The sequence below is a fragment of the Algibacter mikhailovii genome (assembly GCF_014651495.1).
GTDB lineage: Bacteria > Bacteroidota > Bacteroidia > Flavobacteriales > Flavobacteriaceae > Algibacter_E > Algibacter_E mikhailovii.
The window spans coordinates 115,343-160,423 of record NZ_BMWZ01000009.1; the positions used below are offsets into that span (position 1 = coordinate 115,343).

The window sequence follows — 45,081 nt, forward strand, 5'->3', positions numbered from 1 at the left end:
ATTTTTCATCCTTAATTTCTTGATCTTGGATGGTATCTTTTTGTTTATTTTCTTTTAAAATATCCCAATTTACTTCACCTGCTTCAGACACGTAGGCATAGATGTTTGGATTTTCAAATGAAAACTTTGTAACATTAATACTATTATTAAGGAAAGCAATTGGGTTAACGCTAACCACGCCATAATCAAAACTTATTAAGGTATCTTTTGAAGTGGAATTGGACTCCTGAACACTATCATTCCGAGTTAAAATAAAACCCTTTTCTAATTCAAGTTTGAAATTTGGAAATGTTTTAAAAAACGTAAGCTCAACCGCCTCTATTGAAAGTTTGGCATTAAGGTTCTTATTGACAGCTTCAACAACTTTTGGTGTAATTTTTTCAGGCGTAAGTACAAATTCAAAGACAACCCCTATAGCAACAACAAGAAGAAAAACTATAGATATAATTGTAATTCCCGCTATTTTTAAAATTTTTAAAACGCTTTGTTTCATGTTTGCATCAGATAGGCCCTTTCATCTGAAATAGATCAAATAAGCGTCTCTAAAATACAAAAATTATTACTGTATTTAGCCTATTGAATATATAGACCAATTGAAAGGTCATTGAACTTAGAAACACCTTATGTGACATCAATAAAAGAAGATAAATTTTATTGGCAATCTCACAGAAGAAAACTCATACTTAGATATACAACACTTTATTAGGAAAATATTTGTTGCTATTGAAACTACTAAAATTTAAGAAGACCAAACCTAACGGTTCTGTCGCATCAAAGTATGGACTAAATTAATTTTCTACATTTACTTTTAAAAAATAAGATGTTCAAAGGCCATTGTTTCCCTAAAGTTATCATTTTACAAGCAGTTTATTTTAAATTAAGGTTTAGTCTTAGCTATAGAGACATTGAAGAATTACTGTCTATTAGAGGAGTTAAGGTGGATCATGCTACCATTCAACGTTGGGTATTCAAATTCACGCCTTCTGTAGAACAACAATTCAGAAAAAGGAAGAAATCAGTTGGGAAAAGGTGGAGAATGAATGAAACCTATATCAAGGTTAAGGGGCAGTGGAGATATTTATATAGAGCAGTTGATAAACAAGGGAATACTGTTGACTTTTTACTAACCAAAAGAAGACAACGCATATCTGCTCAAAGATTCTTAATAAAAGCTATAGAAAGTAATGTTAAGCCAGAGCTCATAAACATTGATAAGAGTGAATTTAATACTGCTGCGATAAAACTATACAATTGTAGAAACTATTCTAATATAAAAATAAGGCAATGTAAGTACCTGAATAACATTGTAGAACAAGATCATCGATTGATTAAGTGGAGGATAATGCTTGGTCTTGGATTTAAAGGATTTGAATCTGCCAAAAGAACCATATCTGGAATGGAAGTTGTTAGAATGATAAGAAAAAATCAATTGTTGGTTTCTAAAAATTCAACCTACAAATCATTTATATCGTTGGCTTCTTGAAAAATGAATTAATTTGAAATTTTTATTGCTTATTTTTATCAGATGCGACAGAACCTTTTTGGTAGCTGCTTTATTCTCTCGTGATGTTAAGAATTTTTTACTTATCTAAACTAAAGCTGCTCCCGTGGCCGCGTTACCAATTCCAGTCAGGGACATTTGCTCTTTCTGTGGTTCATTTGAGACAGTTGGTAGTTGACTTTTTTCTGTGTTCTGTAGTGTGGTATTTTTCAGGTGGTCTGGTTGCTTATAAAAAGGAAATGCCTTTTTCAAAAAAAGTTATTTAATATTGTCAATTATTTGTTTGAATATTTGGGTATCAGATGGTCTTGGCGCATTATTTAGAATAATTTCATTTTCCTTGTTCAAAATTACATATCTTGGAATCCAATTGACCTTAAAGAATTTCCCTAGCTTAGAATTTGTACCTTCAAGAACTAAATATTGATTTTTTACGTTTAAAAATTTTTCAAGTTCTTTAGATTTTTTTAGCCATTTTTCTATGTCTTTATCTATGGATAAGTAAATCCATTCCACGTTACCTTCTATGGATAAGGCATCTTTAAAATCTTTTTCTTTTTTTATTTCATCAATACATGGTGGACACCAACTTGCCCAGAAATCAATAACTTTTATTCTTTTATTAGAACCACTAAAAATTTCGCCTAATGTTAAAGTATCGCCATATTTATTGAGTAACTTAGTATTTAATGCTGATTCAGGAAGCTTTAGTTCAAAATAACCTATATCATCTATAAATCCCTGAATATCTTTTGTGTACTGTGAGTCTGGATACTGTTTACTATATTCGTTAATTATATTTTTAAAAAAAGAAGCACTTTCTTTACTGTAACCAAAGCCCTTATCATGATAAGTAGCGATAAGAGAAGCTAAGGTGTACTCCTTGATTTCTTCATTGAAATTATACTCTATAACAGCTTTTTCAGCTAATAATTTTTCTTTGGTGTACCTTGGATAATCTGAAGTTTCAAAATGACATCTTATAAGTGTTGGTAAAGCAGCCTTGTAAGAAAGCATATTTAAATGGCTCTCATCTTTAAAATCATCTACTGTAATATTACCTAAATAGTTTTTAATACTAAACAATTTTTCACCTGTACTATACTCTTTTTGAATAATTGGAATTAACCCATCTGGGTCAACCAGGTAAATAGAATTTTTGGTTTTTTTTGTTCTAGGATTTGTTAATTCAAATATGTGCCAATATTTCAAATCCGACTCTATATATTTGATAAATGATTTTGATGTAATATTAAGCCTCTTTATGTACCTATTGAAAAAATCTACTTTTTTATTATAGATAGAATCTACCCTAGACTTATACTCCATAATATTCCCTTTATAAGAGTTAAGCATATAATTTGGCGTAGAGTCTTTTAAATTTGAATAAAAATTATGTTCATTTGCTTTCTCTCCTTTGATATGAATTCGTTTATTTTTAATCTCAAAAATAATGGTGTCACTTGGTTTTAAAATAAATTTTGTAGCATACATTACACTATCAGTATAAGAAAACATATCTATTAATTGTGGTTCTGAAATAGAGTCAATCTTCAAAATCAAGGAGTCTCCAATTATTTTTATTTCAGTATAATAATTTTTTAATTTAAGTGAAGACGAAGACTTATTAACTATATTAAAAAACTCAAAAGCTCTTAAATTATCGGTTTTACCAATAATAATAGCCATTCCCATTTTGCTATTATCTTTAGTCTTTTGACAATCCGTATTGTCTTTTTTTTGATGATCACAATTAAAGAGAACAACGATTATTATGGCACTAAGTATTTTCTTTATCATTGATATATTGTTTTAACTAAAGCGAAAGACATTAGTCTTTTCCTGAAATAAAATGATTATGCCCCTGAACATATCCAACTCGAGTGAGATGGAGCAATATATTTACAAACAATATTGCAATAATCACAGTCAAGTACATATGTTTCATAAGCAATAGTGCCACCTGACTTACAAGAACATAAACCACTACCATTGCCACCTTGAGCACCACCGCCTCCACCTCCACTAGGTTCTAGAGCATCATGTTACTAACACCTCCAAAAACAGTTTTTAATTGGTTACGATTAAATTTTTCGTAAGAATCTAAATTCAAACTCTCTAAACTTAATTTTTTCATAAAAAATTAATTAATTTATTTATCCTGAACCTTTAAAGAAACTCAGGTTTTATGTCTGCTTTTGCGCAAAAGAGTATTTTTAAATTTTCTAATTACCCAATCATCTTAATTATGTTATCATAAAAACCAAAAGATTTACCATGAAAGCTCTAAAAATCACACCCTTAGGTCATTATAAAAATATTTTTAAACTTAAAACCCCACTAAACAGCTATACTTGTTCATTATACCCTCTGGCCTAAATCAAGTAATTTTCTGTTTTTTTTCTATTTCTTTATCCTTTTTAAATATTTTTCTATTAACAATTCTGCTAATCCAGAATCAGGACTAGGTGCATTATGAAGTAAAATCTCACCCCCATCATCAAGAAGAATAAATCTAGGTATAGTTGAAATAGCTAATTCCTTATAAAAATTTGAATTAGGATAGTTAATTGCGCGGTAATTATTCTTATTTCTCCAGATACCTTCATCACTTGCAGCTTTTTCCCATTCATTCATATCTTTATCAATGGATAAATAAACAAAAGAGACATTTTTGTTTTTAAACTTATTTTGAAGGTTTTTTGATTCTGGCATTAATGACCTACATGGTCTGCACCAGCTGGCCCAAAAATCAATATAAATTAGTTTTCCCATATTTTTTTCTAAAATTTCAGTAAAACTCAAGTGATTCCCTTGTACATCATTAAAATATAATTCTTTATAATATTCTTTTATTCTAGAAAATGTCTTTAAATATTCTATTTTAGAGCCACTAATAATTCCTAAATTTTCATTGCCAAATAAGTAAACAAACTTCTGAGAGTATGCTTTAAAAACATTAATATCCTCGTATTTCAAAATTTCTGCCAAGCATAAAAGCTGGGAGTACTTGAGCAAATTTCCCGAAACAAAAGAAGGTAAAACATCAAAGGCAGTTTTATAATTATATCTTATTTTAGGAAAACTCTGTAAACTAATTCCCTCCAAAACAATATCTTGAATAAACCTATTTATGTAGCCATATCCAATAAAATCATCATTAATAACCATATCATCTTTAAAAAACTTTATTAAAATTTCATCCTTAAATAAGTTTTCATTAGTTAGATGGTAAACACTGATTAAATCGTTAAATAATTTGTATTTAATCTCCGAAGCATGAAATTCATAATTAGCTCTACTCAATAAGCCCTTTTTAAACTTTTGATCTAACAAATCAAGTATCTTTTTATTGAATTCTTCTTTTAATGATAAATAATTCAAGTAATCTCCTAACTCATACTTCCTATTTCTGATTAATTGCCCTCTTCTAAAAGCCCCCTCATTTCCGAGTAAATCCCGATCCATTGATTTTATTATACTATCTTCATATTTCAATCTTACATTAAGAAAATCTGATAAGTTCAAGGTGTCATATTTTTTTAATTTTTTGTTTAAAAAATTAAAAACTAAACCATCCTTTGAAATATTAGTTATAACGGTATCCCCCCGTTGCGCAACAATTGTTTCAAATGAAAATTCATTTCGGATATATATTTTCCGAAAACTATTTACGCTAACATCTATCGTGTCCTTTCTTTTCAGAGTCGTTACACGAAGACTTCTTAATGTTTTAATATCTATTCCCGTACCAATGTTTGTCGATATGCCATTGGGATTTGAGACAATAATTGTTATGGTATTTTGACATGAAAATTCACAAGAGATCGAGAAAAGTATCAAAAAAAATACTATCGTATGTTTCATAATTTTAGCATTACCATTACATAGATTAAAATAAAAAGGAAATCAAACAATCTATTGTCCATTTCAACAATTTGAAAATTCAGCCTTAATTCACCATACAAATCTTAACTGTTGTAACAACTATTTCAATTATCAGAATTGTAGTTTTCATGCAATGGGTTTTAGTAACCTATGAGCATTTTTTTTATTGATAATAACCTGTACATGTACAATCGGTAACTTCCGCCCTACCAAAACCTCCTAAATCAGGAAATATTGTACCTACAAGAGCACGACAAGCACTTACAGAAGCTTCTTGTAAAAGTAAGAAAATTAATAACATAAAAAAACGGATTGTGAGTACACAATCCGTTTGTTTTATTAGCTTCAAGCTTTGTAGCGGGAACTGGACTCGAACCAGTGACCTTCGGGTTATGAGCCCCAAGACTGCCATTTTTTAAACCATTTTACTGGCCTTTCCAGCTGCTTTTTTGTAGAAACGTGTTCTAAAACGTGTTCAGTTTTATGTTCACTTTTTATACAAATTTTCATTACGCAATTTAGGATAAAATTTTAAAAATTAAAAGTGATGTTTTTTTAATTGTAAATCGAAAACTGAACTTAAAAAAGTACAACTCATTTTCATAAAACTAAAAGGCTCTTCTAATATTGGCTTTATCTATACGGCACCTTTTTTCTTGATTTCTTATAAAGGTTAACATATGTTTTAAAGCCAATTTCTTCTCCTTCTAACATTCTTTTATAAGCTTCTGGGTGTTGCTGCTTGACAAAGTCTAAAACCTCAACGGAAATTGGACTTACGGGCTTAAAGGAATCACTAATAGATGACATTTCATTATCATATTGCGCAGTCCTTTCTCTTAATTGAGTTAAGGTTTTTGCATATTTAGGGTTATTGGCTAAATTATTCATTTCAAAGGGATCATTTTGCAGATCATAAAGCTCCTCCACAGGTTTTGATGTTCTAAAAAACAATTGTTCAGTACTACTTAATTTTCCCTGTTGGTTTAATTGTCTCATCACATGTACTGCGGGACGATAAAATTCTAAATACGCCTGTTCTGCATCCCAAGGAATATCAGGTTTGTCATTGCGAATGTACTTCCAGCGTTCCGTACTTATAGAACGAGATTTTTCTTCGATTTCATCCCATAAATCACGGGTGCTATACACCTCCTTTCTATTAAAATTTTTGTTGTAAAAAGATGTCCCAGTCATATAAGTAGGTATTTCACAACCTGCTATATCTAAAATAGTGGCTGTAATGTCTGTGGCACTTATTACATCATCAATCACTTGCCCGCCTTTAAAATGTTTAGGATAATAAACAATGAGTGGAATTCTTAAACCAGGATCATGGAGGTAACCCTTTCCTCTGAGATTACAACGCCCATTGTCTCCTATAAAAATGATCACTGTATTATCGGCCATTCCCTTTTGTTCCAGTTCGTCAACAATCATCCCAACTTCATTGTCAATGAATTCCATCTGATCTAAATATTTGGCCCAATCCAAACGTATGGTAGGATGATTTGCATAATAGGGTGGTAGTTCTATCTCATCAGGATTGACAGGGTCTTTAGATTTTGCCCTCACCTCATCCCACCAGTCTCCACGATGTGTTGCAACCAGTTGTATCTGAGCAAAAAACGGTTGGTCTTCAGGTAAAAATTCATCCTTTTTATCAAACAAACCAAAATTTTCTTTACCATCCCAATGACCGATAGGCTGAGTTTTAAAATTACAATCTATTTTGCGCCCATTACCCATTACGCCATGATGTCCCAATATACAAGTGTAACCACTTTCTCTAAGCCAATATGTAAAGGGTTTATAAGGTTCTGGTAGCGCTATTTTTCTATTACTCCGATGATTGTGAGCATTAATTTTTAGTTGATGTGTCCCTATCATCATTGAAGACCGGCTAGGAGAACAAATAGGATTGGTCACAAAACAATTATTGTATAGCATCCCTTCTGCAGCTAAACGGTTGAGGTTTGGGGTTTGAACCCCCTTGGTGCCATAACACTCTAAATCCAAACTGATGTCCTCTGCCATTAGCCAGATGATATTAGGCTTAACGACTACTTTTGATTGCGCAGGCAAGAAAAAAGAAGTCAACATTAGACCACTTAAACAAATTAAGATCTTCATATTACTTTTCATTATTTTTCATAAGCGTTTCTATTTTGCTTATTTCTACCCGAGCGTCATATTTTGAATTCAGAATTGTTGGAATAGGAGCATCCATTTGTTCTATCCAGTTATCCATCATTCGTGTGAGTTCTTCTACTTTTTCAGGTAATTCTTTTGCTAAGTTTTTGCGTTCTTCAATATCGTTATCAAGATTATAGAGTTCTACAGCATTATCTTCATAATACCGATGAAGTTTCCATTGTTTCTTTATTAATACAGTCCCTGGACGTGTTCTAAACAAAGGATCTTTAGACTCTAAATGTCCTCTACCATAGCGCTGCAAGTAAATTGGGAAATGAAAAGCCAATTCTCGATTAGACATACTTTTCCCTTCTGTTAAAAAAGAAAATAGACTCTCGCCATCCATTTTTTGCGTTGTACTCGTGTAGTTTAGCATATCAGCAAAAGTGGGATAAAAATCGAGGAAACTCACAGGTTCATTAGTAAATTGATGTGTTATTTTGCCTTTCCATTTGACAGTTAAAGGCACTCGAATACCTCCTTCATAGTAAGTGCCTTTCCCGCCTCTTAATGGCTTCTGCCAAGTAAAACCTAAATGCCCACCATTGTCTGATGTAAAGACTATTAGCGTATTTTCTTCAAGATTCAAGGACTTCAGTAAATCTAAAATTTCACCTACATTTTCATCCATAGCATCTATCATTCCTGCGTACTTTACATTATTTTGTTTCTTATCAGGCGTAGCATCTTTATATTTCTTTACCCTATGCAGTTGAGGCTGAATTGGTGTATGAACAGTATAAAACGGTAAATACAAGAAAAACTTCTTATCTCTATTTTGGGTTAAAAATTGTTTCGCTTTTTCTGTTAAATACTCAGTGAGATACGTTCCTTCAGGGGCATCAATTCCTAAATGATTAAAAGGTGCAAAATATGTTTTTGGCGAACCTGCATGACCTCCTGCTACATTCACATCAAACCCTTGTGTAAGTGGCGACTCCCCTAAATGCCATTTGCCGATATGACCTGTAACATACCCCGCTTGTTGAAACATTTCTGCCATTGTAAAAACTTCATCAGATAAGGTCTCTGTATTTTGAATTGGAATTAATTGACGGGTACTTTCCTCTCCTCTTTCTGATGACCCTACCGTGTAAACACCTGTTCTTGGGGCACTCATACCAGACATTAATGCGGCTCTACTTGGCGCACAATTAGCTGCCCCTGCATACCCTCTAGTAAACACCATACTTTCGCTTGCTAGTTTATCAATATTAGGAGTACTGTAGAAATTACTACCCATATACCCTGTATCTTTCCATCCCATATCGTCAATGAGTATGAATACAACATTTGGTGTATCTGGTGTTTTTTGTCCAAACCCCAAATTTGAAAAAACCAATAAGACACAGATTAATAAAACTACTTTATGCATTACGCTATTATTCTATTTAAATCAATCTATTCACTTACATCTTGCTTCCACTCGTTGTGAATAATCGTAAGTTCTTCTACAATTTCTGGATATTGTTTCGCTAGATTATGTGACTCGCCAATATCTTCTTTTAAATTGTACAACTCAACCCCGTTACCTAAATCAGTATGCTGCTTCTTTGCAATTTTATCCGCTCTATCCTTATCAGTGACCACCTTAAGTTTCCAGTCTCCATTTCTAACAGCCCAAGCAAAATCAACATCCCAGACTATTGGTTCACGTTGTACTTTAGATGCATTAGTGATATGGGGTAAAATATTAATACCATCACATTGATCATAACTATTTTTTGGCGCATGGGCAGCAGTTAATAATGTAGGCATCAAATCCATTGCACTTACGGTCATATTGTTTTCAATATTTTCATATTTATTACCCCAACTAATCATCATTGGTACACGGATACCACCTTCGTAGAGTGAATACTTTGTACTACGTAATGGTTTATTTTCGCCACCATTGCAATTGCTCCCGCCATTATCACTTATATAAATCACTATGGTATTATCATTCATGCCTAGTTCTTTTAGTTTAGAACGAATGTTACCAATTTCCCTATCCAAATAATATAATTGAGCTGCATAATACATGCGTCCGTTAGGCATATTGGGTAAAATAGAACGGTTATACCATTGGTTATAATTTTTATCAGTTTGAAGTTCTTCGTAATCAGGGTAATAAGGTAAGTTCCATTCTTTCAAGTATTTTTCAGGTAATTGGTGATTAAAATTATGCACAGCATTAAAGGATACCTGCAAGAAAAAGGGTTTGTTTTTATGTGCGTCTATATAGTCTTGTGCCCACGCAGAAATAATTTCAGTTGTGAAGCCATCTTTTTCAAACTCCTTACCATTTTTAAACCATGGAGCGGCAGTCGCACTGTGCTTTTCAATAGCCTCCTTATTGTGATATAAATAATGTACACGCCCACCTTTTCCTGCTGTAATGCTCTCATCAAAACCATGATTTATGGGATGTGCAAAACCTTCTGGAGAATCATTTTTGCCGTAATGTAATTTTCCAAAATAGGCTGTTGAATACCCAGCTGATTTAAAGCCTTGCGCCATAGTAGGTGTATTTTCATCTAAACCTGGACCGCCGTAAAAATAGTTACCACTACGTTCTTGGTATTGCCCTGTGATAATACCACAACGCGATGGACTGCAAATAGGTGCGGTAACATAGGCATTGGTAAAATTAGCCCCTTCTAGCTTCATTTGGTCCAGATTGGGTGTCTTGATATAATCAAAATTCTTCTTATATGAAAAATCAGCATAGCCATGATCATCAGAAACAATAAGAATAACATTTGGCTTTTCCTGAGCACAGCCCAAAATGGTGCTTAAAAGCAATATATAAAGGATACGTTTCACAGTCTATTTTTTAAGTTCTTTTTTAATCAATGGAAATTCTGGGTGCTCTGTTCTAGCTATCTGCAAAACCGCCTTTAATTGCTTTAAAATATCTGGGTGCTGACTTGAAATTTCATTTAATTCTGAAGGGTCATTTTTAAGATTATACAGTTCATAGTGTTTGTTTACAAAATGTACCAATTTCCAATCGTCTTTTAAAAGCGCTTGCATCGGCCCCCGCTTTTCATTAAACTCCCAATACAAATAATCATGGTTTTTCTGAATGTTTTCAGCGTTGGTTAAGGCAGGCAAGTAAGACATTCCGTTTATTTTTGCAGTAGGTTTCACGCCTGCAATATCACAAGCAGTAGGTAGAAAATCCCAAAAGGCTGAGACGTGATTTGTAGCACTTCCTGGTTTTATTTTATTAGGCCAACGTGCTACAAAAGGCATTCGTAACCCGCCTTCATACAAATCGCGTTTTTTTCCTCTATAAATACCATTACTATCAAAAAATTCATCCTTAAGATTGTCATACTCATGCCCATTATCACTAGTAAACACCACTAAAGTATTGTCATCTACTCCCATTTCTATTAGCTTATTCAAAATTCGACCTACATCTTTATCTAATCTACTTACCATGGAAGCATAAGTAACATGACCATTTTCATCATGACGGTAATGCGCCATTTTCATTTTTCTTAATGGCCAATTTAAATTACTGTATTGTGCTTTTTGGTCCTCAGGAATAGTAAGTTCAAAATGCGGAATAGTATATGCTAAATATAAAAAGAAAGGTTTCTCCGAAGTTTGGTTATCTAAAAACGCTAAGGCTTTATCAGTAAATAAATCTTGGGAATAAGTGCCAATCTTATCCTGAGTCACATTGCCTTCAATTGTAATAAGTTTATCATTTTCCCAAATGGTTTCTGGATAATAATGATGCGCACTTTTATGCTTATTAAATCCGTAGAAATAATCAAATCCTTGTAAATTTGGCGCACCCTCATTAAGGTTTTCTGATAAGCCCCATTTACCAATTATACCAGTATTATAGTCGGCGCGTTTTAGTTCTTCAGCTACTGTTACATCATTTAAAGAAAGATCTACAGGTTGTCCTGATTTTGTCCATTTTGGATTTTCCCTTACAGATGAATTACCGGTGTGCATGCCCGTCATTAAACTTGCGCGTGATGGCCCGCATACAGCTGAACCAGCATAATGTCTATTAAATACAATACCCTCTGTTGCCATTTTATCAAGCACTGGAGTTTTTATTTTATCTTGTCCGTTAAATCCAACATCACCATATCCTAAATCATCTGCTAGAATAAAAATAATATTGGGTTTTGAACGCTCGGCGCCTTTATCTATAGATTGGGCACTTATATTAGAACAAAATATTAATGCCACACAAATTGAGAATATCTTCATTTTCCCTAAAGCATTTGTGGTATTACTTATAGTATTTCTTTTTTTCATTGTAACTCTATATATTTTTCTTTCCTAAAATTTTACTTTTACTAAGGCAATAGTTTATTCGAAATAACTATTGTTAACACTATTTGACTAATAATTTATATCTACGCGATTTCCCATTATTATATCTAATCCTCATAATATACATACCTGCTGTTAAACCATTTGGTATTGTATATTTTTCAAATACATTTTTTTTAATATCTATTAATTCTCCAGACATGCTATAGCACGATATTTCCTTATAAATAGTGTCAAATTTTAATTCCTGACCAGAATAAACAGGGTTTAATATTATTAAATCTTCTCTTTTTTTTTTGACGAGGTTAAAGTTTCACCTAAGTTACCAAAAGCCTTAATACAAGCTTCTTTAAACTCCCAAGTACAAGGGATATTCATTTGGCCAGAACTAAAAAAGGAATGTACCTCTCCTTCATAAATATTCACTTTAGCAGTCCCACCTTTTTCAATCACAGCTTCTGCAAATCTCGTACTTTGACTCGGATCTATAGTGGTATCATCAGCACCATGTAAAAGAAGGGTATAAGGAGGCACCTCTTTAATGTTGTATATTGCTGAATTGGCTTCCGCACTCGGGGTAGTTTGGCCATAGCCATCTCCTACTCCAAAACTAGAATCTCCTAAATTAACAAAGTCAAACAGCCCATTAAATCCAACATATAGTAAGCATTCCTCCGTTCTTTGTGCAGCCAAAGCAGATAATGGACCTCCAGCAGACCCTCCTGCAAATCCTATTTGGGTAACATCTAAATTATATTCTTCAGCGTTATCTTTTGCCCATTGAACAGCAGACGCGATATCTTCCATAGCTTCTGTAAAATTACCTAAAGACCCTTTACACCTATAGGCAACTCCTATAACTGCAACACCTACATTTTTAACTAAATAACTAGAAAATGATCCTTGAGCAGGAAAAGATTCGGTTAAAGTTCCTCCTGACCATGCACCTCCATGTACCCAAAATACAACAGGTGTAGGAGAAAGTGATTTTTCTGAATCCGAAGATTTGGGAATGGAAATTTCTAAGGGGATGGTATGTTGTATCCCTGGCGATTGTTCGGTTGTTTTTATACTCGGTATTAAAAAAGATTCAATATCAAAAATTTGTTCCGTCTCAACAATATAACTGACATACCTTTCTTTTTTGTTTTCATAAGCATCTCCTTCACTTGATGTTACGGTGTTTAATAAATCTACAACTATTAATGATCCCTTTTCAAAAGCACTAGAAGGTGTAAATTTAATTTTTGATGCATCATTCAGGATCTCCCAAGCTCCATCAATGGGATTTTCATTCAGATCATTTTTATAGACCTTTGGAAATTCTGTATTTGAATTCAATTCTTTATTAAAAGAAATTTCTAATGAAGCATTTTTTGATATGTTTTTTTCTCCTTTAAACCCTTCTTCTAAACCAAACCCTTTATCAAAAGCATCAGGGTATTTATTTTTAAGCCACTGCCAAACCTGATCATGTTCACTTGCGTCTAAATCACGATTAAACAAAATCACACAAGCCATTTCATAATCTGAAGTAACAGGAATCCAAGATAAATTAGTTGGTTTGTATTGGGCGTTTAATAATAAGGGTCTATCACTAGACACATAATCACCGGAGAGTTTTCTGGAAAACACGTTATCAAGAGTGCCTTGTTGTATTTCTACATTTTTATTTGAGTACTGAAGGGACAAAGCAATTGGATTATCAGGGTTGTGTATCCCGCCATTTAGGGTTTGCTTTTCTGTGCCAAGACCAAAATCGGCTTTAATTTGAAATATTTTTGAAATACCTAATCGCCATCCTGTATAACCAATTTCAGTATTGCCAACGTGATTGCCCACAAGTGATGTTAAGGCCGTCATATTTTTAGTTTTACCTACATAAAAGACAGTAAATCCGGCACTTAAATCTAAATCTTGTGTGTCTTGAACGGAAAGGAATTCGCGTTCCCCTTCATTGGCAAGCGTTACATATCCTGGCCATGTTTCATAAGAAGAAACGGGTCTTAAATCAGTATCGGACTGTACGGCATGAAATTTATCCTGTGCTTGATTATTCCATTGAAAAACGTCACTATTCTCTTCTTGAATTTCCGTTCCATCAATTAATAAAATTTGACAATTTGGAACATCTAATGGTGTAAAACCTTCTTGCGCAATTACAAATGAGGATATCAAGAATAAAATTTTAGTGATTTTTTTCATCCTAGATTAATTACTGTTTAGATAGGTTTCTTGTTTAAATGTAAAGATACTTGAAGATGTTCTTGCTGTATTGATAATAGACTCCATTTCTTTTACAACCTCTGGATTTTCAGTGGCTAAATTATTTGCCTCTTTTATATCATTTGATAAATTGTAGAGTTCAATTGGGGAATCTGATTGTTTAAGCACATTGTATTTTACGGCTTTCCAATTTCCTTTTCTTACTGCTTGTCTGCCTCCTTTTTCATGAAATTCCCAGTATAAATATTCATGCTGGTTTTGTTGCTCAGTATTGTTTAGAAGCGTTGGTAAAAATGAAATACCATCAATATTAGTTGGCGTTTTGGCATTGACAACAGCTCCCAATGTTGGAAAAATATCCCAAAAAGCAGATATATGATCTGTTTTAGTATTTGCCTTAATTTTTTTCGGCCAACTTACAATCATTGGCACACGAATACCACCTTCATATAAATCACGTTTAAAACCTTTAAGCCCTCCATTGCTGTTGAAAAAAACAGGATCTGCACCGCCTTCTTTATGGGGTCCGTTATCAGAAGTAAAAATAATAATAGTATGCTCTTCAATTCCTAAGGTTTTAACTTTATCCATAATCTCACCAACTTGTTCATCAAGTATAGAAACCATGGCGGCAAAAGTAGCATGACATTCATTTTGTGAGCCATAAGGACCATTTCTATATTCAGGGCCATCATCTACGCCTTCAAAGGTTTTCTCCGGCATAAAATTCCCTCGAAACTTTTTAATTGCTTTTTCTGGAGCCATCAATTCTGCATGTGGAATAATAGACGACACATACAAGAAGAAAGGTTCTTTCTTATTATCTTCAATAAACTGCAACGTTTTTTCATGAATTAGCTCTGGCCCATACACTTCATTCTTTCTTCCCGCATTACCCGTTAACGTAATAGAATCTTTATTAGACCACAAATGATATGGGTAATAATTATGCCCCAAACGCTGACAGTTATAGCCGAAGAAGGTGTCAAAACCTTGATTAATTGGATCGCCTTCAGATCCTGGAAATCCTAATCCCCATTTACCAAAAACACCTGTTTTATAGCCTTTTTTCTTAAGCATTTCGGCCATCGTAAATGTACTGTCTGGCATAGGATATTGACCTTCAAGCAGCATTGTTTTATTCTTTCTTACTTTGTTTCCTCTAATAATGGTATGACCGGTATGCATGCCAGTCATTAAAGATGAACGTGATGGGGCACAAACCGTGCTACCAGAATAATGCTGAGTAAACAACATGCCTTTTGATGCCAGCTTATCAATATGAGGTGTCTTGAACTTTGTTTGCCCATAACAACTTAAATCGCCATAACCCAAATCATCTGCAAGAATATAAATTATGTTTGGCTTTTTATGGTTTTGAATAGTTTCTACGTATTGTTTTTTTGCATCTTCCTTACAAGACAAGAAACCTATAGCAACAATTATTACGCCAATAAACTTTAGCTTCATTTTAATTATATTAAATTTTATTCTTTGAATAGACCTATAAACAGTTAATATTCTGTTTTAAGTCATGAAACAAGTGACGAAATAAATTCGCCACTTATCTCAATTTGGCTATTAACGGGTATCATACTTTAGAAATCAACGTGTTAAAATATTTAAATTACAATTTGATAATTCAATTTTGCATTTAAATTAGTAACATTCATTCTGTGTTATATTCGTATTAAGTGATCTTTCTATTTCAGGTATCGGAAATAATTGATGACACTCTTGTACATTGATCACATCAGAACTTTTAAGATGTGAATCTTTAATTTTCTCAACGAATGTTCCTTGTCTAATCAAATCATCTCTTCTATACCCTTCCATAAAAAATTCCCATTGACGCTCTTGAAAAATGGCATCTCTTAGAGAGGCTTGGTCGAAACTACCGGTAGTTTCCAAATTAGGAAGATTCGCTCTGTTTCTAACCTCATTTATTAAATTATATACTTCTGCCGATGGTCCATTTATCTCATTTAATGCTTCTGCCTTAGCCAATAACACTTCCGCGTAACGAAAAACAAATAAAGTGCTTCCATGATATATGTCTGTTCTTAAATCGGTTTCAGTTCCTGCCAACGGGTGAGGGTATTTTTCACTATAAATGTAAGGTAGACTTTTATTTACTTCTGGATTATTCTTATTATCCAATGTTTTTGGCCCAACTGTCTTCCCTTTTCTATCTATAAAACTATGTCTAAACAATTTAATAAAACGTTCATCAGAAGGGTCATACGAATAATATACCTTAAGCTCGCCTCTAAACGTTCCAAAACCCCAATAATCATTTTGACCATCGTATTGATGTTGCGCAATGTCCGTACTTCCAGCAGCCAACGCATTTAACGATTTACCAAAAGGATCTCCAGTTGTTTTTACAGAAAATATAATCTCTTCATTAAATGAATTCCCTATAGCATATAAATCTTCTACATTTGGCAACAAACTATAACGCCCCAATTGCATAATTAAATCAGCAGTTTTGTCGACTTTCTCCCATTCTTTTCTTTTTAAATGTAATTTCATTTTGAGTGCATAACCAGCTCCCAAGGTTGCTGCTCCCGGCAAGTCTTCAGATTCTTCTTTTTCTAAATTCGGAATCGCCTCTTCTAAAAGTGTTAAAATATGTTGTTCCACATCTTCTAAAGAAGATCGAGATGGTTTGTCTTCAATATCATTTACAGAAGATGTAATTAATACAACGGGGCCAAACAAGCTCGTTAAATCAGAATAGCCAAGTGCCACCAAAAATTGAGCTTGCGCTTTATACCATTTAATTAAGTCCTTATCTATTTCTGCTTTATCAACATTGTCAATTAGTAGATTCGCCTTCAAAATCATCGCATAAATATCATTATAGGTGTTGACAACAATTGTGTTACTTGTCCCAAGTGTAAAGTTATCAAAGTCTTTTCTAGCTCCTGTACCTAAAAGATTATCTGTTGGGACCTCTCTTAAATACAAATAATTTCTACCATAATATCCCGGATTTGAACTTCCAAGAAGGCCAGCGTAAGCTCCTGTAAGAGCTGCTTTAACATCGTCTTCGCTCTTCAAACCATTTAATGACGGATTTGTTAGTAAATCTTCTTCTAAAGATTTAGTACAAGAGACTACTACTATACCTATTAATAAAATTATTATTTTTTTCATAATCTAAAATTCTGCATTAATTTTTAAACTAAACACCCTGTTTTGTGGATATATATTCCAATCAAGACCTGCTTTTGTTGGATTATTTCTAGAAGATAGTTCCGGGTCAAATCCATCATAATCCGTAAACACATGTAAATTTTCTCCTGAAATAGAAATTCTAAAATTGTTTAAACCTATTACGCTATTGGGCAGTTTATAGCTTAGTGTAATATTTTGAAACCTTACGAAAGAGGCCTTATTAATAAACCGGTCGTTTGAAACAGAGGAATTTGCCCAACCATTTTGCTTTGGAATATCTGTATCTGTATTAATAGGAGTCCATCTATTTTCGGCCGATTTCCACCAACGACTTTCGTTCTTTGCTTTATTTACATTAAAAAGCACATAATCAAAGGCTCCGGTAAAAGTCATGTCCAATGAAAAGTTGTTATATCGAAATGTATTGGTGAGTCCCATGGTTACCTTTGGCAGGCCACTTCCTAAAGAGACTCTGTCCTCATCATTAATTTTACCATCGCCATTTTGATCTTTAAACGTGTATTCTCCCGGTATAAGGTCAGGTTGCATTGCACTACTTTCACCAGCCTGTAATATACGATCCACTTCAAATCCATAAAAGGAACTAATTGGTTTTCCCACCTGTAACTTATGATATCCTGGATAATTGGAGCCTCCAACCCCTATGTTATCATCTAAAGCTAAACTTTCTGCTCCCTCAGGCAATTCGAGTACTTCATTCTCATTATAGGCAACGTTGTAATTTAAGTTCCATCTAAATTTATTTGTTCTAATTACCCTAGCGTCTATATTGAATTCAAGACCAGTATTTTTAACAGAACCAATATTTTGCAAGAACGTTTCTTTTCCCAGATAACGGCTAATATCTCTTTCAAAAAGTAAATCATCTGTTGTTTTATCATAATAATCAAATTCTATATTCACTCTGTTCTTTATGAGTCCCAGTTCAAAACCAATATTGAATTGTTTAGTAGTTTCCCACTTTAGATCTGGGTTTGGTATATTTAATGGACTAAAACCGACAGATCCACTTTCTCCACCCCAAGCATATGTTGACCAAGTGGTTTCAGATAAAGCATTCGAACGTCCAGCAGGGATTCTGTCATTTCCTGTCAATCCATAACTTCCTCTTATTTTCAATCTAGAAATGACATTAGAGTCCTTTAAAAAATCTTCATTTGAAGCATTCCATCCAAAGGCAACAGAAGGAAACACACCCGTTTTGTTGTTTGCTCCAAACCGCGACGATGCATCCAATCTAACGGTAGCTGTTAGCAAATACCTACTGTCATAATTATTGTTCATTCTAAAAAAGGCAGATTGTCTTTTAGTTGTCACATAATTAGAATTTAGGGGGTCAATTATATTTGCAGCACCTAAATTATGGTATAAATAAGCATCTGAATTAAATCCTTTTGCGATTGTTCTATATTGATCGTTAAAATTATTTTGCATCGATGCACCCAATAAAAACTTAGTATTATTCTTTTTAATATCAAGATTATAATTTAAAAAAGCCTCTAACAAAACATCTCTTACATCTTTATGACTAACTTCTGCATAGCCTCCAACTAGTCCACCCGCAGGAACAATTCTAGGAAGATATGTGCCTGAAAAAGAATCTTGTAGAAGAAATGCAGAATTAACTTTAACATCTAGATTCTTGTTAAATTTATATCCTAATCCAACAGTCGAATATACGCTCGTTCTTCTTAAGTCATTTGTTGATTCAAGAATCGCTGGTAGTGGGTTTTCGTCAAAAGTAGCCACATTATCAAGTGGTACGCCATAAGAACCATCGTCGTTATAGGCAGGAAACAAAGGCGAAGTATTTAGCAATCTATTCATTACATTTTCACGGCCATTTCCCTCAGAAAAGGAAAACGTATTAGTCATACTATGTGAAATTCGTATCGATCCGTCCATGAAAAATTTATCATTGAAGTCTTTAGAATAATTTGTAGAAAGCGTCAGTCTGTTAAACTCAGAATTTTTTATAACACCTTCATTTTTATAGTAACCCATGTTCACATTAAAAGTAGAACTTTCACCACGAGAATAAAGACCTACAGCATAATCGGTAAACATCCCTGTTCTTGTTCCTTCATCTATCCAGTCTGTACCATCTCCAATCTCAGCAATTTGCTCTTCACTATAAATAGGTTCATTACCAAGTTCTTCTTGTATTTGATTATCGATTGTAGCCATAACACTTCCTGAAGCGTATTCAATGGGTTTTACCAACACCTGTATTCCGGAAGCTGCACTAAACGTAACTCTCGTTTTTTCTTCCTTCGCTCTTTTTGTGGTAATCATCACAAGTCCGTTGGCTGCTCTAGATCCGTAAATGGCAGTTGCCGAGGCATCTTTTAATATATCAATACTTGCAATATCATTAGGGTTCATATCTGTACCTAAACTAAAAGAATCTGGAACTGGAACACCATCTACGACATAAAGTGGATTGTTATTTCCTGAAATAGAGTTCGCTCCTCTAATTTGAATAGTAGCCGCAGCTCCTGGCTCTGCCCCACTCGATGAGGTTACTCTTGCACCCGCTACCTTACCTCTAATTAAACCTTGTACACTGTTTTGGTTTCCTTCAACAAATTTATCTGAAGTAATCGACTTTACAGAACCTGTTAAATCCGATTTTTTTGCAGTTCCATATCCAATTACAACTACTTCGTCAAGTTTTGCTAAATCTTCCTTTAGTGAAATATTTATGGTTGTTTGGTTACCAATTGTTACAGATTGACTCACAAATCCCAAAAAAGAATATTCTAAAACTTCCCCTTGCTTGGCGGTAATGTTATAGTTTCCATCATAATCCGAAGACGCTCCCGTATTCTTACCTTTTACAGTAATATTTACTCCTGGCAACGGATCGCCAGCTTCATCAGAAACTGTTCCTGAAATAGTACTCTGTGACCATGAGACCAAAGTACCAAGACAAAAAACTAGATAAATGGTTAATTTAATTTTCATAATTTAATAAAATTTAGTTTAGTTATTATTACTTATTTGCTAGTTAGATTTATAGTTTTTTCTTTTCCCTCTTTAGTTTTTATTTTTATTTTTATTACACCGCTACTTTGAGCCTCTATAAAAGCCACCAATTTACCTCTAAAAGCTCTTTTTGAATCTGAACTATATGGCGTTAAATCTATAGGGTTTCCGTTGTCTAACCCTTTTAATTTCCCGGCTCCTTTTACCTCAATGGTCATATAATTATCTGCTAGTGGAAACATGTTGCCCTTACTGTCAACAATATCAATAATAAGAAGGGTGTTTTCGCGTGTCTTAGCAGACAATACATCTTTGCTTGTTGTAACTTTTAAGTGATAATCTCCTGTTGCTGTACTATATGATTTTTTAGCAACTTCTTTTCCTTTATTGTAGCCTTTAGCTGTTAAGGTTCCGTTAGCATAAGGAACGTTCCAAACAAGTTGTTCTCCTTTATAGACCTGTTTTCCTAAAGATCTGTTATTTAAGAATAATTCTACTTCATCCGTATTTGTATAAACAACTACAGGAATATTAACGCCTTCTTTTCCGGGATGTGTCCAATGAGGCAGAAGGTGTACCATTGGTTTTTCATCCCAAAGACTTTGGTATAAATAATAATGATCTTTAGGCAAGTTTGCGATATCAATAACTCCAAAATTTGCAAACCTTGAAGGCCATTGATTGGTTTCTCCAAGATAATCAAATGCGGTCCATCTAAACTGCCCCATAACATAATCCAATTCTTCAACTTTTTGCCATGCCTTTCTCGCGCTTGACCTCACGGTTGCATTATCATATGATGATTGGTAATATAGATTTTCTTTCCACAGGTTAGTATTCACAATAGGATATAAACTATCTTTTATGGTGTAGAATGCTGTTTTTTCTTCTGGAAAAATTTCATTTTGAGACAGGTCTGGAATTGGATATAATTTCCCTTCTAATCCTTTCATAGTACCTGCCGTACCTTTTCTAATTTCCCATTTAGCGGGAAAATCTCTACGTCTCCAATTTGTTATTGTTCTATACACCCCTCTGGTTTGATAAGTATGAGGGACTTCTGTTCCAATAATTGGGACTGTTGGGTGTTTTTCATGGTATGACTCAAACCTCCCTATTTCTTCACCGTCACCATTAAATCCTTTTATGTCAAGTTGTGTATTGGCCAAATGGTCAACCATGCCTCTTGTAGGGTCATGGCCTCCTTGAGTAATTGGTCTGGTGTCATCAATATTTTTAATAAAGTCTATAAGCGTTTTTTGAGTCTCTAATGATGGCTTCTTTACTTCATTACCAATACTATACATAAATACACTAGGGTGATTTCTATTTGTTTTAATCCACGAAGTCACATCTTTTTGCCAGTTTTCTTTAAAATACAAACCGTAATCATCTTCTGCCTTAGCATTTTCCCAGCCATCAAAGACTTCATCTAAAACAAGTAAACCAAGAGAATCACAAAGCGTATAAAACTCAGGAGAAAATGGGTTATGTGCTGTTCTTATAGCATTACACCCCATGTCTTTCAAGAGTTTTAGCCTATACTCAAGAATACTTTTAGGAACCGCTGCTCCATATATTCCAGCTGCATGGTGCATACAAACCCCCTTTATTTTAATATTTTCGTTATTTAATTTAAATCCCCATTTGGAGCTAAACTCAATGTTTCTTATACCGAAGTAAGTAGTATCAGAGTCTACTAAAAAACCTTCTTTGTCATACAATTCATTAACCATGATATGCCTGTTAGGCGATTTTACAGACCATAATTGTGGCTCAATCAGTTCTATTTTTTGAGAATCAATATGACTTGTATTTGATGTTATATTTATATCTTTCTCTTTACTGGTTATAAGTTTTAAGTTGTCATCAAATACTTTTTGTACCAAAACACCTTTGAGCTTATCATCCGTTTTATTTAGTATTTCAGCATTTGAATTAAGCTGGACTAAGCTATCATTAATAAATTTGACATTAACGTATTGCTCTAAAGTTTTAAAATGGACTTTTGGCATTACCCTCAGCCACACATTTCTATAAATTCCAGACCCAGTGTACCATCTACCAGATTTTGCCTTAGAATGGTCCACCTTTACAGCTATGGTATTTTGCCCTTTTCTTAAAAATGGAGTGATATCATAAGTAAACCCAGTGTAGCCATATTTTTGGTTACCAACAAATGAGCCATTTATCCAAACCGAACTGTTCATATAAACACCGTCAAATTGTAATTCAATAGTATGCTTTTTGGGGTCTTCAATAAGTGTCAATTCTTTTCTATACCATCCTATACCAATGGGAAGGTAACCAGACTGCCAATCTGTTCCATATATAGTGTCATATTTTCCTTCTACCCCCCAATCATGAGGCAGCTCTAATGTTCTCCAAGAAGCATCATCAAAATTATCATTACTATAAGCCATGTTATCGCCCAATTGAAAATGCCAATCTTTGTTCAGCTTATAAAGGTGTCTATCCAAGTTTGACGAACCCTCTCTTTGAGTTTTATTGACACCTAAACTTGTCATCACAAAACTGGACAAAGCAATTAAACTTAAAAAACTTATGAGATAGGTTTTAGTATTTATTTTCATAGTGTGTAGGTAATCTAGCTAATTAATTGATTTTATTTTACATCTGCAAAATGCAGACTACTAGCAATGAAAAGGGTTTAACATTGACAATTCAAAACTAACCGAAATAAACAGTTACCATAGGAGGTATTTCATCCATTTAAAAGGGGGTATTCATCTAAATGATTGTTTTTGCAACATTCAATTGAAAAGAGTCGTAAAAAAAATTAGATTTGTTTATCCTATAAAAACTTAAAATGAATACCTTCTATAAAACCTTATGCCTTTATTTTTTTTGTTGCTCCTGTTTGATAGGACAACAATTAAATCGAGTAGAAGGTTTTAAGCAGATTTCAACGAACGAAGGTCTTTCTCATGGAGATGCCATAAATATTATACAAGACACGAACAATTTCCTTTGGATAGGAACTAACAGTGGCTTAAATAAGTATGATGGATATACCATTGAAAAGCACAAATGGGACCCTAATAATGCAGAAAGTATTCCTGGGAATAGGATTCATAAATTAATACCTTCCAAGGATAGAATATGGATTTTGATTCAAGACAAGGGGTTGTATTGCTATGATCTATTAACATTAACATTCCATTTAGTAATTGATGTTCCTAAACTAGCTCCTAATACCTTTATGTTAGAAATAGACCAAGATAAAAATATATGGTTTTTCCATAGCAATACAGGGTTGATAACCTTTTCTACCAATCAGACTTTTATAAATAAAAATCAATCAACAAAATTTAATTTTAAGAATATTTCATTTGATGGAGCCTCTCTGCGATTGCCTGAATTAAAAAAAATGCTGGAGATAGATGGGAAACAGTTTTTCTTTGATATTAAAGGTGTAGTTCATGTATATGATAACACTAAAAAGCATGTTACACATTGGTCTAACTTGAATAAAGGTCAATTCATTGCAGCATATAATCTTGATGATAATAGAACCATGGTTAGCTGTAAAAAAGGTCTTTTTATTTGGAATCCCAATTCTAAGAAATTAGATAAAGTATTAATAGAGAATCATGCTGGATTTAATAATAACAATGCAGTAAAAACAATTTGTAAAACAGACCAAACTTATTTTTTAGGAACAGAAAAAGGGCTGTATAAAGGTGTTTTTAATTTAGAAAATCAACTTGAAATTGAGGAAGTCATTCCTTTAGTTAATATTAATGATGTTTTTATTGATACCTATAATATGCTTTGGGTAGCAACTTCCGGCAATGGTCTTTTTTATCAAAATTTACGAAAGTTACCTTTTGGACATATTCTTCAATCAAATTCTACGCTTGCTAACAACAATAGCTTAATTCAGAGTTTTATTTCGGCCATATTGAAAAATAAAATCGATAAAGAAGAACTATGGATTGGCTCAAGAAATGGATTGTCCATCTATAACATAAAAACCAAAGAGTATATAACTGAAATTAAAAGGCTTAGAAATAAGCATATCAGATTTCTTTTTCAGGATTCAGAGGATGATATCTGGGTAGGGACAAAAACAGATGGTTTGTACAGGTTTAGGGGTAAAAAACTTGTGAAGCACTATAAGAAAGAAATTGATGTTACTAATCAAATAAGTAGCAACCATATAGTATCCATTGCAGAAGATCATTTAGGGCAAATATGGATTGCAAATTTCAATGATGGTATTAATATCTATAATAAAAAAACAGATTCTTTTCAACATATTTTTCATGAACCTTTTAATAAGCAATCATTAGGCAGTAATAAGCTTACGTACCTGTATTTTAATCATGGTAGAAAAAGTATGTATATTTCAAGTAGAGATTCTGGTTTAACCGTAGTAGATCTTAAAGACTCTAATGAAATGCGTTATTCTCATATAGTTGCAGATGGGGCTCCTAATGGGCTCAGTATAAATCATACGTGGACTATCATTTCAAAAAATGATGATGTATTATATATAGGAACAATTGGTGGAGGCTTGAATATCTTAGAGTATCAAAATGATAATTTATATACTGTTGAAAGCGTAACAACCGCATTAGGATTGGCAGATAATGATATTGCTTCTGTACAAATAGATTCTAAAAACAGAATTTGGATTGGTGGACGTGGTATTTCTGTCTATGATCCAAATTCAAAAAAAATCAGCAATTATGATGTCGAAGATGGACTCCAGAGTAATTCATTTAAAATAGGCGCTTCTTTTTATGATGCAAATGATAGTATCATGTACTTTGGTGGTGTAAATGGAATAAATTTCTTTAATCCAGGAGAAATAAAATCAACAATAACAACCACAGATATTCAAATTACAGGGGTAGAAATATTTAATTCGCCAGTGGCCATAGGAAAGAATATTAATGATAGAATTCTATTACATTCAAAAATAACAGATACCACAAAAATTCGGTTAAAAGCGAAAGAAAATCAATTTAGTATAAATTACAAACCATTAAACTATATAAACCCCAAAAAAAATAGTGTAAAATACAAATTAGAGCCTTATCAAAAAGAATGGGTAACCAGTTTTTACCCCAACCATAAAGCAACATTTTCTAATTTACCAAAAGGGAACTATACATTCAGGATCAAGGCCGCCAATAAGGACGGATTATGGAGTTCTGATGAAGCCAAACTAAATATTTATATTGAACCCTACTGGTATTTTAGCAATCTGGCATATTTGTTTTATTTCATTTTTATTTCTGCTTTGTTTTATTCTTACCATCGCTATACAAGCAATCGACAAAAAATGGTAGACAAGTTAATGGAGGCTGAAAAAAAGCATTTGTTGAATCAGGAAAAATTAGATTTTTTCACAAAAATATCTCACGAGATAAGAACACCTTTGACATTAATTACGGGGCCTTTAGAAGATTTAATAGAAGATCGTGAAACCATTCAAAACAAAAAAGACGTTTTAAAATCTATGCGTAAACACACCAATAGGCTTTTGAATATGGCAAACAACCTATTGGATTTTCGAAAAATGGATTTAGGGCATGAAGTATTAACCGCTTTGCCCACAGAAATAAATGAATTTACTTCAGAGATTTTTCTGTTTTTTAAAGAAAAAGCAGCTTCTAAAAACATAGACTATCAACTTATTAGATCTCCAAAAGAAATCACGGTTTATGTAGACAGAGAAAAGTTAGAAACCATACTTATAAATTTACTATCGAATGCTTTTAAGTTTACACCAGCAAATGGTTCTATTTCTCTAAAGATTGAACTAAAAGGAGATGGTAATAAAGATGCGGTTTTCAATGACAATGAAGAACCCATATTAAATTATTTAAAAATTGCAATTGTAGATTCAGGCAAAGGAATCCATTTGAAAAAGATGGATAAAATTTTCAATCAATATTACCAATTAGAAAAGAACAACACATTCAAAACAAAGGGGACTGGTATTGGTCTTGCTTTGGTGAAGAGTATTTGTAAATTACATCATTTTAAAATAGATGCTGTTAGCAAACCAAACAAAGGAAGCATTTTTTCATTACGAATCCCTATGGGAAAAGCATACTTAGGAAGTGATGAGATACAAGATGAAAATTCACATCAATTCATCCAACCTGTTGACGCCCAAAATTCAGTAGAAACCCTAAAAGATTTTGAACAAACTATTTTAGACTTGATTGACAAAGACACCATTATCACTAAGAAAATACTTATCGTCGAAGACAATAAAGAAATCCAACTCTACATTAGCAACCATGTAAGAAAGTATTTTAAAGTTTTTACTGCTGAAAATGGAAAAGAAGGTTTTGAAATTGCCCAAAGAGAACTGCCTGATGTGATTTTAAGTGACGTGATGATGCCAATAATGGACGGTATGGAATTTAGTAGACTCATAAAAACTAATAAAGAACTACATCATATTCCCATCATTTTATTAACAGCAGTAACCTCTACAGCCAATGAATTAGAAGGTCTTAAACTAGGTATTGAGGATTACATAAGAAAGCCCTTTAAAATTGAACTATTGTTGGCAAAAGTTTTTACAATTCTGGAGAACAGAAAATATGTTGCCGACCATTACGCAAAACAATTGCATTTTAGCCCTGATTCTATTGGCAATTTAACAGATGATGATATATTCCTGCAAAAGACCATTCAGTTGATTGAAGAAAACATTGAAAATGACTCTCTTAACATTACCTTCTTATGCAATGCCATGGCAATGGGTAGAACCAAACTATATACAAAAATCAAAGAATTGACAGATAAGTCTATCGTAGAATTCGTGAGAGATATTCGCATAAAAAAGGCTGGAAGTTTGTTAGTTAACACAGATCAAACAGTTCAGGAAGTGATTTTAAATGTAGGCTTGAATGATGTAAAATATTTCCGAAAACATTTCAAAGCCATGTTCAACCAAACACCTACTGAATATAGAAAATCGAAAGGAGCTATTACCTCCTAAATCGGCTTGATTCTCTCTGTAAAAACATCCATTACTACCTCTTTGTTGATTCGTTTCCTCATCATTCAGCTATGCACATCTTAGTGCGTAAATAAGTCCCGAAATGACCATATAGTTGATTCACACCGTTAACAAAGTCATTTAGACCTCTATGGATTTTACATTCTGTCAATACATTTGACAATAACAAAATCACTAACTAAACAAATACAATGAAAAACAAGTACAAGTTTGCATTGAGCCTCTTATTTCTTACGAGTATAATTGCATCCAGTCAAATACAATATAAAGCAACAAAAGCATCTCTTTCTCAATACGAAGTTCCTGAATGGTACCAAGATGCTAAAATTGGATTTTTTTACCATTGGGGACCACAAACAGCACTTGGCGATCATTGGACCAAAGACATTTCTGACTTCTGTATGCAAAAAGGAAAATATAAAGATTCAAATATCGGGATTGAAAACCCCGTTGGGCAGTGGGGCTCACATATGTATCCTAACATGAAGAATGGGGTAATAGAGCCAGACAGCTTACAGTCGACAGCCTATCTTATTCATAAACAGATTTATGGTGATCCAAAAGATTTCGGTTATAAGGATTTGATTCCACTGATGAGCGATAAGGGTTGGAATCCAGAGGAGATGGTGCGTTTGCTTGATGAGGCCGGCGTAAAATACATTGTACCACAAGCCATTCATCACGATGGTTTTGCCATGTGGGACTCAAAAGTTATCGATGAATTCAATGCTGCCAAAATGGGTCCTAAAAGAAACACCACTAAAGAAGTCATTGATGCTGCACGTAAACGCGGAATAAAAGTTGGAGTATCTACACATGCCTCACGTCATTCTTGGTATTACAAGAAGATACCGGGATATGACACCGGAAATCCACGCTATGACCAGTTATATGGTGTAGGTTTGGGTAAAGATGGATTGCCTCAGCCCTACGCCGTCGAGAAGTGGGAAAACACGATAGGGGAACTCGTTGATATGTTTCAACCTGACTATATCTTCGTGGATGGAGGGAGTGCGGACATTTTCACTGAAAACGGAAGTTATCTATGGCAAGATGCTTTTCGTCGTGTGCTTTCTAATTATTACAACCAAGCACAGAAAGGAGGTTGGGATCCAGTTCTAAGCTTCAAACGAGAATCACTTTGGAAAGAAGAAGCCGTGCCTGACTATGAGGGAGGAAATCTAATTGATATTGCACCCTACAAATGGCAAACACATGCTTCCATCACCGGTTGGTTCTATCGCCCAGGTAGAGGAAGGAGAACCCCTACCCCAATTTTATTCTCTAAAATTATCGATGCCGTAAGTAAGAATGGAAACATATTACTCAATCTGGCTATCAAAACGGATGGATCCATTCAAGAGAAGGAAATCACTTTTCTGAAAGACATGGCTTCCTGGATGCAAGTAAATGGAGAAGGAATTCATGCAACACGCCCCTGGTTGGTATATGGTGAGCTCGAACCGGGAACAAGCCTTGGATTTGTTTCAATGGAAAAGAAGAAACGGAAAGTGTATAACGATCCGGAAAAAATAGAAATGGGACGCTATAAACTACACCCAGGTGATATTCGATATACCCGAAGTAAAGACGAAAAAAACATCTATGCAACCCGTATTTCCTGGCCTGAAAAGCCCTTTGTTCTGACATCTTTTGGAAAGAATGCCGCCGGGAAAACTATTGATATTGAATCCATTTCATTGCTAGGTAGTGATGCTAAAATCTCTTGGAAGAAAACTCCTGAAGGATTGCTTATTACACCTCCGTCAACGCCTGTCTTCAAAGACAAAACATGGCCGGTAATGTTTAAGATTGTAAAACACTAATGATGAGCTCTATGAGATATATTTATATATTTATTTTTACAATTGACCTGTTAACGTTAAACTTGTCAGCACAAAAAATATCAAATATTGAAAATAATCATAAAAGGCCCAATATACTTTTCATCCTCGCCGATGACCAGTCACCTTTCGACCTGAAACTATATAACAAGAGTTCAATTCTTGAGACTCCGGTTCTTGATAAACTAGCGTCTGAAGGGATGGTTATTGACGGGGCCTATCACATGGGTTCGTGGACTGCGGGCGTGTGCACCCCGTCTCGACACATGATAATGTCTGGACGTACAGTGTGGCATATTCCTGATAAGCCACAGTATGAGAATAAGAGAAATCCTTATATTGGAAACATCAATCTGGTGCCTGCTGATTTACCGGAGCACACGTTGGCAGAAATATTCAACCGTTCGAGTTATAAAACAATGCGAACGTGTAAATCGAACAATAGCTATACTGCAGCCAACGAAAAGTTTATGGTTAATCATGAAAAAATATGTCGTGAAGCTGACGATGAAAATGGTAGCGCATGGCACGCGCAGCAGGTTCTAAACTACCTAAACGACCGTGATGTAAATAATGAAAAAGATCCTTTTTTGATTTATTTAGGTTTCTCACATCCACACGATACGCGTAATGGTAAAGTTGATTTGCTTGCTAAATATGGTGCAGTCAATCACACGGACATAAACTCACTTCCTCCAGCAAATACAAAGCAGCCCTCACTTCCACAGGGCTATCTAGAAAGTCATCCTTTCAGTATCGGGGGCAGTCGTGACGAAAATAAAGTAAGTGGTGTTTGGAAAAATCGTGACGAGCAAACCATTAGAAATGAATTAGGTCGCGAGTTTGCCTGCAGCGAAAATATTGACATTCAGATCGGTCAGGTTCTGCAAAAACTTGATGAGATGGGGGAGCTTGATAATACATATATCATCTATACTGCAGATCACGGCATTGCAATCGGACGCCATGGACTACAGGGAAAACAGAACCTGTATGAGCATACATTGCGTGTTCCTTTTATAGTGAAAGGACCAGGAATTAAAGCCGGTTCAAGGGCTCAGGGAAATATTTATCTACTAGATGTATTGGGAACGCTTTGCGACCTTGCCAATATTGAAGCCCCAAAGACGATGGAAAGCACCAGTTTTAAATCCGTGCTCGAAGGCCAGCAGACAACCGTGCGCGATGTGATCTACGGTGTTTACAGCAACAATAATGGCACGACACCGGGAATCCGATCCGTGCGTAAAGGAGATTGGAAACTGATTAAATACGACAGGCTTGATGGCAAAGTGCGCGAGACCCAGCTATTTAATCTGAAAGAGAATCCCCACGAGCTTCTCAAAGAACATCATGCTACCGCGGTAACCGCCCTGACCGGTGTAACACCGTCGCCCGAACAAGTGAATCTTGCAGGTGATCCTAGTTACGCTGGGAAGTTAAAAGAAATGGAGGATTTACTCCTAGCTGAAATGCGCAATCATGATGATCCCTATCGTTTATGGAACCAACCCGATGAGGGTCTGATACGGAAGGGTGCCAAAAGTAAGTCGAAGAAAAAATCAAAGAAATAGTTGTTATGAAAGCAAATTTTTGTTTGTTAAAGATAGGTTGTGTGGCAGCTATTATGGGACTGTTCACTGCAAAAAATAGTCTATTGACGGCTCAAGGTACCTTGGCTAACACACGTCCAAACATTGTTTTTATTCTGAGCGATGATACAGGATGGGGAGAAATTGAGGCATCAGGTAATCCAGTAATCAAAACCCCAAACATTAACCTACTTTGGAAAGAAGGGATGCGATTTACAAATTATCATGTGGCACCTTCATGCGCTCCTACCCGAGCCCAACTTATGACAGGAAACCATGAATTTCATAGCGGAGTGACACACACCATCCTAAAACGAAACTATTTATCTCAAGAGGCTATAACCCTTCCACAAGTATTGAAAACAGCCGGGTATGCTACCGCTATGTTCGGAAAATGGCATTTGGGGCTCACGGAGGGTTATCGCCCAGACCAACGTGGTTTTGACAAATCTGTTAACGTGAATAACGATTCTCAAAAACATCATTGGAATCCCACATTACTCGACAATGGTAAGCTCCGTGACTCCAAGGGGTATCGTACCGATATCTTGTTCAATGAGGCTATGGGCTGGATAGAAAAGAATCAATCAAAACCTTTCTTTTGCTATATCCCCACATATAATGCACATGGCCCAACGGTGGTCGGTGAGGAATGGTCAAATCCCTATGAAAACAGGGGCTTGTATCAACAGAAAAAAGGAAAAAAATTTCGTGGTGTAGATTATTACGGTATGGTTTCCAATCTGGATTATAACATCGGCCGCATGCTTGCACACCTGGACAAACTAGGACTGAATGAAAACACACTTATTATTTACAGTACAGACAATGGGCATGCCATATCAGGTGCTTCAGGAGCCGGTCACGACTCAAATAACGGTAAACTTTTAGAAGGTGGACTTTACAATATGGGGATGCGTGGCGCAAAAGGACAGACCTGGCGAGGTAGTTCTTGTGTACCCCTCATTTTCTATTACCCAAAACGTATTCAACCCAATACAGAAAGCAATCATATAGCCGGTTCCATAGACATACTTCCAACATTGGCAGAACTGGGCGGAGCTAAGGTAAACCATGAAATTTCAGGACGTAGCCTGGTACCATTAATCGACAATTCTAAAAACGGTTGGCCTGACCGTATGCTTATCGTAACAAGATCGCGTTGGCCTGCAGGGGAAGCCGACGCTTACAAACACCGCAACTATGCAATTCAAACAGAACGCTATAGATTGGTAAATGGAACGGGACCACAAGGCCCTTGGAAATCTGTTGAAGAAGCCCAACTTTTCGACCATCAGAATGACCCTGCAGAAACCACCGATGTGTCATCAAGCTATCCAGAATTGAAACAGAAAATGCAGCAATATTATGACAACTGGTGGGATAACATGAGACCAAGAATGATCAATGAACAGGTGGCTATTGACTTTGAAAATAATCGTAAAAAAAACAAAAAGAAGTAGTCAAGAATTAAGTATATCACATACAATTACACCACTTTGACAAAATACACTCTAAATATTGATGAATTCCCCCCTACGTTATTTTTCAAAACAATTTAACTTTGAAGTAATACTAAACCATATGCCAACATACATCAAAAATGACAGCAAAAACTTTGAGTACGCTGTCAACTAAATGAACTAGAACATATATTTGTAAACACCCCATACCATAAAAACAATGCAATCAAAACAAGCTAAAACAAAACTCCTATTAGGAAGTCTAATACTATTTCTCTGGAACCATCTTCAGGCACAAGACAATTCTAAATTTAATATCAATACAGATGAAGTAAAGTGGACCATCAGTGAGTATCTCGTAGGTATGCATTCGGTTTACTCGTTTGAACCTGATGCCTTTTATGAAGATGGCAGTTATGCACAATGGATGAAAAGTACGGGAATTAATACCATGAGATATCCTGGTGGTACCATCGTTAAATATTGGGATTGGGAAAACCCAACTGGAGATTTAAAACAAGATTCCTGGGATCCAAATTGGAATCCTAAAAATCAGATAAAACCTGAAGAGTGGTTCGGATTGGATGAATATATCGCTGTTGTAAAACAATCAGGAATTACACCGTTGTTAGGTGTAAATATTACTTCGGGATATCAGTTCAACAGAGTAGAAGAAAGTATTGCACGCGCTGTTAAAATGGTAAAACATGTAAAAGATGCCGGACTAGGTGGCGCTTTTTGGTATCTAGGAAACGAAGGTAAAAATGGAGGATTGGAAAGTGAAGCAAAACTTTTTGTACAACATGCAAAAGCGATGAAGGCTGTTGACCCAGATATTAAATGTATGTTCAACCATAACAATTTAACACCTGAATATCTAAAAAAATATTTAGCCATTGCAGGAGATTATATCGATGTCGTAGAAACCCATGGAAAATGGCCTTATGGAGGTTCTCCAAAAGGCTATCAACCAGGAACTTTTGATGAATGGCAAGTAGAATCGCCTTTAAGAGATAGAAAGAATGGTAATAGAGTTTGGCGAGATCAAATCCCTTTATTGCAAAAAGCAGCTGAAGAAGCAGGCTACCCAAATATCAAATTTGCCAATAATGAATATGGCATTGGAAAGGGCTCAAATGTAACTGGCTTCGATCGTTTTTCAAAAAGTTTATTGGTAATTGACCTGCTTCAGGAATTTTTTATTGGCAATTGGTTTATGACCTGTTACTGGTCTCAACTTCGAAATTCTTCGTCAGAAGAAAGTGTTAGAAGTAGTGCTAAAGAAAATTACCGATTCAACGCAATGGGTTATGGCTTTGAATTATTAGCAAAAGCACAGGGAGCTGATATGCTTGATATTATTGACCTCGAGGAAAACAAGTCAGTTTATGGATTTGCCGCTAAAAAAGGAAATGAATATCTAGTTTACCTCTTGAATAAATCTAATGAAAAACAAAGTGTTTCAATAAAATTTGATTCTAGTAACAAATTAAAACTAGTCTTTAAAGAAGGACTGTCTATGGTTAATACTGAAGATAAATATGGTAAAATGATTTCTATTGAAATGAATGGTAATAAAGCCAAAAATTGCTTCAAAGCAAAATTAACACCAATGTCTTACACTAGGTTTACATTTAAAACGAAATAAGTATGAAAATTTATAAGTATAAATTCCTATTCATTTTAGTAATCTCGAGCCAAGTAATATTCGCTCAAAAAACAAATAAACCTAATATTATTTTTATCCTGGCAGATGATTTGGGATGGAGTGATGTTGGAGGTCGGTCAGATTTTTATGAAACCCCTAGAATTGATAAGTTCTTAGACCAAGGACTTACATTTAATTACGCGTACTCAAATGGTGCAAACTGCGCGCCAACAAGGGCGGCATATCTTAGTGGAAGGTATGCTGCAAAAACCGGAATTGTAGCTGTTTCTTCAACTACTAGAGGACTTGGTAAAAATAGGGCCGTCATTCCTCCAAACAGTGCAGGTAGCCTACCAGAAAATGTGTATTCTATTGCAAAAGCAATGAAAGATGCTGGATATTATACTGGAATTGTTGGAAAATGGCATGTAGGATATTATGGAAATAGTTACCCTTCCAACCAAGGATATGACACAAATTTTATCGCCTATAAACCAACCAACAAAGGTTATAAAAATGGACATGTGAAATATGGACCTGGTAGCAATGATTACAAATCCATGAGTACTTTGCCCTATTACGAAGAAGAAGATGGTCATGTTGGAAACATTTTAGCCAGAGAGGCACTGCACTTTTTAGAGAATGCAGCGAAACAAGAAAAGCCTTTCTTTTTAGACTATCACCAATTCTTGCCTCATGGGCCTTTACAAGCTCCGGAAAAATTCATTACACCCTATAAAAATAAACCGGCAAAAAAAGGTTTAGAATACGATAACAGACCTGATTATGCGGGTCAAATTGCCTGTTTGGATTACAATGTGGGCCGTATCCTAGACAAAGTGAATGAACTAGGTATTGCAGACAATACAATTATTGTATTCGCCTCAGACAACGGAGGTGTAGGAGATGCCACCAATGCAGGTTTTAGCAATATGGGTGTCAATACGTCAAACCTGCCTTTAAAAGGCCGAAAAAACCATGTTTATGAAGGCGGAATCAGAACGCCATTTTCTATCTACTGGCCAGGAATAACTAAACCAAATACTAGCACAGATCAACAATTGATGCTTTTTGACTTGTATCCAACTTTTGTTGATATTGCCCAAGGAAAATTAGATGAAAATGGAAACATAATAAAACCTGACAACAGTGTGTATGAAATTGATGGAAAAAGTCTAAAATCTGTGATAACAGGTAAGTCAAAACAGCTTACAGATAGAGATTTGTTTTGGATTTACCCTGCTTATGTAGGCGTACCTAATAAAATGGCAAGCACAGCACCTTATTTCCTGTCTGTTCCTCATGGAGCCATACGAACAGGTGATTTCAAACTGGTTTACAATTGGGAATATAATAAGGCAGAATTGTTCAACATCAAAGAAGACTTTGAAGAACTCCATAACATTGCTGCTAAGCATCCAGAAATGGTTGCCCTTATGACAGAAAAGTTAGTACTGCATGCTGGGAAATTTGCCCCAGTTAGAAAAATAGACACCCAATGGCCATTTGTGGGGACAGAATTGTCAAACAACATGGGTTCGACCAATATATATGTACAAGACATCAATGATGAAATCAGAAAAGTATTGGATTTCAAAAATGGAACTGGCGTGTACATTACCCATATCAGCAAGGAAAACTTTGTAAAAAAAAGTAAATCTATCAACGTGGCTTACAATTATTTGCTAACAAAAATTGATGGAATTGAGATTAAAAACACACAACATGCAAAAGAATTGCTAAAAGACAAAAAAATGGGAGCGGAAATACCTGCTACATTTTGGAAAATGGGAAAAGAAAAACCCTGCATTATAAAATTGGATAAAACACATAAAATAGAATAACTATTTCTGCTTATACAAAAACTAAACTACGCCACAATGAACTACAAATCAATTTTGTATCTCCTATTCTTAGGAATTTACACTCATAGTTACGCACAAAGTTTTGATAAGCAGTTTTACATCGACTTATCAGATGAAAAATGGACTATTAGCAAGTATCTACTTGGTATGCACTCTGTTTACTCAAGTGAACCTGATGATTTTTATACAGATGCTAGATATGAATTAGATAATGGTTTGGGCACCTATGCCGAATGGATGAAACAAACAGGTATTTCAACCATGAGATACCCCGGTGGCTCTATTGTAAAATATTGGGATTGGGAAGCACCAAATGGTGTAAGAAATGTAGATAAATGGTCACCAGAATGGAATCCTGAAAACCAAGTAGATGGAAGTCAATGGACAAGTTTAGATGAATACATACAAGTTGTTAAAGATTCTAATATAACGCCTTTATTTGGTGTAAACATAAGCTCCTGTGCCAGTCCACAAGCATATATTACCAAAAAGGAGAGTATGGAAAGAGCCGTAAGAATGGTAAATTATGTAAAAGCCCAAGGCTTGGGAGGTGCTTTTTGGTATTTGGGAAATGAAGGTATGAATGGCGGTTGGGCAGAAGAAGCTGCCTTGGTAAAATTCCACGCCTACCATATGAAACAAGCGGATCCAGACATCAAAATCATGTTCAATCATAACAACCTATCGACAAGTTATTTGAATCAATATCTTAATGAAGCAAAAAAGAAAGAGCATACAGGTGAAGCTACGGACATACAATATATTGACGTCGCAGAAACTCATGGGAAATGGCCGTATGGAGGTAGTCCAGATATTAACCAATACCCTGCAGCCACTTTTAGTGAATGGCAAACAGAATACCCATTAAGAGATAGAAAAAACAGACAAAGAGAATGGAGAAATGAATTAGTAGCTCTAAGAGCTGAAGCGGCAGCAACCGGAAATCCTGATTTGTTATTTGCGAACAATGAATATGGACATGGAAAAGGAAATAGAGCACTGAATTTTGATAAGTTTAGCAAGAATCTACTGGTAATTGATATGCTTCAAGAACATTTTATTGGAAATTGGGATATGACCTGTTATTGGTCTCAAATAAAAACTACACAATCGGAAGATACCAGTTTTGCTACAAATAGAAATTTTAATTACCAATTAAACGCTATGCACTTTGGCTTTGAGCTTTTAGCTGAAGCTCTTGAAGGTAAAATGATTAAACTAGAAGACCCAGTTATTGATGCACAAGTTGCAGCGTTAACAGAAGGTAATTATGCCTCAAATTCCGTTTATGGCTTTGTTGCCAGAAAGGACAATAAGTATCTTGTTTATGTATTGAACAAATCTTCAGAAACCAAAAAGGTTGAATTGAATTTTAACAATACGAATGGTCTCAATTTAAAATTAAGCAAGGCAGAATCTATGGTAAACACAACCGATGAATTTGGCGAAATAATTGAGCTTGTAGGGACAGAAACAAATACAAATCAATACAATATTGATCTCCCTTCATTATCTTATACAAAACTAACATACTTAGATGAGGATGCTTTGAGCGTACATAAAATAACCACTTCAGAATTTTGGAAAATAGCAGTACACCCAAATCCATCTAAAAACTTAATTTTTGTAGATTCCAATTTCCCAACAGACAGATATTGGCTGTATAATATTCAAGGCCAATTACTCAAAAAAAATATTTTATCCCATGATAATATTATTAATATAGAGTATCTAGACAGTGGAACTTATGTTTTAAAAATTCAAAACAAAGCGTATCAACAACAAAGGGTTAAGATTATTAAAGAATAGATAATACAAAAATATGAATAGAGGTGCTTTCTTTGAAAGCATTTTTTTTTGTATATAATCAAGAAGAAAGTTTAAAAAGGGTAGACTTTCCCGATTTTGTGACCTTCCTGTTTTTGGAGTTACAACATTTACTAGGACATTATTTTAAGCCTGTTTAAATAAAAACAACCTATTAGACAAAACACACCGTTAATATCGTTGAATTACCCCCTCCGTTTTTATATGACATGATTTAATTTTGGGATGCTACGATGTTGTAGTGAATAGATTAAACTAAATCAATCATGAAAAAAATTACTTTACACTTATTTGGCTCATTTTTTAATTACACTTACACCCTTGAAAATAGGAAGCAATTAAAAATAAACAGTGCTAAAAATTACCTTTTCTTTGTTTTATTGGTATTAATAAGCAACTTAAATTATGCACAAGAAATAACGTATCAAATGACTTCTAACATTCAGGGAAGTGAAGATGTGACAGCTGTTACAGAATTAAATGATGGTGACTTAAATACCTACAAAAAAATAAGTGCAGCAAATTCCATGTTAAATATCGACACAGCTACTGAAACACAACTTATTAGCTATACCATCTCGGCATCTAGCCATACGGATATTTTGTTTGACTCAGGATTGACTGAGAACGCAACAGGTACGGAAGCGATGGCTATAGGGTCTGGTCTCGTTGGGAATTCTGTAATCGTAGGTGGTGCTAAAAATACACTAAAGGCAACATTGACTGGAAAAGGAGTTGAATTAGACGAATTTACATTTTCTTCGTTAATCAAAATTGCAAGCGGAACTACAGGTGTTGTTACGTTGTTAAGCTTGGAAACTGCGTCGGATCCTGCTGAGCATGTTGTTTTTTATTATGACATTGCTGCTGAAGAATTTAGTATTTATTACAAATTCGAATTAAAACCAGGAAAAGCATTTACGATTTCTCCTGATACACAATATCAAATGAGTATGGTCATAACAAATTCGAAATTGAATGTATTTATAGATGGATTAAATGTAGCCTCTTGGAAAATAGGTGGAGATGGAATACCTGCAGACGCTATCGAGATGGCTTATTTAGGGTATGACAGTTTTAATTCAGCTCAAGGAGCAATGATTGAATATGACGGTAGTTATTTTTTCAATGAAAAATTATTTGCCAACAATCAAAGTCAAATTCATGATGACACCAAGATTTTAGGTAAAGTTCCTGTAGCAGGAAGTGAATTTGAATTTGGTGCGAGATTTTGGAGTTTGTACGGTTTGGTTGATGCTCTTGATGAGTTTGACAATCCAATTGTAAATAAAGTATTAATCGATGAACAAACAAATCAATCGTTTACCAGTGGAGAAGAAAAATCTTTTGATATCACAGAAAACGCTTCCTACCAAGAGTACGAATTGAGCTGTAAAGGTTTTGCCTTTAGTCAATTCAAATTGATAGGAACAACACTTGCTATTGACAAATTTTCTATAAATAACTATTCCATCACAAAAGATCTAGATGGAATTAGCATAGGGAGTGATAAGCTATTTAGGTACCAAATTTATGATCTAACAGGGAAATTAATTAAAGAACAACAGAGAACTACATTATCATCTCATATTCAACTAACAAAAAACAGAATTTATATCTTAAAAATGCAATTTGGGAATGAAGTAGTGATTAAGAAAATTATTCTTTAACACTACATCATAAGACCGTTAAAATAATCTCAAACAAATTTCAACAATTTGTTTGAGATTTTGTTTTTTACATTCTTAAGAACCTACTCTAATTTTTAAATAAAACAGACACTATATAAAAAGTAATTTTCAAGTAGAATATTAAGAAATATTAAAAAAATTAATAAACTGGCATTCCTCTATTTGCGTATGGTAAAAATATCGAGGGTTGCTCCCTCGATATTTTTTTAATTAGTTTTAAACTCTATATTCAATAAAAAAAAGATTTATTAACTGATGGATTAGTAAATCAATTTTCCTACATTTCTAAAAACATTCACAAAATATACTCCTATAAATATTATCACTTATTATCATAATTACTCAATCCACCAATTATGGGTGTTAGCAATTTAACAACACTATTTAAATGCTCATATACAGGGTTTTATAGTCGTTTTTTGATTGTTTTTATTAGGTTTTTGAATTCAAAATATATAGTGATAATTTTTTTACCACCTTTTTATCATCTGAATTATCATGTTTTTATTACTTATCAAAAACACCTCTTTTAAAGCTTTTTGGTAGCTTAAAATCAAGTGATCTTGGTTGCTCAAACTCCGCTATGAATTGTTCTAGTATTTTGAAGTTAAAACCCTTTTCTTTATCATATTCCTTGGCAAAATCAAAACCTACATACTTCAATTTACGCATCTTTATTCGCAGTAAATCAACAAGTACTTTATCTAATTCCAGAACTAACGTTTTGGGTAAGTGCTCCTGCCCTTTCTTTAAGGTTTCTATATAGCCATCTAATTCTAATTCAGTTTCTTTAATCTCACTTGATTCTTTCTTGCTATACATCCACACCACCAGTTTTAAAAATGCTGTTGAATTAACAAATGTTTTCCGTTGTTGTTTTGCTTGTTCTGGAATACAAAGACTACCATCGAGATAGTCTGCTAGTAATTCTCTGATATATTTGGAAACCGTTTTACCTTTTAATCTTGCTTTTAGCTTTACGTGTGTTTTTAAGCCTTCGGATAGTTTTAGGTTGATTGAGGGTTGGGTCTGTTTTGCCATAAGGTATTGTTGTAGGATTGATTTGTTTTGGGATGATTTGGATTAACTAATATTAAATACAGTTCTAAGTAAATAGTTCTCTATTTCAGTGTCATTGATTATTGGAAGTGGTCTTTTCTTTCTTATTTTTCTGGTTTGACGCTTTGATTGTTTTTGTTGCTGTAGTATTTGTTCTGATTGCTGTTCTGCATTTTCACTTTTTTGTATGCTGACCTGGTTAGGTATTAAGTCATGTAATGCTGGTAGTTTGTTTTCTATGTAATTAAGAACATCTACAGGTTTTACTTCTTGCTTCTTACGTGGTTCAATTAATCTAGTCTGTATGTCTTGTAAATGTAGTTGAAATAAATTCGCTTGTAATTCAAAGGAACGCTGGTTGTCTTCTGTATATTCTTGAATATGCTCTGTTATATGCTGTGACATCCATTGACCAATGTAGATACAGAAATTAAGCTGTTCTAAATAGATTTCCATAAAAAAGCTAAACTCTTGCTCATTTAAGCTCTGTTTGATATCTATAAACTGAAATATATTTGTTTTTAAAAGCGCCTTTTTATTCAAGATATTACCATAACATAACTCCTTTCCCAATAATTTATCAAAGCCCTTGCTGTCAATATAAAAAATGGTGTCAAAAAAGATGGCATACTTTGGCACACTCCACTCTTCTTTCTTTTCTTCTGGGATAAGCGTTTTAGGAATATAAAACACAAAACTCTTGAACAGGTTGTTACGCAGCTCTTCAAATGTTTTAACTAATCCTTTCGATTTGAGTTCCATAGTTGCTTTTTAATGCTTTACTAATCCGAGTTTTAAGTTAATAATGCGGAATAATCCTCTGGTAATTCTGCATCAATATCACGCAAATACTTTTCCAAAGCTGCCATGGTAGCATGTCCTGTAATGAGCATAAGTTTACTCTTAGCTTCAAAAGGTGAACTTGTTTTAACCAGTGCTCTATACAATTTGGTTATAAAGGTATGACGGAAACTATACAAGCCATAATCTATTCCCAATTTAAAATGGTCTTTTACCACACGTTTAAAACGCTTGGTAAAGTAGTCACGCTTATTACCTTCTTCTATGCTCCAGTCCCCTCCTACACCTTCTGGTGTAAATAGAAATTTAGTCTTGTCAATATCCTTTATTTGCTCCAATTCTTTCAGTAATAGGTCAGGTATGATTTTGGTTTTTACTACACCACTTTTTGCCTTAAAGCACAATGTTTTGTTTTTTAAGTCAATATCCCTAACTCTTAATCTGCATACTTCAATAGGGCGTAAAAAGTTGTAGGAAATAAACTTGATGTACAGCAATAGTACAGCATCATTTTCTTCCAGATACTTGAAAATATCGCCTTGCTCTTCTGTAGAATACGTTTTATTACGCTGTGGGATAGTTTTTAGTACGGGTATCTTCTTTATGCAGTTCTGAACAATGATGTAATTGTCTACTAGCACTTGAAAAAGACTACTTAAATCTACGCGGTAATTGTTTCTTGTTCGGGCGCTTGTTCTCTGTAGTATCGCATTTAAAAACTTAGAGACTTCTTTTTCATCGAGCTGGTCTATGGTTTTTAAATTAGTGGATTTGTCAATCCAATCTAAAAAGGCATGTATTCGATTCTCATAAGCGCGCATTGTCGTTTTACTAAGCAATTGGGCCTTGATACTTATACCAAACTCGAAAGCTTCTCTAATGCTCTTTTTTGTGTTGTCGTTACTCTCTTGTGTATCTTCTGACTTGGAGTCTTCTTTTTGTTTTGGAGTAACCGATGGTTTTGTATTTTCTACTTTTGCTTTTGATTGACGATTAGCTAATCGCTCGGCATTGTCTTGGTAAGGATTAAATCCTTCTTCTAGTAGTTCACTGAGTTTTTTTTGATACTTAGAAAGCACATACAGGCGTTCTTCTTTTGTTTTATATGTATTAACATCCCCATAAATATTAGGCAGGCGTTCTAATTTACCCGATTCTGGATGACGGTAACTAAAATACACATACCAACGTTTGCGCAAATCGCCTTTGGCAGTGTAGATTTTTGGGGCGGAATACTGTCTTTTGATCTTCAAAGCGTGTTCTAAAACGTGTTCACTTCTGTGTTCAAATCTAATGATTTTACTTAAATTAGACATAAAAAAACGGTTTAGTGTGAACTAAACCGTCAGTTTTACTGTATTTCTACCTTGTAGCGGGAACTGGACTCGAACCAGTGACCTTCGGGTTATGAGTTTGAAAAAACACCCGATTTTTACACCTTTTATGCCTTTTTTTAATAAAACCGTATACGGAAACGTATACTGCAATTAATATTATTTTCTATTCAAATATACATAATATATTTCTGCATACACAAAATGGAATTAATCCAACCCCTCACCCGTTTTATATAATACTAATTATTAATCCAATCTAATTATATTGTGTCTCATTCGTTTCCTTGTAAGTATTTATTTATTTTTATGGTGGATATAGTGCGGATATGGACAATTGTCTATATCACATTGTTGGCGGTAATTAAAAAATGAACGGAAATTATGAGCAAAACAATAAAAAAAATCTTGATAAATTACAAAATTGTATTTTTCCTAGCACCAATTCTATTTCTGACTAGCTGTTCAGAAATTGGTTTGTTAAGTGAAAAGAACTCTTGGATAGTTAATAATATTGATTCAGTTGGTGTTTTTCTTAAAGTTTACTTTGTGCTTCAAATATCAATCATAATTGTTAGTTTGATTTTAGGAATTTTCCTTGGACGTTTAGGCTACTTAATAAGTTTAGTAATTCATTTTATTTGGATTGTATCGGCAAGAGATTACGGTTTTTTTAAGGTACTCTTACTCTTTGGGCTTTTTACTATTGTTTCCTTTCTAATTAACTTATTAAAAGCAGGTAATAGACAAAGTTACTAATGACTCATCCTTGACTAGAAATGCAAGAATTAAACTTCTTAATAAACCAATCAACAGTTTCAGTCGCAGAAGTTGAATGGTGGCTTTTAAAGTATTCCGACTATGTCAAAGAAATTAATAACAATTGTAACTGTTGTTCAAAAACTGATGAACTTCCCTGTGTATGCAAAAGAACTGAAAACGAAAAAACAACTCTTGAAGTATTTTATAACCTTGATGAACTAACTCAATATCATAGAATAGAAAAATATGCGAACGAACAGATAATAGAATTTAAACAACTCAATAAAAACCCAAAAGAAGTCAAAAAATGGCTGATTAAAAACGAAAAAATTGCAAGTCAAGATTTAGCGTGTTTTCTAATTGACTATTTGGATTATTCAGAAAATGAAAAAGATAACATTAACTTGTTAGCATATAGAAATGAAAATTACAAAATTGAAGTTTTTGTAGACCGAAAAGACTTCGAAAATCTAATTGAATTTAAAGAACTTTTTGATGAACTATATTATGCCAAGAAACTTTATCCAGAAGGACTGAAAAGAATTGACAAAGAAATGAAAACTACCGCCAACAAAGAGAATAGGGCATAGCACCCTGAAGGATGCTACTACACCATGCACAAACCGTTGTAGGTAAATTATTCGAATATGAAATACACTGTAATCGTACTTATATGTGGGCTCTTATTGGGTTGTTCAAGAAATCAAAACAATATCAACACAATCACAAATTTGAATTTACTGGCAGATTCTTACCTTAAAGTGTTTTTGTCAACGCATCCAGAGGACGCTTATTCATATGGAATTGACATTGAGCGTCATGATGGGCACCCAATGAATGACGTAAATGAAATATTAGAATGGCAAAATTATGAAGATAGCTTGTATTCTGAATTTCAAAAAATTGATCAATCGAAGATTACATTAGCTAAAGATAAAATCACATATTGGACGCTAAAAGAAAAATTAGAGTCACAGATAGAGTTTCGAATTTGCAAGCAATACCTCTGGCAAATAAGCCATATGACAGGATGGCAAAACACTTGGCTCAACATGGCAAGAAAACAACCTGTCATAACAGAGAGCAATAAATCTCAGGTTTTAATTCGATGGAACTACTTTCCGACATTTATAGACAACGAGATTGCCAATCTAAAATCAGGAATTGAGCAAGGCTACACAATGCCTAAGGAGATCGTAGCTGAGGTTATAGATCAAATTCAAACTATTTTGGACTATCCAATAGATAAGTCACCATTGATTGCACCAGCTAAGAGAGCGACTTCAAAAACTTTTAAAGATGATTGGACAATTCTCATTCAGGAGAGAGTCTTACCAGCCATACAAGTTTATCAAAACTATTTAAAAGAGGAGTATTACGATCAAGCAAGAGAAGAAGTCTCTATTGTGAATATTCCCAATGGGAGCGAATGCTATCAAGCCTATATTAGGTATTGGACTTCAACTGAAATGACAGCTGATGAAATCCATGAACTAGGGCTAAAAGTAGTTGGCCAAAATATGGCAGAGGTAATTGAATTAGGGCAAAATATTTATCAAACAAGTGATTTTACTGAAGTAATAAAGAAAAGTAAATCCGATAGTACCCAATATTTTAAAAATAGTGGANAGACATGCTCACCTATAATGAGCAATTTCTTAAAACAGCTAAATTGGAATGTGCCAATTGGTTTTCTTCTTTACCATCTTCAGATGTTGAAATTTACCCTTATGAAGCTCATGAAAAAGGTTCAGCCAGATATGAAATGGCAACTAGCAACACACCTGCCTATTTTCGCATTAACTTGAATCATCCCAATTCAGAAATATTTGGTCAGAGTGAAATTAGAAATGCACATGAGGCATATCCAGGTCATCATTTGCAAATAGG

At 34.2% G+C, this 45,081-nt stretch carries 29 protein-coding genes, 1 tRNA gene and 1 pseudogene (1 of these 31 running past the window's edge); 13 read left to right on the plus strand and 18 right to left on the minus strand.

Annotation, left to right across the window (positions count from 1 at the left end):
- A protein-coding gene (locus tag IE051_RS16655) for an AsmA family protein (protein WP_189362543.1) crosses the window boundary here: on the minus strand, positions 1-493 show its 5' end (the start). The gene continues 2,543 nt to the left of window position 1, outside the view; 493 of the gene's 3,036 nt are visible here — the first part of the coding sequence; it begins with the start codon at positions 491-493; its stop codon lies off the left edge, out of view.
- Positions 494-820: 327 nt separating this feature from the next.
- Here IE051_RS16655 and IE051_RS16660 point away from each other — a divergent pair, with 327 nt between their 5' ends.
- Positions 821-1,483 carry an IS6 family transposase gene (locus IE051_RS16660; protein ID WP_189362544.1) on the plus strand — a complete coding sequence of 221 codons (663 nt, stop codon included), beginning with the start codon at positions 821-823 and terminating at the stop codon, positions 1,481-1,483.
- Positions 1,484-1,759: 276 nt separating this feature from the next.
- Here IE051_RS16660 and IE051_RS16665 read toward each other — a convergent pair whose 3' ends face one another.
- From IE051_RS16665 to IE051_RS16725, 13 genes are all read right to left on the minus strand, one after another.
- The gene (locus tag IE051_RS16665; RefSeq protein ID WP_189362545.1) at positions 1,760-3,301 is read right to left on the minus strand and encodes a TlpA family protein disulfide reductase; all 1,542 of its coding nucleotides are present in this window, start codon (positions 3,299-3,301) and stop codon (positions 1,760-1,762) included.
- 603 nt (positions 3,302-3,904) lie between these two features.
- Positions 3,905-5,368: a TlpA family protein disulfide reductase gene (locus IE051_RS16670; RefSeq protein WP_189362546.1), complete on the minus strand. Its 1,464-nt coding sequence runs from the start codon at positions 5,366-5,368 to the stop codon at positions 3,905-3,907.
- 184 nt (positions 5,369-5,552) lie between these two features.
- Positions 5,553-5,690, minus strand: coding sequence for a hypothetical protein (locus IE051_RS16675; protein ID WP_189362547.1), 138 nt, complete (start codon positions 5,688-5,690; stop codon positions 5,553-5,555).
- A 332-nt stretch (positions 5,691-6,022) separates the two neighbouring features.
- The gene (locus IE051_RS16680; RefSeq protein WP_229796854.1) at positions 6,023-7,522 is read right to left on the minus strand and encodes a sulfatase family protein; all 1,500 of its coding nucleotides are present in this window, start codon (positions 7,520-7,522) and stop codon (positions 6,023-6,025) included.
- 1 nt (position 7,523) lies between these two features.
- Positions 7,524-8,960: a sulfatase gene (locus IE051_RS16685; RefSeq protein ID WP_189362548.1), complete on the minus strand. Its 1,437-nt coding sequence runs from the start codon at positions 8,958-8,960 to the stop codon at positions 7,524-7,526.
- A gap of 26 nt (positions 8,961-8,986) precedes the next feature.
- Complete coding sequence (locus IE051_RS16690) at positions 8,987-10,393, minus strand: sulfatase family protein (protein WP_189362549.1); 1,407 nt, start codon at positions 10,391-10,393, stop codon at positions 8,987-8,989.
- A 3-nt stretch (positions 10,394-10,396) separates the two neighbouring features.
- Positions 10,397-11,857 (minus strand): arylsulfatase, encoded by a 1,461-nt coding sequence (locus IE051_RS16695; RefSeq protein WP_189362550.1) that lies wholly within the window; start codon positions 11,855-11,857, stop codon positions 10,397-10,399.
- A gap of 79 nt (positions 11,858-11,936) precedes the next feature.
- Entirely contained in the window at positions 11,937-12,152 is a 216-nt protein-coding gene (locus IE051_RS18770; protein ID WP_373294380.1) for a T9SS type A sorting domain-containing protein, read from the minus strand.
- Positions 12,152-14,080 (minus strand): alpha/beta hydrolase, encoded by a 1,929-nt coding sequence (locus tag IE051_RS16705; protein ID WP_189362551.1) that lies wholly within the window; start codon positions 14,078-14,080, stop codon positions 12,152-12,154. Before IE051_RS16705 ends, IE051_RS18770 begins: the two co-directional genes overlap by 1 nt.
- A 6-nt stretch (positions 14,081-14,086) precedes the next feature.
- A complete protein-coding gene (locus IE051_RS16710) occupies positions 14,087-15,571 on the minus strand; it encodes an arylsulfatase (protein WP_189362552.1) in 1,485 nt (494 codons plus the stop codon).
- Positions 15,572-15,760: 189 nt separating this feature from the next.
- Complete coding sequence (locus IE051_RS16715; RefSeq protein ID WP_189362553.1) at positions 15,761-17,263, minus strand: RagB/SusD family nutrient uptake outer membrane protein; 1,503 nt, start codon at positions 17,261-17,263, stop codon at positions 15,761-15,763.
- Positions 17,264-17,266: 3 nt separating this feature from the next.
- Positions 17,267-20,272, minus strand: coding sequence for a SusC/RagA family TonB-linked outer membrane protein (locus IE051_RS16720; RefSeq protein ID WP_189362554.1), 3,006 nt, complete (start codon positions 20,270-20,272; stop codon positions 17,267-17,269).
- 32 nt (positions 20,273-20,304) lie between these two features.
- Entirely contained in the window at positions 20,305-22,887 is a 2,583-nt protein-coding gene (locus tag IE051_RS16725; protein ID WP_189362555.1) for a glycoside hydrolase family 2 TIM barrel-domain containing protein, read from the minus strand.
- Between the two features lie 236 nt (positions 22,888-23,123).
- Between IE051_RS16725 and IE051_RS16730 the strand changes: the two genes are divergently transcribed.
- The 8 genes from IE051_RS16730 (at position 23,124) to IE051_RS16765 (ending at position 39,214) form a co-directional block, all read left to right on the plus strand.
- Positions 23,124-27,284 carry a hybrid sensor histidine kinase/response regulator transcription factor gene (locus IE051_RS16730; RefSeq protein WP_189362556.1) on the plus strand — a complete coding sequence of 1,387 codons (4,161 nt, stop codon included), beginning with the start codon at positions 23,124-23,126 and terminating at the stop codon, positions 27,282-27,284.
- A gap of 212 nt (positions 27,285-27,496) precedes the next feature.
- Positions 27,497-29,131, plus strand: a complete 1,635-nt coding sequence (locus tag IE051_RS16735; protein ID WP_189362557.1) for an alpha-L-fucosidase — start codon at positions 27,497-27,499, stop codon at positions 29,129-29,131.
- 62 nt (positions 29,132-29,193) lie between these two features.
- Positions 29,194-30,723 carry a sulfatase family protein gene (locus IE051_RS16740; protein WP_229796855.1) on the plus strand — a complete coding sequence of 510 codons (1,530 nt, stop codon included), beginning with the start codon at positions 29,194-29,196 and terminating at the stop codon, positions 30,721-30,723.
- Positions 30,724-30,728: 5 nt separating this feature from the next.
- Positions 30,729-32,204: an arylsulfatase gene (locus IE051_RS16745; RefSeq protein WP_189362558.1), complete on the plus strand. Its 1,476-nt coding sequence runs from the start codon at positions 30,729-30,731 to the stop codon at positions 32,202-32,204.
- Between the two features lie 220 nt (positions 32,205-32,424).
- Positions 32,425-33,852, plus strand: coding sequence for an alpha-L-arabinofuranosidase family protein (locus tag IE051_RS16750; RefSeq protein WP_189362559.1), 1,428 nt, complete (start codon positions 32,425-32,427; stop codon positions 33,850-33,852).
- Positions 33,853-33,854: 2 nt separating this feature from the next.
- Positions 33,855-35,696 (plus strand): sulfatase, encoded by a 1,842-nt coding sequence (locus IE051_RS16755; protein ID WP_189362560.1) that lies wholly within the window; start codon positions 33,855-33,857, stop codon positions 35,694-35,696.
- 36 nt (positions 35,697-35,732) lie between these two features.
- Positions 35,733-37,526, plus strand: a complete 1,794-nt coding sequence (locus IE051_RS16760; protein ID WP_189362561.1) for a T9SS type A sorting domain-containing protein — start codon at positions 35,733-35,735, stop codon at positions 37,524-37,526.
- Between the two features lie 284 nt (positions 37,527-37,810).
- Positions 37,811-39,214 (plus strand): T9SS type A sorting domain-containing protein, encoded by a 1,404-nt coding sequence (locus IE051_RS16765; RefSeq protein WP_189362562.1) that lies wholly within the window; start codon positions 37,811-37,813, stop codon positions 39,212-39,214.
- A gap of 528 nt (positions 39,215-39,742) precedes the next feature.
- Here the strand turns inward: IE051_RS16765 and IE051_RS16770 are convergent.
- The 4 genes from IE051_RS16770 to IE051_RS16785 form a co-directional block, all read right to left on the minus strand.
- Positions 39,743-40,276, minus strand: a complete 534-nt coding sequence (locus IE051_RS16770; RefSeq protein ID WP_189362563.1) for a hypothetical protein — start codon at positions 40,274-40,276, stop codon at positions 39,743-39,745.
- A 42-nt stretch (positions 40,277-40,318) separates the two neighbouring features.
- Positions 40,319-41,056 carry a hypothetical protein gene (locus IE051_RS16775; protein ID WP_189362564.1) on the minus strand — a complete coding sequence of 246 codons (738 nt, stop codon included), beginning with the start codon at positions 41,054-41,056 and terminating at the stop codon, positions 40,319-40,321.
- Positions 41,057-41,088: 32 nt separating this feature from the next.
- Positions 41,089-42,411, minus strand: a complete 1,323-nt coding sequence (locus IE051_RS16780; protein WP_189362565.1) for a tyrosine-type recombinase/integrase — start codon at positions 42,409-42,411, stop codon at positions 41,089-41,091.
- Between the two features lie 54 nt (positions 42,412-42,465).
- Positions 42,466-42,543 (minus strand) — tRNA-Ser (locus IE051_RS16785).
- 270 nt (positions 42,544-42,813) lie between these two features.
- Here IE051_RS16785 and IE051_RS16790 point away from each other — a divergent pair.
- The 4 genes and pseudogenes from IE051_RS16790 to IE051_RS18775 form a co-directional block, all read left to right on the plus strand.
- Positions 42,814-43,188: a hypothetical protein gene (locus IE051_RS16790; RefSeq protein WP_189362566.1), complete on the plus strand. Its 375-nt coding sequence runs from the start codon at positions 42,814-42,816 to the stop codon at positions 43,186-43,188.
- Positions 43,189-43,208: 20 nt separating this feature from the next.
- Positions 43,209-43,781, plus strand: a complete 573-nt coding sequence (locus tag IE051_RS16795; protein ID WP_189362567.1) for a hypothetical protein — start codon at positions 43,209-43,211, stop codon at positions 43,779-43,781.
- Positions 43,782-44,024: 243 nt separating this feature from the next.
- A pseudogene (locus IE051_RS18685) lies at positions 44,025-44,804 on the plus strand (DUF885 family protein); the annotation flags it as partial.
- 20 nt (positions 44,805-44,824) lie between these two features.
- Positions 44,825-45,081: DUF885 family protein (locus IE051_RS18775; protein ID WP_373294379.1), on the plus strand; the 257-nt coding region annotated here is incomplete at its 3' end.

What these genes read in the sequence shown, in the direction of transcription:
- IE051_RS16660 (WP_189362544.1), top strand. Translation starts at nt 821, where the DNA reads ATGTTCAAAGGCCATTGTTTCCCTAAAGTTATCATTTTACAAGCAGTT.
- IE051_RS16665 (WP_189362545.1), bottom strand. Translation starts at nt 3,301, where the DNA reads ATGATAAAGAAAATACTTAGTGCCATAATAATCGTTGTTCTCTTTAAT.
- IE051_RS16670 (WP_189362546.1), bottom strand. Translation starts at nt 5,368, where the DNA reads ATGAAACATACGATAGTATTTTTTTTGATACTTTTCTCGATCTCTTGT.
- IE051_RS16675 (WP_189362547.1), bottom strand. Translation starts at nt 5,690, where the DNA reads ATGTTATTAATTTTCTTACTTTTACAAGAAGCTTCTGTAAGTGCTTGT.
- IE051_RS16680 (WP_229796854.1), bottom strand. Translation starts at nt 7,522, where the DNA reads ATGAAGATCTTAATTTGTTTAAGTGGTCTAATGTTGACTTCTTTTTTC.
- IE051_RS16685 (WP_189362548.1), bottom strand. Translation starts at nt 8,960, where the DNA reads ATGCATAAAGTAGTTTTATTAATCTGTGTCTTATTGGTTTTTTCAAAT.
- IE051_RS16695 (WP_189362550.1), bottom strand. Translation starts at nt 11,857, where the DNA reads ATGAAAAAAAGAAATACTATAAGTAATACCACAAATGCTTTAGGGAAA.
- IE051_RS16705 (WP_189362551.1), bottom strand. Translation starts at nt 14,080, where the DNA reads ATGAAAAAAATCACTAAAATTTTATTCTTGATATCCTCATTTGTAATT.
- IE051_RS16710 (WP_189362552.1), bottom strand. Translation starts at nt 15,571, where the DNA reads ATGAAGCTAAAGTTTATTGGCGTAATAATTGTTGCTATAGGTTTCTTG.
- IE051_RS16715 (WP_189362553.1), bottom strand. Translation starts at nt 17,263, where the DNA reads ATGAAAAAAATAATAATTTTATTAATAGGTATAGTAGTAGTCTCTTGT.
- IE051_RS16720 (WP_189362554.1), bottom strand. Translation starts at nt 20,272, where the DNA reads ATGAAAATTAAATTAACCATTTATCTAGTTTTTTGTCTTGGTACTTTG.
- IE051_RS16725 (WP_189362555.1), bottom strand. Translation starts at nt 22,887, where the DNA reads ATGAAAATAAATACTAAAACCTATCTCATAAGTTTTTTAAGTTTAATT.
- IE051_RS16730 (WP_189362556.1), top strand. Translation starts at nt 23,124, where the DNA reads ATGAATACCTTCTATAAAACCTTATGCCTTTATTTTTTTTGTTGCTCC.
- IE051_RS16735 (WP_189362557.1), top strand. Translation starts at nt 27,497, where the DNA reads ATGAAAAACAAGTACAAGTTTGCATTGAGCCTCTTATTTCTTACGAGT.
- IE051_RS16745 (WP_189362558.1), top strand. Translation starts at nt 30,729, where the DNA reads ATGAAAGCAAATTTTTGTTTGTTAAAGATAGGTTGTGTGGCAGCTATT.
- IE051_RS16750 (WP_189362559.1), top strand. Translation starts at nt 32,425, where the DNA reads ATGCAATCAAAACAAGCTAAAACAAAACTCCTATTAGGAAGTCTAATA.
- IE051_RS16755 (WP_189362560.1), top strand. Translation starts at nt 33,855, where the DNA reads ATGAAAATTTATAAGTATAAATTCCTATTCATTTTAGTAATCTCGAGC.
- IE051_RS16760 (WP_189362561.1), top strand. Translation starts at nt 35,733, where the DNA reads ATGAACTACAAATCAATTTTGTATCTCCTATTCTTAGGAATTTACACT.
- IE051_RS16765 (WP_189362562.1), top strand. Translation starts at nt 37,811, where the DNA reads ATGAAAAAAATTACTTTACACTTATTTGGCTCATTTTTTAATTACACT.
- IE051_RS16770 (WP_189362563.1), bottom strand. Translation starts at nt 40,276, where the DNA reads ATGGCAAAACAGACCCAACCCTCAATCAACCTAAAACTATCCGAAGGC.
- IE051_RS16775 (WP_189362564.1), bottom strand. Translation starts at nt 41,056, where the DNA reads ATGGAACTCAAATCGAAAGGATTAGTTAAAACATTTGAAGAGCTGCGT.
- IE051_RS16780 (WP_189362565.1), bottom strand. Translation starts at nt 42,411, where the DNA reads ATGTCTAATTTAAGTAAAATCATTAGATTTGAACACAGAAGTGAACAC.
- IE051_RS16790 (WP_189362566.1), top strand. Translation starts at nt 42,814, where the DNA reads ATGAGCAAAACAATAAAAAAAATCTTGATAAATTACAAAATTGTATTT.
- IE051_RS16795 (WP_189362567.1), top strand. Translation starts at nt 43,209, where the DNA reads ATGCAAGAATTAAACTTCTTAATAAACCAATCAACAGTTTCAGTCGCA.